Source organism: Nonomuraea sp. NPDC003754 (assembly GCF_053605785.1).
In genome coordinates, this window is the sequence record NZ_JBSGJX010000047.1 from 1 (window position 1) to 55,105 (window position 55,105).

The window sequence follows — 55,105 nt, forward strand, 5'->3', positions numbered from 1 at the left end:
TGGCGAGGGTGTTCAGTTCTGTCGTCACACACGGATCTTGGACACCCTCGCTGCATGTTCGCAGCCAGACTCGGAATCCTCAGCCCTTGGAATCAGTCATCTAGTCGCGGCAGATCACCCGAAGTACTGCACCACTCCCGCAGGTCAAAGAGCACGTTTCCGGCATACAACTTGTCGTCGGGGCCGGCGGCCCGCATCGGTATCCCCGTCACCTCTGGCGAAAGCCGCCAATGATCGCCGCTTACCCGCCACACTGACCGAGCCCGGCCCACCACAGCGTGGGGACCGTACGGTCTCCAGCGCACCGGGCGAATACGATCTCCGTATGCAGGACGCCGAGTTCAACGACCCCCGGCTGGTGGCGGTCTACGACGCCATGTACACCTGGGGGCGCGACGACGACTTCTTCCTCGCCGTGGTCGGCGAGACTCCCGCTGCCCGGGTGCTGGATCTGGGGTGTGGGACCGGGCGGCTGGCGCTGGGCATGGCGGCGGCCGGCCATACGGTCACCGGCGTCGATCCGGCCCGCGCGTCGCTGGAGGCGGCCCGCGCCAAGCCCGGCGCCGAGCGGGTGACCTGGATCGAGGGCACCGCCGACGTGCTTCCCGAGCGCGCGTTCGACGTCGCGGTCATGACCAGCCACGTGGCGCAGGTCTTCGTCGACGACGAGGAGTGGAAGCGCGTCCTCGCCGCGCTCGAACGGTCGCTGGTGCCAGGTGGCCGGCTGGTGTTCGACTCGCGGGATCCCCGCAATCTCGCCTGGGAACGGTGGAACCCGACCGACTCGCGCCAGCTGGTGCGCCTGCCGGACGGTGCCGAGGCCGAGACCTGGGTGGAGGTGACCGACGTCCAGGACGGCAGGGTCAGTTTCACCTACCACTACGCCTTCTCGAACGGGGAGACGCTGCTCAGCACTTCGACGCTGCGCTTCCGTACCGAGGAGGAACTGCGCGCCTCCCTGGCGGAGGCCGGATTCCGGGTGGAGCGGATTCACGGCGGGTGGCACCGGCAGCCGGTCGGGGAAGGGGACGGAGAGTTCCTCATCATCGCGCGGACCTGAGAGCGGACCTCAGAGCGGACCTCAGAGCGGATCTGAGAGCGGATCTGAGAGCGGGCCCGGCGACGGAATAGGGCGAGGGCGGCGCCGTGTTGCCGCGTCCATGGTTACGTCCATGGTTATCGGACTCATCGGCAGCGGATCCATCGGCGGCACGCTGGCCAGGCTGGCCGTCGCGGCAGGCCACGAAGTGGTCCTCAGCAACTCGCGCGGCCCCGAGACCCTCGCCGACCTCGTCGAGGAGCTCGGGCCACGGGCGCGGGCCGGCACGGCGGAGGAGGCGGCGCGTGCGGGTGACGTGGTCGTGGTGACGATCCCGTTCGGCAGCTATCGCGAGGTGCCGCCGATCGACACCATCGTGATCGACACCAACAACTACTATCCGGCCAGGGACGGCCACGTCGCCGAGCTCGACTCCGGCGAGACGACGAGCAGCGAGCTGCTGGCCGCGCACCTGAAGGACGCCAGGGTGGTGAAGGCGTTCAACAGCATCTACTACCGCGACCTGGCCACGCAGGGCCTGCCGGAGGGCACGCCGGGCAGGCGCGCGCTGCCGATCGCGGGTGACGACGAGGCGGCCAAGCGGGTGGTGGCCGAGCTGACGGACGCGTTCGGGTTCGACGTGGTCGACGCCGGGCCGCTGGCGGAGGGCCGCAGGTTCGAGCCGGACACGCCGCCCTACAACCGGCGGCTCACCCGGGACGAGCTGCGGCGGGCCCTGGGCAGGGACCGCTAGCGTTGCGGCCGATCTCTCCCGCGTCGCTGGTCGAGGAACTGGCCGAGCGCGTAGCACGGCACCCGCGCGGCGCGTGGGTACGGGTGCTGGTCGACGGCGCGCCGCCGGCGCGGCCCGATCTGCTGGCCGACGACCTGGTCGAGCCGCTGCGGGTGCGCGGGCGCGCGGTGCGGCGGGTGTCGGCCGGCGACTTCCTGCGGGCGGCCTCCCTGCGCCTGGAGTACGGCAGGACCGACCCCGACGCCTTCTACGACGACTGGCTGGACGAGGGCGGCCTGCGCAGGGAGGTGCTCGACCCGCTCTCCCCCGGCAGCACCGGCCGGATCGTCCCTTCGCTGTGGAACAGCGTGACGGACCGCGCCACCCGCGCGCCGTACGAGACGCTGCCGGAGGGCGGGGTGCTGCTGCTGGACGGCACGCTGCTGCTCGGGCGGGGCCTGCCGGCCGAGCTGACCGTGCACCTGTGGCTGTCGCGGGCGGCCCTGACCCGGCGCACCGAACCCGGAGACGCCTGGCGGCTGCCGGCCTACGAGCGTTACGAGCGCGAGGTGGCCCCCGCGGAGTCGGCCGACGTGGCGGTCAAGACCGACGATCCACGCCATCCCGTGCTGCTCAGGTGAGCCGGCCCCGGCCGCCCGTGCCGCTCAGGCGCGCCGATCACCGCCGTCCCGTGCTGCTGCCCCGGCCGCCCGTCCTGCCCGGGTGAGCCGATCCCCGTCGTCCCCTGGCGCTCAGGTGAGCCGCCACACCCGTAGCGTGTCGTCGCCTCCGGCGCTGACCACGACCGTCCTTCCGCCGACGTCGGCAGTCGCGAGGCCGAAGACGTTGTGGTCGTGGTCCTTGAACGGCCTGCCCGCGTCCTTGCCGGTCGCCAGGTCGTGCACCCTGGCGGAGCCGTCGTTGCCGCCCGAGACGACCAGCGTCCGGCCCGCCACCTCGGCCACGGCGATCGAGTAGACCCATCCCGAGTGCCCCCGGTACGGCAGGCGCCGCTCGCCGCCCGCCGGCTCGTCCACCCATACCTCCTGGTCTCCGCCGCCGGACAGCACGACCGGCCCGCCGTCGAGCGTGGCGGTCGCGATCGCCGAGACGTATCCCGAGTGGGTGGTCACGTTCGCCCCCTCGCCGCCGTCGAGGCTCCAGCGTTTGACCTCGCCGTCCTGTCCCCCGGTGTAGAAGGTGCCGTCGTCGGTCGCGGCGAGGGAGAAGACGGCACCGTCATGGGCGCCGCGTCGCGTCTGGCTGACCTGCTTGCGGGTGGCCAGGTCCCACACGCGTACGTTGCCGTCGCCGCCTCCGGTGATCACCACGGTGCGGTCTCCGTGGCGTGCCACCGCCAGGGAGAACACCGGCTCGTTCTGGTCGATGGGCTTGCCGAGCGGTCCGCGACGGGCCAGGTCCCAGACCCTGACGGTGCCGTCGTCGCCGCCGGAGACGGCGATCGGCGTGCCGTCCAGGTCGGTGACGGCGACCTCGCGCACCCCGTTGGTGTGGCCGGTGAACGTGGCCATGAGTTTGCGCCCGGTCAGGTCCCACAGCCGGACGGTGCGGTCCTGGGAGCCGGAGACCGCGACCGGCCTGCCGTCCACGGTGGTGGTGGCGACGGTCTCCACGTCGTCGGTGTGGCCGCGCAGGGTGCCGAGCGCCGTGCCGACCGCCTTCCCGGACCACGGCGACAGGGCCGGAGCCGGGGTCGGCGGGGTGGGTGACGAGGTCCGGGCGGAGGCCGGCGGGGTGTGGGTGGCCGGCGCGGGGGCGCCGGTGGAGGCCAGAGGGCCGACGGTGGGACGGGGCGTGCCGGTGCCCAGCCATGCGGGCACGACGACCGCCGCTCCAGTGACGAGGGCCGCGCAGCCGGCGGCGACCACGCCGTAGGCGACCTTCCTCCTGGTCCTGCCCGGAACCGTGTCCAGCGCACGTCCCTGGAGAGCGCGGGAACCCGGAGCGGGCCCGGTCACCCCGGGCGCGGGCGTCGCGGGTCCGCCGTCAGCCCCAGCCCAGGCGACCGCGGGCCCGCCGTCAGCCCCGGGCGGGGCGGGCACGGGTCCGAACGGCACAGCTCCGGCGGGCGCGGGACCGACGGGCGCCGGACCGGTCGGCACAGACCCCGCAGGCGCGGGACCGGCAGACACATGGCCGAAAGACGCAGCCCCCGCAGGCACAGGACCGGGCGAGGGTCCGGTGGACATGGGCCCCGCAGGCGGCGGGCCGGCGGAAGTGGGACCGGCGGGTGCGGGCGCGGCTGGTGCGGGGCGGTGGGCGATGAGGGACAGCATCGCCTGGGAGCCGGTGGGGCGCGCAGCGGGGTCCTTGGCCAGGCACTGCGCCAGCAACCGCCGCAGGTCGGCGGGGATGGCCGACAGGTCAGGCTCGGCCGTCAGGATGCGGTGCAGCACGGCGGGGATGCTGTCGTGGCCGAAGGCGGGCCGTCCGGTGGCGGCGAACACCATGGTCGCCGCCCAGCTGAAGACGTCCGAGGCGGCGCCCACCCGCTGCCCGCCGATCTGCTCGGGCGACATGTAGGTGGGCGTGCCGACGACGCCGCTGGTCGTGGTGCCCACGGTGTCGAGCGCCCTGGAGATGCCGAAGTCGATGACTCGCGGGCCGTCCGGTCCGAGCAGCACGTTGGCCGGTTTGAAGTCGCGGTGGACGATGCCCGCCTGGTGGATGGCGGCCAGCGCGGTCGCGGTGCCGACCGCGATCCGGTGCAGCGCCGCGCCGGAGCGGGGGCCTTCCCGTTCGACGCTCTTCTGCAAGGAGACGCCGTCGATGTACTCGCTCACCACGTAGAGGGAGCCGTCGCTCTCGCCCGCGTCGAGGACCCGCGCGGTGCAGAACTCGGCCACCTGCCTGGCCAGCTCGATCTCGCGCAGGAAGCGGGCCCGCACGTCGGGGCGGTCGGCGTGGCGGGCGTGCAGCAGTTTGACCGCGATCCGCGCCCCGTCGGGTCCTTCGGCGAGGTAGACCGCGCCCTGGCCTCCCTCGCCCAGCCGGTCGAGCAGCCTGTACGGCCCGAGCCGTACGGGATCTCCTGGCTTGAGCATCGTGCCCCTGTCCGTCTGTCGTGCGGGCCTTCCGGGCGAACATCATGCCAAGGCGGCGGCGACGGCGCGTGCGACGGCCGGGTCCGACAGGTATTCCTCCACGTCGTGGGCGCGTTGGAGGGGGTTGTCGACCGCGCGTTCGTCGACCTGTCCCTTCCAGTCGTCGTCCAGGGGGCAGCCGATGCACACCGGGTCGGACGGGCACCAGACGTTGAGCCACGCGCCGATCTTCGGCGGGCGCGCTGGCCCGCCCGCCAGGAGGTGGCGGTGCACGGCGTCGAGGCCCAGCGGGCTGCCCGCGGTCACCAGCAGCGGCACTTCCACGCCTGGCGGCAGCGAGGCCATGAGGTCCATCGCCACAACGCTGCCGAGGCCATGCGCCACCATGACGAGGGCGCCGGAGCGCGGCAGGGTTCGCATGACGGCGTCGAGCACGCGGTGCCGTACCGGGGGGTCGTCGAGGTAGGCGGCGACGTCGCGGAAGACGCGCGCGATGAGGAGCCGGTCGAGGTTGGTGGCGGAGGCGAGCCAGGACAGCGCGCCGTCCAGGCCGGTGAGCAGCCCTTCGCGCCGCGAGTCGGACGGCATGCCCGCCATCATGGCCGCCTCGCCGACGAGTTGCTCGTACAGCAGCCGCGCGGTCGGCGAGGTGGGCGCCGCGCACCCGGCGGAGGGCTCGGGGCCGGCCGGGACGAGCCGGTCGGCGTAGGAGGGCAGCCACACGTCGCCAGGGTCGAGGGTGGGCAGGTCGGCGAGGGTGAGTCCCTTGTTCAGCCCGGCCGTCCACTGCCTGCGCAGCGCCACGGGGCCGGCGTGGTCGCGATGCTCACCGGGACCGCCGGGCAGGAACAGAAGGCGCCTGCCGCCGCCGAAGGCGGTGGGGCGGGCGGCGAGAGCGGTGGCGGGCGCCCTGAGGGGTTGGACGGCGGGCGGCCGGGCGACCGGTACGGCAGGCGTCCCGAGCCCCGCGGCGGGCCCCATCTCGGCGAGCAGGGCCCGCACCCCCGCGGTGACCTCGCGCCCCGCCAGGTGGGCGAGGATGACACTCACCCGCACCCCCGAGCCCCGCACCCCCGAGCCCCGCACCCCCGAGCCCCGCACCCCCGAGCCCCGCAGCCCGGAGCCCGGCACCCCCGAGCCCCGCACCTCCGCATCCGTCTCCGCGTCCGGGCTCGGCGGGTCGTCGGCCGGACCGTGGTGCAGCGCGACGACCTCCCACTGGTCGTTGAACACCGGCGAGCCCGAGCCACCGGGCCCGCCGGTGGTGTAGAGCAGCCGTTGCGCGGTCTGCTCCCGCAGCCGGCTGTGCCGGACGGAGATCTCCGTCGCCCGGCCCGGCGGATGGCCGGGCGGATGGCCGGCCATGTTCACCGGCTCCCCTGCGACGATCTTCCCCTGCCGGGCGACGAGCGGGTTCCAGCCGAGGACCGCGCCCGCCTCGCTGCCGTCGGCGGCGGCCTTCACCAGGACGAGCGTGTAGCCGAGCCGCTCGTCGGTGAGGAAGCAGCCGTCCGGGTCGAACCTGAACCTGACGGGTGTCCCTGGCCGGTCGCCGGCGCCTTCCTCGCCGAAGAACTCCGCGACCGCGCCGCCCGCCGCGGCGGGCGAGGGCAGGACATGGCCGGCGGTGAGCAGCAGTCTGGGCGAGACCATGAACCCCGTGCCCAGCGGCGTTTCCCTTCCCGGCGGGCCGGCCGAGATCCGGGCCACGGCGGCGACGGCCCGCGCTCCCCTGGACAGGAAGCCCGCGGGCGGGTGGTCGGCGGCGGCGGCGATGATGCGCTCGTACAGCGGCGCGCCTTTGGCCACGCCTTCGCCGACGAGTCTCTCGATGGTCGCGACGGGCACCTGTCCCGTGGCCACGAGACGTTCCGCCCTGGCCGCGAGCTGGTCGACGTCGTCCCTGATGCGGGCGATGGGGTTCATGCGCCCACGGTGCGCCGGTGCGGTGGCCTCCGCATGAGTAGGTCCATACTCAGCCGGAATCTCCCGGGCCGGCCCGCGGTTTGCGGGGACATGAGCGACTACGGACGACCTCTCCAGTTCGGCTACTTCCTCGTGCCCGACGCCGGCGACCCGGTGATCGAGCACGCCAGGCTCGCCGACCGGCTGGGCCTCGACCTGATCGGCGTCCAGGACCACCCGTACCAGCGCAGGTATCTCGACACCTGGACGCTGCTCAGCGTGATCGCCGCCGTGACCGAACGGGTGACCGTCTTCCCCGACGTGGCGAACCTGCCGCTGCGGCAGCCGGCCGTGCTGGCCAAGTCGGCCGCCAGCCTCGACCTGCTCAGCGGGGGGCGGGTGGAGCTCGGGCTGGGGGCGGGCGGCTTCTGGGACGCCATCGAGGCGTACGGCGGGCCGCGCCGTACCAAGGGGGCGGCGATCGACGCGCTCGGCGAGGCGATCTCGGTGATCAGGCAGATCTGGAGCGGCGAGCGCAACCGGCGCTTCGAGGGCGAGCACTACCGTCTGCGCGGCGCGCAGGCCGGACCCTCGCCTGCGCACGGGATCGGCATCTGGCTGGGCGTGGGCGGCCCGAAGGGGCTCGCGCTGGCGGGCCGGGCGGCCGACGGCTGGCTGCCGTCCTCGCCGTGGGCGCCGCCCGAGCGGCTGCCCGAGCTGCACGCCAGGATCGACGAGGCGGCGGTCGAGGCGGGCAGGAAGCCGTCCGACCTGCGGCGGGTCTACAACATCAACGGCGCCATCGGGCCGGACAGGCCCGCGAGCCAGTGGGTGGCCGAGCTGACCGACCTGTCCGTCGGGTTCGGCATGGACTCGTTCGTGTTCTGGGCGGAGGGCGACCAGGAGCGGCAGCTCCACCTGTTCGCCGAGGAGGTGGTCCCGGAGGTTCGCAGACAGGTAGCACTGGAACGCGAAGCGTGACGGGTCCAGTATGGAGAGATGATCCCCAGTCACTGGTACAACATCGTTCCCGACCTGCCCGCTCCTCCGCCGCCGCCGCTGCATCCCGGCACGATGCGGCCGGTGGGGCCGGAGGATCTGGCGCCGTTGTTCCCGATGGACCTGATCGCCCAGGAAGTGAGCACCGACAGGTTCGTCGAGATCCCGCAGGAGGTGCTCGACGTCTACCGCCTGTGGCGGCCGACACCGCTGATGCGGGCCCACCGCCTGGAGGAGGCGCTCGGCACGCCCGCCCGCATCTACTACAAGTACGAGGGCGTCTCGCCCGCCGGCTCGCACAAGCCCAACACCGCGGTGCCGCAGGCCTACTACAACGCCAAGCAGGGCATCCGCCGCCTCACCACCGAGACCGGCGCCGGCCAGTGGGGATCGTCGCTGGCCTTCGCCTGCGCCCAGTTCGGGCTGGAGTGCGAGGTCTGGATGGTGCGTGCCTCCTACGACCAGAAGCCGTACCGCCGCTCGCTGATGCGCGTGTACGGCGCGACCGTCCACGCCAGCCCCTCGCCGCTGACCGGCGCGGGCAGCAAGGTACTGGCCGACGATCCCGACTCGCCCGGCAGCCTGGGCATCGCGATCAGCGAGGCGGTCGAGGTGGCCGGGGCCGCCGACGACACCCGTTACGCGCTCGGGTCGGTGCTCAACCACGTGCTGCTGCACCAGACCGTGATCGGTGAGGAGGCGCTGAAGCAGCTTCCCGAGATGCCCGACGTCGTCATCGGCTGCACCGGCGGCGGCTCCAACTTCGCGGGGATGATCTTCCCGTTCCTGCGGGAGAAGCTGGCCGGCAACGTCTCGCCGGTGTTGCGGGCGGTCGAGCCCGAGGCGTGCCCGTCCTTCACCCGCGGGGTCTACGCCTACGACTTCGGCGACACGGCGGGGTTCACGCCGCTGCTGAAGATGCACACGCTCGGCCACGACTTCGTGCCCGACCCGATCCACGCCGGCGGGCTGCGCTACCACGGCATGTCGCCGCTGCTGTCGCACATGTACGAGCTGGGGCTCTTCGAGGCGGTCGCCGTCTCGCAGACCGACTGCTTCGCGGCCGGGGTGCGGTTCGCCAGGACCGAGGGCATCGTGCCCGCGCCCGAGCCGACGCACGCGCTGGCCGAGACGATCGCCGAGGCGCTGCGCTGCAAGGAGAGCGGGCAGGAGAAGGTCATCCTGACCGCGCTGTGCGGGCACGGCCACTTCGACCTGGCCGCCTACGACCGCTATCTGGCGGGCGAGATGGAGGACTTCGCGCTGCCCGAGGAGCGGATCGCCCGGTCACTGTCGGGCCTGCCCGTTACGTGACCGGCTTCTCCTTGGCGGAGGGGAAGCGCTGAGCGGTGCGGTGAAGCCGGTCCTGGCCATCGCGTCGTCGCCGGGCGAGCGGCGTAACGTGGGTGGATGGATGTCGATGTGATCGTGCTGGGCCTGGGTCCCGGTGGCGAGGACGCGGCGGAGCGGCTGGCCGACGCCGGCCTGGAGGTCGCCGGTGTCGAGGCGAACCTGGTCGGTGGTGAGTGCCCGTACTGGGGCTGCATCCCCTCCAAGATGATGGTCACCGCGGCCAACGAGGTCGCCCAGGGCGGCCTGGCGCCCGACTGGGCCCCGGTCGCCCGCCGCATCCGCGACGAGGCGACCGACGACTGGAACGACAAGGTCGCCGCCGACCGCTTCACCGGCAAGGGCGGCCTGCTGGTCAGGGGCCACGGCCGCATCACCGGGCCGGACGAGGTCACCGTGGGCGAGCAGGTCATCAGGGCGCGGCGGGGCATCGTGATCGCCACCGGGTCGAGGCCGGCCGTTCCTCCGATCAAGGGTCTGGACGGCACGCCGTACTGGACGAACCACGAGGCGATCGAGACGGAGACGGTGCCGGAGTCGCTCGTCGTGCTGGGCGGCGGCGCCATCGGCGCCGAGCTGGCGCAGGCGTTCTCCAGGTTCGGCGCGGAGGTGACGGTGCTGGAGGGCTTGGACCGGCTGCTGTCCATGGAGGAGCCCGAGGCGAGCGCGCTGGTGGAGAAGGTGTTCACCGACGAGGGCATCGGGGTGCGCACGGGGGTGAAGGTCGACGAGGTCGCCTACGCGGACGGCAGGTTCACGCTGGCGGGGGTGACGGCCGAACGGCTGCTGGTCGCCACGGGCCGCAGGGTCGACCTCGCCGCGCTCGGCGTCGGCGCGATCGGGCTGGACGAGAGCGCGCGGGCGATCCCCGTGGACGAGCGGATGCGCGCCGCCGAGGGGGTGTGGGCGCTGGGCGACGTGGTCGGCAAGGGCGCGTTCACGCACATGTCGATGTACCACGCCGACATCATCGTCAGGCAGATCCTGGGCGAGCCGGTGTACGAGGCGGAGTACCACGCGGTGCCGAGGGTGACGTTCACCGATCCCGAGGTGGGCGCCGTCGGGCTGACCGAGGCCCAGGCCCGGCAGCAGGGGCTGGACGTCAGGGTGTCCCTCACGGACCTGGCGGGCTCGACGCGCGGCTGGATCGCGCGGGCGGAGGGGTTCGTCAAGCTGGTCGCCGCCGACGGGGTCCTGGTCGGCGCGACGAGCGCCGGTCCGTGCGGCGGCGAGATGCTGTCCATGCTGACGCTGGCCGTGCACGCCAGGATCCCGGTCGAACGGCTCAGCCAGATGATCTACGCGTACCCGACCTTCCATCGGGCGGTGTCGGCCGCTCTTCCCGCGCTTCTCCGCTGACCAGCGGGATCGCCCAGCGGGTGCCGGGGTCGGCGTCGATGACGAGGGCCCTGGCCAGCGCGGTGAGGGGCACGGCGAGGATGGCGCCGAGCGGGCCGAGCACGACCGACCACACCAGCAGCGACAGCAGCGTGAGCGTGGTCGACAGACCCGCCGACTCCCCCGCGTACTTGGGCTGGATCACCGACTGGATGACGAAGTTGACCACGGTGTAGACGACGATCACCCAGACCATCGTGACCCAGCCCGAGTCGAGCAGGGCCAGCAGCGCGGGCGGAAGCAGCCCGAGGAAGAACCCGACGTTGGGGATGTAGTTGGTGATGAAGGAGAGCATCCCCCATAGCACGGGCAGCGGTACCCCGAGCAGCCACAGCGCGCCCGCGTCGAGCACCGCCACGATGAAGCCGAAGACGGTGCAGACCACCAGGTAGCGGCAGGTGCTCCTGGCGAAGTCGGTCAGCGCGCGCACGAGGTCGGGTTTGGTGCTCTGCAGCCGGCGGACGGCGGCCTGGATGTGGCCCGCGTCCATGCTCATGCCGTACGCCAGCAGGATGATCACGATGAAGGCGGAGGCGACGTCGAGCAGGCCGCTCAGGAAGCCCTGCACCAGCGGGACGAGCTTGCCGGGATCCAGCGCCTTGACGGCGGCGCTGATCTGCGCGGGGGTTATCCCGAGGCCGGCCAGCCACTGCGTGACGGAGGCGGCCAGCTGGTGGTACTCGTCGGCGTACTGGGGAAGCAGGCCGGCCAGCCGTGCGACCGAGACGACCAGGGCACCCACGAACGCCAGCAGCACCAGCAGCACGACCGTCAGCGGCACGGTCACCAGCACCCACGAGGCCGCGCCGCGCCGCTTCAGCCAGGCGCGCAGCGGGCTGACGGCGATCGTCAGCGTGAGCGCGAGGAAGGCCGGGGCCATGATCGCGCTCGCGCGCCTGAGCCCGGCAAGGATGACCACCGCGGCCGCGAGGCCGATGAGGATCCGCAGTCCACGCGACATCATGGGTCACACTATCGCGACCGTCGGTGACGAAGGCAGGCAACCGCGCCGGTCAGCGCGTTGTACGGGATCGCCGCGGTCGCTGCCCGTGGCGCCAGAGGGGGGACCGGACATCGGGTACGCGGCGTACGCGGCGTACGCGGTGTACCCGATGTCCTGCCTCAGCGAGCGTTGGGACGCTTGCCGTGGTTGGCCGCCTTCTTCTTGCGGGCCTTGGTCTTGCGGGCGCGCTTCGCCATCGCCTACCTCCTCATGTGATGATCCCAACCTCTCGCGAAGGCGGCGGCCCGGACAAGGCCTTCGCCAGATTCCACTCCCCATGTTTCAACATAGATGTGTCATAATTTGGTGGAATCTGTTGGAAGGAGGGCACATGCTCGCACCACAGCGGCAACAGGCGATCCTGGAGCGCGTCCGTCGCAGCGGCGGAGTCCGGGTGGCCGACCTCGTCCGCGAGCTCGGCGTCTCCGACATGACCATTCGCCGGGACCTGGAGGCGCTCGCCGAGCGGGGCCTGCTCGAGAAGGTGCACGGCGGGGCCACGATCAACGGCCCCGGCTCGACGGAAGAGCCGGGCTTCGCCGCCAAGTCGATGCGTCAGCAGCCGGAGAAGGACGCGATCGCCCGCAGGGCGGCCACGCTCGTCCGCCCCGGCACCGCCGTCGCCCTGTCGGCCGGCACCACCACCTGGACGCTGGCCCACCACCTGGTCGACGTGCCGGACCTCACCGTCATCACCAACTCCATCCCCGTCGCCGACGTCTTCCACCGCAGCCCGCGCGCCGACCGCACGGTGGTGCTCACCGGCGGCGTCCGCACGCCGTCCGACGCCCTGGTCGGCCCGGTCGCCGTCGCGGCCATCAGGCGGCTCCACGTCGACACGCTGTTCCTGGGCGTGCACGGCATGAGCACCAAGGCCGGTTTCACCACCCCCAACCTGCTGGAGTCGGAGACCGACAGGGAACTGGTCGCCTCGGCACATCGCCTGGTGGTCCCGGCCGACCACACCAAGTGGGGCACGGTCGGCATCAGCACGATCGCGGAGCTGTCGGAGGCCGACGTCGTCATCAGCGACGCGGCCCTGCCGGACGAGGCGCGCGCGGAGCTGGCCGAGCGGGCGGGAGAACTGATCATCGCGGAGGACATCAAGTGAAGCGCACCATCGCGCACATGGCCGACGGCCGAGAGTTGATCTACTTCGACCGGCGCGACGACGCCGACCGGAGCGCGATCGACGAGCGCGAGCTGCCGCCCAGGCCCGCGGCCTCCGAACTGCGCTACGACCCGCTCACCGAGGAGTGGGTGGCGATGGCGGGTCACCGGCAGACCCGCACCTTCCTGCCGCCGGCCGACGAGTGCCCGCTGTGCCCGACCAGGCCCGGCAAGCCGACCGAGATCCCGGCCGCCGACTACGACGTCGCCGTCTTCGAGAACCGCTTTCCCAGCTTCTCCACCAACCTGGGCACCTACACCGCCCCCGGCGGGCTGAGCGAGGTGCGGCCGGGGGTCGGGCGCTGCGAGGTCGTCTGCTTCACCTCCGACCACGGCTCCTCCTTCTCGGCGCTGTCCGACGAGCAGGTGGAGCTGGTGATGGAGGCCTGGGCCGACCGCACGGCCGAGCTGTCGGCGATCCCGGGCGTGGAGCAGGTGTTCTGCTTCGAGAACAGGGGCGCCGAGATCGGCATCACGCTGGCGCACCCGCACGGCCAGATCTACGCCTACCCCTACGTCACCCCGCGCACCCGCCTGCACCTGGCGGCCGCGGCCAAGCGGCCGAACCTGTTCGCCGACGTGCTGGCCGCCGAGCGGGCGGGCGAGCGTGTGGTGGCCGCCAACGAGCTGTGGACCGCGTTCGTGCCGGCCGCCGCCCGCTACCCGTTCGAGGTGCACCTCTACCCGCACCGCCAGGTTCCGGACCTGGCGGCGCTCACCCAGGAGGAGCGCGCCGCCTTCGGCCCCGTCTACACCCGCGTGCTGAAGGCGCTCGACGGGCTGTTCGGGGTGGTCATGCCGTACGTGGCCGCCTGGCACCAGGCCCCCGTACGGCACGGCCGCGACCTGGCCTACCTGCACATGGAGCTGTTCAGCATCCGCAGGGCGCCGGAGAAGCTGAAGTACCTGGCGGGCTCGGAGTCGGCGATGGGCGCCTTCGTCAACGACGTTCTGCCCGAGGACGCGGCACGGCTGCTTCGATCACAAGTAGATCACTAATTAATGTCCGCTTGAGGTCGCATTACGGGGGATTTACTACTAATATCCCGATTCGTCGGCTTTCACAGCCGTCACATGCCTAATCCTGGGCGCGTTGCCCGGAGCCGGGGACCCATCGAGAACCTGGGGTGAATCCACGCGTGTGGTAGGGCTTCTCCCGCCCGAACCCGTCAGCTAACCCGGCCGGCAGACGGAGAGGATCGTTCGTGGCGTCCCCCACGTCCCGTTTCGCATGCGGTGCTGTCGCCGCGCTGTCCCTCGTGATCGGTTCCGCGACCGCAGTCTCGGCTGCCCCCAAGCCGTCCGAACCGCAGTTGCGGACCGAGCTGAAGAAGCTCAACACCCGGGTCGACAAGCTGATCCGGACCTACAACGCCAAGCGCGTCTCGCTGGCCAAGGCCCAGAAGGACGCGAAAGCGGCCGGGAAACAGCTCGCGGCGGCCGAGCAGACCCTGGTCACGGCCGAGAAGGAGGCCTCGAGGATCACCGAGCTGCGCTACCAGGCCAGCACCCCTGACCTGCCGACGCTGCTGTTCACCCCCGACCTCAACACCGCCGCCCTGCTCGAGCAGATGAGCGCCGAGCAGGACGCGGTCGTCAAGAACGTCGCCGCGGCGCGCGACACCAAGAAGCAGGCCGCCGACGCGGCCACCGCGCTCGCCGACCGGATCAGGACCGAGACCGAGCAGGTCGCCGGCGACCGGAAGGCCGCCGAGGGCATGATCAAGGACATCGAGAAGAAGCTGCAGGCCCTCGTGCCGACCGGTCCTGGCCGCAAGGCCGACGGCAGCTGGGCGCCCGAGCTTCCCGCCGGGTCGGACAACATCACCCCGCGCACCCGGCTCATGCGCGACACCATCAAGAAGACGTTCGCGCTGCCGTTCGAGGTGGGCTGCTACCGGTCGGGCAGCAGCGGGGAACACCCCCTCGGACGGGCCTGCGACTTCATGATGAGCTCGGGCGGCTCCATGCCCGCGGCCGTCAACCGGACGCTGGGCGACCAGATCGCGGCGTGGGCGGTGAAGAACCAGACCCGCCTGGGCGTCAAGTACGTGATCTGGCGGCAGCGGATCAACAGCGGCAGCGGCTGGCGGCCGATGTCCGACCGCGGCAGCATCACCGAGAACCACTACGACCACGTCCACGTCTCGATGAACTGAAAGCAGGCGATGGCGAGCCGCCTGGACCGATACGCCTCCGCCGCCCCCGCGGCCGTCCTCGGCGGCGGGGGCGTTCACGGGTCAGGCGAGGTCGAACCGGTCGAGTTCCATGACCTTGGTCCAGGCCGCGACGAAGTCGGTCACGAACTTGTCGCGGGCGTCCTGGCTGGCGTAGACCTCCGCGAGGGCCCGTAGCTGGGAGTTGGAGCCGAAGATGAGGTCGACCGCGGTGGCGGTCCACTTCACCTCATCGGTGACCACGTCGCGGATCTCGTACAGATGCTCCTCGGAGTCCGATGCCTTCCACCGGGTGCCCGGGGAGAGCAGGTTGGTGAAGAAGTCGGCGGTGAGCACACCGGGCCGGTCGGTGAGGACGCCGTGCCGGGTACCGCCGACGTTGGCTCCGAGGGAACGCAGGCCGCCGATGAGGACGGTCATCTCGGGCGGAGTCAGGTTCAGCATGTAGGCACGATCGACGAGCAGCACCTCCGGTTGCGTCTTCTCGTCGGAACGCAGGTAGTTGCGGAACCCGTCGGCCCGCGGCTCCAGGACCCGGAAGGACTCGACGTCGGTCTGCTCCTGAGTGGCGTCGGTACGGCCCGGGCGGAACGGCACCGTCACCGCCACGCCGGCCTCGCCCGCTGCCCTCTCGACGGCGGCCGAGCCGGCCAGCACGATCAGGTCGGCGAGCGAGATCTTCGCGCCGCCGGCCTCGTTGAACTCGCGCCGGATGCCCTCGAGGGTGTCCAGGACCGTCGTGAGCTGCTCGGGCTGGTTGACCTCCCAGCTGCGCTGCGGCTCGAGACGGAGCCGGGCGCCGTTTGCGCCGCCGCGCTTGTCGGTGGACCGGAAGCTCGCTGCGGCGGCCCAGGCGGTGGAGACCAGTTGAGCGGTCGTGAGGCCGGACTCCAGGATCTTCGCCTTGAGGGAGGCGACGTCGGCGTCGCCCACGAGTTCGTGGTCGACCGCCGGCACCGGATCCTGCCACAGCTGGGGCTCGGCGACCCACGGTCCGAGGAAGCGGCTGACCGGACCCATGTCGCGGTGCAGCAGCTTGTACCAGGCCTTGGCGAAGGCCGACGCGAGCTCGTCGGGGTTCTCCAGGAAGTGGAGGGAGATCTTCTGGTACGTCGGGTCGACGCGCAGCGACAGGTCGGTCGTGAGCATCGTCGGCTTGTGCTTCCTCGACGGGTCGTGAGCGTCCGGGATGAACGCCTCGGCGTCCTTCGCGACCCACTGCTTCGCGCCGCCGGGGCTCGTGGTGAGCTCCCACTCGTGGCCGAAGAGGATCTCGAAGTAACGGTTGCTCCACTGCGTCGGCCGGTCGGACCACGTCACCTCGAGACCGCTGGTGATCGTGTCACCGCCCTTGCCGGTGCCGTAGCTGCTCAGCCAGCCCAGGCCCTGCGCCTCCAGCGGCGCGCCCTCGGGCTCCGGCCCCACATGGTCGTCCGCGACGCCGGCGCCGTGGGTCTTGCCGAACGTGTGGCCGCCGGCGATGAGAGCGACGGTCTCCTCGTCGTTCATCGCCATCCGTGCGAAGGTCTCGCGGATGAAATGCGCCGCCGCGGCCGGGTCCGCGTTGCCGTGGGGACCCTCCGGGTTGACGTAGATGAGACCCATCTCGGTCGCGCCGAAGATCGGCACCATCTCGGTGTCGGTGGCGTAGCGCTCGTCACCGAGCCAGGCGTCCTCCGGACCCCAGAAGATCTCCTCCGGCTCCCAGACGTCCTCGCGGCCGAAGCCGAAGCCGAAGGTCTGGAAACCCATCGACTCCAGGGCGACGTTGCCGGCGAGCACGAGCAGGTCGGCCCACGAGATCTTCTGGCCGTACTTCTGTTTGACCGGCCACAGCAGCCGGCGGGCCTTGTCGAGGTTGGCGTTGTCGGGCCAGCTGTTGAGCGGCGCGAAACGCTGGGCGCCGTCGCCGGCCCCGCCGCGACCGTCGTGGATGCGGTAGGTGCCCGCGGCGTGCCAGCTCATCCGGATCATGAGACCGCCGTAGTGGCCGAAGTCGGCCGGCCACCAGTCCTGCGAGGTGGTGAGCACCTCGATGATGTCCCGCTTGAGGGCCTCGACGTCGAGCTTGCCGAACTCCTTGGCGTAGCTGAAACCCTCTGCCAGTGGGCTGCTCTTGGACGAGTGCGCGCGCAACACCGAGAGGTCGAGCTGGTTGGGCCACCAGTCCCGGTTCGTGCGCGGACGACCGCCGGTCCTCGGGGTCGGCGAGGGGATCGCCGGATTCTCGCTCTCGCTGCCATGCGCGGTCGCGGAGTCTTGGGCGACCGAGTAGCCGGCCGCCGCCTTCTGGTCCACGCCCTGCGCGCTGGAGGGGGCGTTGTCCTGGGTGTCGCTCATCTGCTTCCTCCGAACTGCCGGATCAGTGGGCAATGCGTCTGGTCGCACAGCCGGGACAGGAGCCCCAGGAGACGACCTCCGCATGGCCGGCCACGAAGCCCTGGTCATCCGAGGCGGTGAGGCAGGGGGCGCGGCCGGAGGCGCAGTCGACGTCCGCGATCGCACCGCAGGAGCGGCGCACGACATGGCGATGGTTGTCCCGCACGCGTGACTCGTGGCGGGCGGTCGTACCGGCGGGTTCGATGTGCCGCACCGAACCGGCTGAAACCACTCGCGACTGCGCCTCGAAGTCAGACGCCATATCGTCAACATAGCCGCCCCCTTCGCAGAGCGGACACGCGGCCGTGCCCTGCCGTCCGCCTCGTGGCTTCGGACGCTCCTTGCCCGGGGTCGGCGGCAGGCGTACGTTTGACTCGATGACCAAAATCATCCGTTCGGTCACGAGAGGCGCTCATGAAGACCGTCAACATGATGGATCCCAACCTGCTGGCCGACCCCTTCGGCGGCTTCGCCGAGCTCAGGGAGAAGGCGCCCGTGCTCCGCGCCTCCTTCCCGTGGTTGGATGACGACACCCCCATCTGGCTGGTCACCCGGTACGACGACGTCAGGACCGTGCTGAGCGACCACCGGTTCGTCAACGACCCGCGCAACGTGCCAGGCGGGACGGTCGACAACGCGCGCACGAAGATCGCGCAGGCGAGGGGCGTCCCGCCCGAGTACGCCGACTTCCTGGCCAACGGCATGCTCGACCTCGACGGCGACGACCACCTCAGGCTGCGCAGGCTGGTCTCGCGCGCTTTCACGGCCAGGCGCGTGATGGAGCTGCGGCCCCGCGTGGAGGAGATCAGCGCGCGGCTGCTCGACGCGCTGCCGTCCGACCGGGTCGTCGACCTGGTCGAGGAGTACGCCTACCCGCTGCCGATCACCGTCATCTGCGAGCTGGTCGGCATCCCCGAGGCCGACCGCCCGCAGTGGAGGGCCTGGGGCGCCCGCATGGTCAGCATGGAACCCGGCGCGCTCGCCGAGCCGCTCGTCGGCATCATCGAGTACATCCGCGACCTCATCCCCCGCCGGCGCGCCACACCCGCCGACGACCTGCTCACCGGGCTCATCAGGGCCCACGACGAGGACGGCGACCGCCTGAGCGACGCCGAGCTGGTCACCATGGTGCTCACGCTCGTCCTGGCGGGTCACGAGACCACCGCCCACCTGATCGGCAACGGCACCGCCGCCCTGCTGACCCACCCCGACCAGCTCGCCAGGCTGCGCGCCGAGCCCGAACTGATGCCGCGCGCCGTCCACGAGCTCATGCGCTGGTGCGGGCCCGTCCACGGCACCCGCCTGCGCTACCCCGTCGAGGACGTCGAGCTCGACGGCGCCGTGCTCAGGCGGGGCGAGCCGGTGATGGCGGTGCTCGTGAGCGCGAACTTCGATCCCCGCAGGTTCGACGACGCCGACCGGCTCGACATCGCCCGCGAGTCCGACAGCAGGCGCGAGGTCCACGTGGGCTTCGGCCACGGGCTGCACTACTGCCTGGGGGCGGCGCTGGCCCGACAGGAGGGCGAGGTGGCCTTCGGCGGGCTGCTGTCGCGCTTCCCCGGGCTACGCCTGGCCGTCCCGCCCGAGAAGCTGGAGCGGCAGCTCATGCCCGGCTCCTGGCGCCTGGCGGCCCTTCCCGTGCTCCTGGACGGCTGACCCGGCCGACTCGCCCGGCTCGCCCGCGCGCCCCAGGCCGGTCCCGAGCCCTCCCCGCACCGGCCGCGGGGCCGTCACGCCCCCGGCTCCTCCCGCGCCCCCTGGCGGCGCCGTGGCTCCCCGGCGGGTCCATAATCACACGTTATGACCAACCCCCGGATCGATCCCCCGTTCATCGCCGGCGAGCGCGAGATGCTCGACTCCTGGCTCGACTGGCACCGCGAGACGCTGGCGATCAAGTGCGCCGGCCTGACCGACGACCAACTGCGCGAACGGTCCGCGGCGCCGTCCACGCTGTCACTGCTGGGCCTGGTACGCCACCTGGCCGACGTGGAGCGCGGCTGGTTCCGCCGGCACCTCATGGGCGAGGACGCCCCGCGCCTGCACTCCACCGACGGCCGCCCTGACGACGTCTTCGACGACATCGCCACGATGACCGGCGAGCAGGCGCTGGCCGCCTGGCGCGCCGAGGTCGCCCATGCCCGCGAGGTGTCGGCCGGGCTCCCGCTCGACACGATCGGCAAGGGCCTGCGGCACGGCGAGGAGGTGTCACTCCGGTGGATCATGGTGCACATGATCGAGGAGTACGCCCGCCACAACGGCCACGCCGACCTGCTGCGCGAGCGGATCGACGGGGCGACGGGCGACTGACCTCAGCCGGAGAGCCTGATCGGGTTGACCAGGTCGGCGTAGACGAGCAGCCCCGCCATGACGATCATGACCATGGCGAGCGCGTAGGTCAGCGGCAGCACCTTGGCGATGTCGACGTAGCCGGGCTCCGGCCGCCGCATCACGCGGGCGTAGCCGCGCTTGACGCCCTCCCACAGGCCGCCGGCGATGTGGCCGCCGTCGAGCGGCAGCAGCGGGATCAGGTTGAACATGCCGATCGCCAGGTTGAACCCGGCCAGCAGGTTGACCAGCTGGAAGAGCTTGTCCTTGACCGGCAGCTCCGAGGCGGCGATCTCACCGCCGATGCGCCCGGCGCCGACGACGCCGATGGGCCCGTTGGGGTCGCGCTCCTCGCCAGAGAAGGCCGCCTGCCACACGCCGACCATCCGCTGCGGCAGGTTGACCAGCGACTCGGCCACGTGGCCGGTCAGCGTGGCCATGTAGCCGATCACGGTGCCGACGCTCTGCTGCTCGTAGACCTTGGTGGCCATGACGCCGAGGAAACCCTCGCCCTTGGTCCTGGCCGTGGGGTCGTCGACGGCCGCCCTGGTGATGAGCGTGACGTCGAGGGTCATCGGCTTGCCGTCGCGGACGATGCCGATCGTGACCGGACCGGCGCCGTGCTTCCTGATCTTCTGGGTGGCCTCTTCCCAGGTGCTGACCTTGACGCCGTTGAAGGCGACGATCCTGTCGCCGGCCTTCATGCCCGCCTTGGCGGCGGGCGTCGGCTGGTCGCCCGCCGCGCAGACCGTGCGGGTCTGGCCGTGCGGGATGACACAGGCGTTGGTGTCGGGCGAGACCACGGGCGACAGACCGGGCAGGCCGATGCCGACGAGCAGGATCGTGAACAGCACGAAGGCCAGCACGAAGTTCATCAGCGGGCCGCCGAACATGATGATGACCTTCTGCCACCACTTCTTGCGGTAGAAGACGCGGTCGTCGTCGCCGGGGCCCACCTCCTCCTGCGCCACGTCCCGCGCGGTGTCGATGAGGCCCTGGAACGGCCCGGTCGAGGATCTGCGCAGCTTGGTGGGGTCGTCGCCGGGGCGGGGCGGCAGCATGCCGATCATGCGGATGTAGCCGCCGAACGGGATCCACTTGATCCCGTACTCCGTCTCGCCCTTTCTCTTCGACCACAACGTGCCGCCGAAGCCCACCATGTACTGCGTCACCCTGACGCCGAACAGCTTGGCGGGAACGAGGTGGCCGATCTCGTGCAGGGCGATGGAGGCCATCAGCCCCAGCACGAAGATGACGATCCCCGCGATGTAGAGCCAGATCATCTACGCGCGCTCCGTGGCTGAGAAGAAGGTCCGACAAGCCCAGAGTAGTCGAACAATCCAATGCTGAACGGCTTGCGCGTCCTTTGTGAAAGCGTGGCGCCACGTTGACACTGCGCAGCCGTCCGATCACTCTAGGGGATGTGTCGCTTCGGATCCTGGTCGCCGAGCACCGTCCGCTGGTGCGCAGGGGCCTGGTCGCCTCGCTCGAGGCGGAGCCCGACCTGCAGGTCGTGGCCCAGGTCGGCAGCAGTACGGAGATCGTCCCCGCGGCGCTGCGGCACCAGCCTCAGGCCGCCGTCGTCGACCTCGGCCTGCCCGGCCTCGACGGGCTCGGCGGGCTCGGCGCCACCGCGCTGCTGCGCGAGCACGCGCCCGGCTGCCGGGTGCTGATCCTGTCCGCCCAGCCCAACCCTGGCCAGGTACGGCGGGCCTTCGAGGCGCGCGCGTCCGGCTTCATGGGCCTCGACGTGGCGCCCGAGGTGCTGGCCGCGGGCCTGCGGGCGATGGCCGAGGGGCGCAGGGCCGTCGACACCGAGCTGGCACTGGCGGCGCTGGAGTCGGCCGCCAACCCGCTGACCCCGCGCGAGCGCGAGGTGCTGCGCGTCGCGGCGGGCGGGGCGCGCTCCACGGAGATCGCCGACCAGCTGTTCCTGTCGGTGGGCACGGTCCGCAACCACCTGTCGCGCATCATGTGCAAGACGGGTGCCCGCAACAGGCTCGACGCGGTGCGCATCGCCAGCGACTCCGGCTGGCTGTAACGCGGACCGCCCCCACGCCGTCCCACGCTCCGGCCATGCCGTCGGCGGGCCCGCTTCAGCCGGCCCAGCCCTGTGAACCGCCTACCGCCACCGAACCCTGCGAACCGCGGCCGAGCCCCGGCGGAACCGCGCCGCTCCTGCCGGGGCTCGGGGCTCAGGGGCGCTCGGTGGCGCCCCTGCCGGCCGTGACCGCCCCTTGAGGGTCTCAGGCCCGCTCCCTTGCCAGACAGTGACTCAGCTCACGATCTGACCGTGTCATTCGTCACGGCCGCCAGATGAGCACCAGCGCGCAGTCGTCGTTGTGGCCGGAGGCCATCGAGCTGACCAGCGCCCTGGCGCCGTCACCGAAACCCGAGGGCAGCAGCCGCTCGGCCTCGCCCAGCAGCCTGTCGAGGCCCGCGTCGATGTCGCGGCCCGGCTGCTCGATGAGGCCGTCGGTGTAGAGCATGAGGGCGTCGCCCTTGCGCAGCACCCCGCTGTCGGGCTCGCAGTGCAGGTCGGGCACGACTCCGAGGACCACGCCCTTGGCCGCGGCGATCTCCCAGGTGCCGGTGCCGGAGTCGAGCTTGACCACGGGAGGGTGACCGGCCGAGGTGATCGTGTACTCGCCGGTGGCCAGGTCGAGGCGCAGGTGGACGGCGGTGACGAAGCCCTCGTCGCCGCGCTGGCGGTGGAGGTAGCCGTTGCAGGCGGGCAGGAAGTCGTCGACCGAGCCGAGCAGCCCGCCGAACGTGCCCGACAGCAGCAGCGCTCTGGTGCCGGCGTCGACGCCCTTGCCTGACACGTCGACCAGGGCGATGTCGACCTTGTCGCCGTCGCGCGTGGAGACCAGGAAGTCGCCGCCGAAGGAGGAGCCGCCCGCCTGTTTGAGCACCACCTTGGCGCCCCACTCCTTGGGCAGCGCGGGCAGCTCGCTCTGGCTCTTGAGCCGGTCGCGCAGCTCCAGCAGCATGGCGTCGCCGCGCAGCCCCTGCACGCCCAGTTTGCCCCTGGTGCGCGCCATGAGCACGGCCAGGACCGTGGTGAAGCCGATGGTCACCATGAGCCCGAGCCCGATGCTGTTGACGCCCAGGACCGCTCCAATGTAGGCGAGCGAGGCCAGGACGGAGACCAGCAGGATCGCCAGGCTGCGCAGCCGTAGCTGCAGGCCGCCGATGAGCGTGATGAGGATGAACAGGGACGGCGAGAACCACTCCATCGAGACACGGGCGGCCAGCCCGCCGACGGTCAGGGTCAGCACCGACAGTGTGATGAGCAGGTTGCGGTCGCGGGCCAGCGGCCCTCTCCGGAGGAATCTGACGAGGGGCACCAGACCGGGCACCTTTACCAGCACCGCACGCAGCCGAGGCGGGATCTGCGGCACCGGACGTGAATTCATGATGCGCCTGACTGTAGCGTTCTCTCCCTCATTTGGGCAGCCCACTTGACCAAGACCTTGATCATTTACCATGGATATTGGGTGGCCGTCCGGCTTTGCCCGCTCCTACCGTGGACGGATGACCTATCCGATCCGCCCCATCTCGGAAGACGAGTGGCCCCAGTTCAGCGGCGTGCTCGTCGAGGCCTTCAACTGGACGCCCCCTCCCGCCCAGGCCGAACGCTGGAAGGCCAACACCGAGTTCGACCGGACACTGGCCGCCTTCGACGGCGACCTCATCGCGGGCGTCACCGGCGTCCACAGTCTCTCGATGGCCGTGCCGGGCGGCACGCTGCCGGTGGCGGGGGTGACCGCGGTCAGCGTCCTGCCCTCCCACCGCCGCCGCGGCATCCTCTCGCAGCTCATGCGCCGGCAGCTCGCCGACGTACGTGAGCGGGGCGAGGCCGTGGCCGCGCTCTACGCCTCCGAGGCGGTCATCTACGGCCGGTTCGGCTACGGCAGAGCGTCCGACAACCTGGCGATCGGCATCCCCACGCACCGCTCGGCCTTCGCCGCGTCCGCCCCGTCCGATCCCTCGCTAAGGATCCGCGTCGTCACGCCCGCCGACGTCAGGCCGGTCCTGGAGGAGCTGTTCGCCTCCGTCGTGGCGGAACGGCCCGGCCGCTACGCGCGCAACGAGCACTTCTGGAACCACATGCTGGCCGACGAGGAGTTCGACCAGAACGGCGCCGGCAGGCTGCGCGCGATCCTGGTGGAGGACGCCGACAAGGCACGCGGCTACGCGCTGTTCCGCGTCAAGGGGGGCTGGGCCGACAACGGCGGGCCCGACGGCGAGCTGCAGCTGCGCGAGCTGCACGCCACCGACCCCGCGGCGCACGCGCTGCTGTGGCGCTCGGTGCTCGACCGCGACCTGGTCACCAAGGTCACGGCCGACGTCCCGGTCGACGACCCGATCACCCAGCTGCTGGCCGACGTCCGCCAGCTCAACGCGCGCTGGGGCGACGAGCTCTGGGTCAGGCTGGTCTCGGTGGACGCCGCGCTGGCCGCCCGCGCGTACGCCGCGCCGGTGGACGTGGTGATCGAGGTGGCCGACGACGTCTGCCCGTGGAACGCCGGCCGCTGGCGCCTCACCGCGGACACCGGCTCGGCCTCCTGCAAGCCCACCGACGAGGCGCCCGACCTGTCGCTGCCGGTGGCCGCGCTGGGCGGGGCCTACCTGGGGGCCGGCTCGCTCGCGGCTCAGCACGCGGCGGGCCTGCTGACCGAGCACTCGGCGGGCGCGGTCCGGGCGCTGGCCACCGCGCTGTCGTGGTCGCCCGCCCCGTGGGCGGGCCTGGTGTTCTGACCGGCAGTAAACACCCGGAGAGCGGGCGGGCGGCCGGGGGCAGCTCGGGTCGGTCGGGTCGGCTTGATGGGGTACGGCAGGCACGGCCGGCCGCCACCGCGGGCACGGGGCGGGCCTCCCTCCAGGGGCACGCTCCTCGAGCGCGCGGGGCCGGCCGCCGCCACGGACGGGCCGGGGGCGGGTTACAGTCACAGGTATGGCGCTGCAGAGTTTGCAGATCACGGCGATCACCGCGATGCGGGCCAGGGACGTCTCCAGGCCCTCGCAGGAGCAGCAGGAGGCCGCCGACCGGCGACCCTTGCGCGACGAGACCCCCCGGCGCGAACCGCGCCGCAAGCAGTAACCCCCGGCGCACGGCCGCCCCTTTCGCCCGCAAGCCCTTGCCGGGAACCTCGCGCGCGACCTTCTTCTGGCGGATGCCGCGAGACCGCGCGAGCGGGCGCCCCGGCGTGCCTGCGCTCTTCGGGAGCGAATATGCCTGCGCTCTTCGGGAGCCCACGCGCCTGCGCTCCGGGAGCGAACGTGCCTGCGCATTTCGGTAGAGAACCTATGGCGCGGGATCTGGCGAGCGGATGCCCAACCCGCGCGACGAGGCCACGGCGAGCGGGTGTCCGCTCGCCGTGGAGGCGCGGGCGGTCGGGCCCCGGCGCCTGGCGGGCTGCTACGGCAGCGGCGGCAACTGGCCGATGGTCTCGTAGGAGGCCAGCTGGGCGATGCGGCGGCTGTGGCGCTCGGCGCCGGAGAACGGTGTGTCGAGGAACACCTCGACGAACCCGGTCGCCTCCTCCTCGGAGTGCATGCGGGCGCCGACGCTGATGACGTTGGCGTTGTTGTGCTCGCGGGCGAGCCGCGCCGTCTCCTCGCTCCAGGCCAGCGCGGCACGGATGCCGCGCACCTTGTTGGCCGCGATCTGCTCACCGTTGCCGGAGCCGCCGATCACGATGCCCAGGCTGCCGGGGTCGCCCGCGACCCCCTCGGCGGCGCGCAGCACGAACGCGGGGTAGTCGTCCTCGGCGTCGTAGACGAAAGGACCGCAGTCGGTCACCTCGTGCCCTTGGTCCTTCAACCAGGTCACCAGGTGGTTCTTCAGCTCATAGCCGGCATGGTCGGCACCGATGTAGACACGCACGGGACCAGTCTGGCAGGTTCGCAAGGCGCGCTCCACGCCGGTCCCACGCTAGAGTAAGAGGCTCTTGCCCCACTCAGCCCTTACAGGAGTACAGCGCCCATGCGTGAGATCCGGTACATCGGCGATCCCGTCCTGCGCACCCCGGCCGAACCCGTCGTCGACTTCGACAGGGAGCTGAGGAAGCTGATCGACGAGATGTTCGAGGCGATGTACGCGGCCGAAGGCGTGGGCCTGGCCGGACCCCAGATCGGCGTGTCGCGCCGGCTGTTCGTCTACGACTGCAGCGGGCGCAAGGGGCACCTGATCAACCCCACGCTGACGATCGACGACGCCGAGCCGGTGCTCGACGAGGAGGGCTGCCTGTCGGTTCCCGGGCGCGACACCGGCAGGCCGCTGTACGCGGCCACTCCGCGGGCGGCGGGCGTGAGCATCGAGGGCGTCGACAGGCTCGGCCGCACCGTGCGGCTCAAGGCGCGCGGCTTGCTGGCACGCTGCTTCCAGCACGAGACCGACCACCTGGACGGCACGCTCTACGTCGACCGGCTGCCGAAGAGCGAGGCCCGCAAGATCCTCCAGCGCACACCCTGACGCCGGACCGATCGCCTAGGTTGGCCGCATGGGAGTACTCAGCGGCAAGGGGGCGGTCGTCACCGGAGGGTCCAGGGGCATCGGCAGGGCAATCGTCGAGCGTCTGGCCAGGGACGGCGCTCAGGTGGTCTTCAGCTACCGCAGCCAGGCGGAGGCGGCCGAGCGGGTCGCCGCCGCCACGGGGGCGCATGCCGTACAGGCGGACCTGGCGGGCAAGGAGGATCTGGAGCGGCTGTTCGCCGCGGCCGAGGCGATCCTGCCGGGGCTGGACATCCTGGTCAACAACGCCGCGACCGGCGGTCCCCGGTCCATCGCCGACACCACCGACGACGACTACGAGCACGTCATGGCGGTCAACGCCAGGGCGGTGTTCATCGCGATGCGCTGGGCGGCCAGGACGATGCGCGACGGCGGCAGGATCATCAACATCTCCACCCTCAACACGGCGCTGGCGGTGCCCGGCGTCGCCGTGTACGCCGCGAGCAAAGCGGCGGTCGAGCGGTTCGCCATGGTGGCCGCCCGCGAGCTCGGCGGGCGCGGGATCACCGTCAACAGCGTCTCTCCCGGCGCGGTCGACACCGAGCTGCTGCGTTCCACCAACCCGCCGGAGGCGCTGGAGCGCATGCCCGAGCTCACCGCGCTCGGGCGGATCGGCCGGCCGGCCGACATCGCCGACGTGGTGGCCTTCCTCGCCGGGCCGGACGGCAGGTGGCTGACCGGCCAGAACCTGCGCGCGACGGGCGGCCTGCTGCTGTGACGCGGCTCAGAGCTGGAGCGACTTGATTTCGAAGTACTCCTCGAGCCCGTGCTCGCCCAGCTCCCTGCCGATGCCGGAGTGCTTGTAGCCGCCGAAGGGCGCCTGCGGGTTGAACTGGCCGCCGTTGATCGACACCTGGCCGGTGCGCAGCCGCCTGGCCACCGCGACGGCCCGTTCCTGCGTGCCCGCCCACACGGCGCCGGCCAGGCCGTAGCGGGTGCCGTCGGCGATCTGCACGGCCTGCTCCTCGGTGGTGTAGGGGATGATCGACAGGACCGGACCGAAGATCTCCTCCTGCTCGATCGTCATCCCCGGCTCCACGCCGGCGAAGATGGTCGGCTCGACGTAGTAGCCGCGCTCCAGGGGGCGCTCGGTGCCGCCGATGATGAGGCGGGCGCCCTCCTCCTGCCCCGTGTTGATGTAGCGGACCACGCGGTCGCGCTGGGCGGCCGAGACCAGCGGGCCGATCCTGGTGGCCCCGTCGAAGGGGTCGCCGACGGTGTACTTGCGGGCGGCCTCGACGGCCAGGCCCACCGCCTGGTCGTACTGGTCGCGATGGACGATCATCCGCGACCACGCCGAGCACGTCTGCCCGGCGTTGACGAAGGCGTTGGCGACGCCCGCCTTGACGGCGACGGCCAGGTCGGCGTCGGGCAGGATCAGGTTGGCCGACTTGCCGCCGAGCTCCAGCGCGACCCGCTTGACGCTCTCGGCCGCCAGCGCGGCCACGCGGCGGCCCGCCTTCGTGGACCCGGTGAAGGAGACCATGTCGACCTCGGGGTGGGTGACCAGCGCCTCGCCGACCACCGGGCCCCTGCCGCTGAGCAGGTTGAACACGCCGCGCGGCAGGCCGATCTCGTCGAAGATCTCGGCCAGCGCGTAGGCGGCCAGCGGGGCCACCTCGCTCGGCTTGAGCACGACCGTGCAGCCGGCCGCCAGCGCGGGCGCGACCTTGCAGATGATCTGGTGGAGCGGGTAGTTCCACGGCGTGATCGCGGCCACCACGCCGGCGGGCTCCTTGACCACGAGCGAGTTGCCGATCCTGCTCTCGCGGGGGTGGCTCTCGGCCAGCTGCGCGTAGGAGGCCAGCACGCCCGCGGGCATCAACGTCTGCACCTTCAGCGCGAAGCCGTACGGCGCGCCCATGTCGGTGGCGATCGTCCTGGCGACGCTCTCGGCGCGCTCCTGCAGCAGGCCGGCGGCCGCGGCCAGCAGCTTGCCGCGCTCGGCGGGCGCGGTGGCCGACCAGTCGGGGAAGGCGGCGCGGGCGAACAGGACCGCGGCCTCTGCGTCATCCGGTGCGCCGGCCGGAACGGTATCGATCGTCTCCTCTGTCGCGGGGTTGACGACGTCGATTCCTTCTCCCGAGACCGAGGCCGTCCAGGCCCCGTTGATATAGAGATGACGCATGTCCCCCATCCTTGCGTGCCGAAGGTCACAAAGCGAGAACCTTGACTCCCCTGAGAGTACGGCTTAGCGCGCAGAGTTAGGGGGACATGTCGGAGATCTCGTGACTAGTCGAAGACGGGCCGCTTGGTGCGGGTCCGCTTGAGCTCGAAGAAGTCCTCGAAGCCGGCGACAGCGCGGACGCCGTCCCAGAGCCTGCCCGCGTCCTCGCCCCGCAGGATCTTCGTCAGGACGGGCCCGAAGAAGGCCACGCCCTCGACCTGGATGACGGGGGTGCCGACCTCCTGGCCCACCAGGTCCATGCCGCGGAAGTGCGACTCCCTGATGGCCTCGTCGTAGTCACCGGAGTCCATCGCGTCGGCCACCTCCCTGTCGAGGCCCGCGGCCTCCAGGGCGTCGACGAGCGTGTCCCTGATGGTGGGGCCCTCCTTGGGCCGGCCCTCGTTGTGGAAGCGGGTGCCGAGCTCGGTGTACAGCGGACCCACCACGTGCTGGCCGTACTTCTCCGCGGCGGCCGCCACGACCCGGACGGGGCCGATCGCCGCGGCGATCATCTGGCGGTACTCGTCGGGGATGTCCTTGTCCTCGTTGAGGACGTTCAGGCTCATGATGTGCCAGCGGGGTTCGATCGGCCGGACCTTCTCGACTTCCAGCAACCAGCGGGAAGTGATCCAAGCGAAGGGACAGAACGGGTCGAACCAGAGGTCTACAGGGGTTCGTTCAGCCATGGTGGGGGTTCCCTCAGTCGTGATGACCTTGCCGTCGGCCATAACCTGAGTGAGAGTCAGGACTATTCCTGACGTGACAGGATTCAGACATAACCCCAAAGATGTGGTGAAGAGGAGCGGATCTTGGCAGGCAACCTGACCCGTGACGAAGCTCGCGAGCGGGCCCGGCTGTTGAAGGTCGAGTCGTACGACGTCAAACTCGACCTGACGGAGGGTGAGGAGCGGTTCGAGAGCGTCACGACCGTTCGCTTCTCCGCCGCGGAACCAGGCGCGACGACGTTCATCGACCTGCACGGCGCCCACCTGCGCTCGGTCGAACTCAACGGCGTGGCGCTCGACGTGTCCGCCTACGACGCCGACAAGGGACGCTTCCCGCTGTCCGGCTTGGCCGCCGACAACGAGCTGACGATCGACGCCGACTGCGCCTACATGCGTACGGGCGAGGGTCTGCACCGGTTCGTCGACCCCGTGGACCAGAAGGTCTACCTGCACACGCAGTTCGAGACGGCCGACGCGCACCGCATGTACGCCTGCTTCGACCAGCCCGACCTGAAGGCGGCCTTCGAGCTGACCGTGCTGGCCCCGGCCGACTGGGAGGTCGTCTCCAACAGCGCCGCCGACTCCGTCGAGGAGCTGGAGGAGCACAAGGGCCGCCACGGCACGATGCGGGCGGCCAGGCGCCATCACTTCGCGCCCACCGCGCGCATCTCCACCTACATCACCGCGCTGGTGGCCGGCGGCTACCACAAGGTGACCTCCGAGCACGACGGCATCCCGCTGGGCATCTACTGCCGCGCCTCGCTGGCCGAGCACCTCGACCCGGACAACATCTTCGAGGTCACCCGTCAGGGCTTCGACTTCTTCCACAAGGTCTTCGGCGTCCGCTACCCGTTCGGCAAGTACGACCAGCTGTTCGTCCCGGAGTTCAACGCGGGCGCGATGGAGAACGCCGGCTGCGTGACCTTCCTGGAGGACTACGTCTTCCGCTCCCGCGTCACCGACGCCATCATCGAGCGCCGCGCGGAGACGATCCTGCACGAGATGGCGCACATGTGGTTCGGCGACCTGGTCACCATGCGCTGGTGGGACGACCTGTGGCTGAACGAGTCGTTCGCCACCTACGCCTCCGTGCTGTGCCAGTCGGAGGCCACCCGCTGGGGCAACGGCGCGTGGACCACGTTCGCGAACGTGGAGAAGGCCTGGGCCTACCGCCAGGACCAGCTGCCCTCCACCCACCCGATCGCCGCCGACATCCCCGACATGCAGGCGGTCGAGGTCAACTTCGACGGCATCACCTACGCCAAGGGCGCCTCGGTGCTCAAGCAGCTGGTGGCCTACGTCGGCCTCGACAACTTCCTGGCCGGCGTCCGCGACTACTTCTCCGAGCACGCCTGGGGCAACACCGAGCTCAAGGACCTGCTCACCGCGCTGGAGCGGACCAGCGGCCGCGACCTGTCGTCGTGGTCGAAGGAGTGGCTGGAGACCTCCTGGGTCAACACGCTGCGCCCCTCGTTCGAGGTGGACGCCGAGGGCCGCTTCACCCGCTTCGAGGTGCTGCAGGAGGCGCCGGCCGAGTACCCGACGCTGCGGTCGCACCGCGTCGCGATCGGCCTGTACTCCCTGGTCGACGGCGAGCTGACCAGGACCAGGCGGGTCGAGCTCGACGTGGTCGGCGCGCGCACGGCCGTCGCCGAGCTGGTCGGCGAGGTCCAGCCCGACCTGGTGCTCGTCAACGACGACGACCTCACCTACGCCAAGGTGCGGCTCGACGAGCGCTCCCTGGCCACGCTGGTCGACGGTGGCATCACGCGCTTCACCGAGTCGCTGCCGCGCGCGCTGTGCTGGTCGGCGGCCTGGGACATGACGCGTGACGCCGAGATGGCCACCCGCGACTACGTCAAGCTGGTCATCTCCGGCATCTCGACCGTCAAGGACATCACGGTCGTGCAGACCGTGCTGCGCCAGGCCCGCCAGGCCGTGCAGCAGTACGCCGACCCGGCCTGGCAGGCCGAGGGCCTGGCCCAGCTCGCCGCGGCGCTGAAGTCGTGGATCGCCTCGGCCGAGGCCGGTTCCGACCACCAGCTCGCCTACGTCAACGCCTTCTGCGCGGTGGCCACCTCGAGCGAGGACCTGGTCTTCGTCAAGGGCATCCTGGACGGCACGTCGGTGCCCGAGGGCCTGGCCGTCGACGCCGACCTGCGCTGGACGCTGACGCACGCGCTGGTCAGCGGCGGCGTGCTCGGCGCGGCCGACATCGAGGCGGAGCTGCAGCGCGACGCCACCGCCTCGGGCGAGCGCTCGGCCGCCCTGTGCAAGGCGGCCATCCCGACCGCCGAGGCCAAGGCGGAGGCGTGGGCGGCGATCACCGGCGGCAAGCTGGCCAACGCGATCTTCAGGACGACGATCGCCGGGTTCCAGGACCCGCACCATGTGGAGCTGCTCGCGCCGTACAAGGAGAAGTACTTCGCCGAGGTCGGGCGGATCTACGACGAGTGGACGTTCGACATGGCGCAGAGCTTCTCCGTGGGGTGCTTCCCCTCGCTGCTGATCGAGCAGGGGACGGTCCAGGCGGCCGACGACTACCTCGCCTCGTCCGGCGCTCCCCAGGCGCTGCGCAGGATGGTCATGGAGGGTGCCGACGGCGTGAGCCGCGCCCTGCGGGCCCGCGCCAAGGACGCCTCCGCGCGCGGCTGACCGGCCGCGCGGCCGCCCCTGCGGGGCGGCTGACATGAGGCACCCGCCGATGTGACGGGCGCCCCTCGGCTCTCGAGGGGCGCCCGGTCGCGTTTCACGGGCGGGGTCAGCGGTAGGAGCCGTCCTGGATGTCGGCGACCGCGCCGGGGCGCTCGGGCGTCCAGCCGAGCGTGTCGCGCGCGGCCTGACCGGCGACGGACTGGTCGAGCGCCAGGGCGTCGGCGAACAGCCGGCCGAGCTCCGCACCGGCCTGCTCCAGCGGCCAGCTCTCGGGCGCGGCGGTGAGCCCGGCCGCGCGTCCCGCGGCGGCGGCCAGATCCGTGACGGGCACCGCGTTCTCGGTCACGCCGTGCCAGAGCGTCCCGGGGTCCGCCTTCTCGACCACCAGCGCGAACAGGTCGGCGAGGTCGTCGACGTGCACCATCGGCCAGCGCACCGACTCGTCGCCGACGAACCTGGGCGCGCCGTGCTTGGCGGCGAGGCTCACCAGCAGGGCGGGGATGCCGCCGCCGCGGCCGTGCACGATGCCGGGACGGATCACGGTGGCGCGTACGCCGTCGGCCGCGGCCGCGAGCACCTGGCGCTCGATGTCCGGGCGGTAGCCCACGATCGGCAGCGGGTTGACCGGCGTCCGCTCGTCGGCGGTCCCGGCCCCGGTCGCGCCGAGCACCCACACGCCGCTGGTGTAGACGAAGGCCCGCCCGGTACCGCGCAGCGGCTCGGTCAGGGCGGTGATCGCGGCGGCGTCGACGGCGGCGTCACCGGTGGGTCCGGCCAGGTTGATCACGGCGTCGATGTCGGGCGTCACGGCCGCGGTGAGCGAGGCGGGATCCGTCATGTCGCCGACGCGGCGCTCGTTCCCCCGCCCGGACCCCACGGAAGTGGGGCGGGTGAGCTCGACGATCTCGTGGCCCCGCTCCGCCAGCCGCTCGGAGACGGCCGTGCCCAGGTAGCCGCTCGCACCGATGATCAGAACACGCATGTCGACCTCCATCAAAAATTTCGATGTCGAAAACTTAAGGCTCGACCCTCGCCACTGTCAAACGCTTCGATGTGGAAATGTTAGGCTGCGGAAACCCCGACAAGGATGTGAGCCATGAGCGAGAGCGCCCCAGAGGACGAGGTGGACGTGATCATCCAGGAGTGGCGGCAGGCCAGGCCCGACCTCGACGCCTCCCCCATAGGCGTCGTGGGGCGGCTGTCACGAGCCTCGCGGCTGCTCGAACGCGGCGTCAAGGACCTCTTCGAGGAGCACGGCCTGCAGCCCTGGGAGTTCGACGTGCTGGCCACGCTGCTGCGCTCCGGCCCGCCGTACCTGCTCTGCGCGGGCGACCTGAGCGCGGCGGCGATGGTGAGCTCCGCGGCCCTCACCAACCGGGTCGACCACCTCGTGGCCAAGGGCCTGGTCCACCGCGAGGTCGACCCCGCGCACCGGCGCCGCGTGCTGATCTCGCTGACCGATCAGGGTTTCGCCGTGGTCAACGAGGTCGTCGAGCACCACATCGCCAACGAGAACCGCCTGCTGTCCGGCCTGACCGCGGCCGACCGCGACCACCTGACCGTGCTGCTGCGCCGCCTGCTCGTCTCCCTCGGCGACACGGGCCGCGCCACCGGCTGACCACTCACGTCGCCCCCACCGGCGGCTCCTTCTGACCACCGCCTCTCCGCAGCGGCGCCCTTCCCCTTGGAGGGCGCCGCTCTGGTTCGACGGCATCTGGTGGGGTATGCGGCGTCCGTTCCCGGTGCGACGTCCCACCCCCTCGCTCGTTTCCCGGATGCCGCGGGACCTGCGGTGTTAGCCTCGACTGGTGCTCGAACCCGGGACCAGACTCAGCGGCCGCTACCGTCTGCTGTCCAGGCTGGGTGGTGGCGGCATGGGCGAGGTCTGGCGTGCCGACGACGACGTGCTCGGCCGTACCGTCGCGGTGAAGGTCCTCCTGCCGGCGCTCATGGAGGACCCGCGCTTCGCCCAGCGCTTCCAGAACGAGGCCAGGGCGATGGCCACGCTCACCCACCCCGGCGTGGTCGACGTCTACGACTACGGCACCTGCGAGCTCGGCGACGGGCGCCGGGTGAGCTTCCTGGTGATGGAGTACGTCGACGGCGAGTCGCTCGACCGGCTGCTGCGCCGCTCGGCGCTCACGGCCGACGAGACCATGCGGCTGGTCGCCGAGGTGGCCGACGCCCTGGCCGCGGCCCACGAGCGCGGCATCGTGCACCGCGACGTCAAGCCCGCCAACCTGATGATCAAGGCGGACGGCAGCGTCACCCTCACCGACTTCGGCATCGCCCACTCCGCCTCAGGCGGCCAGCTGACCGCGACCGGCACCGTGATGTGCTCTGCCGGCTACTGCGCTCCCGAGCAGGCCTCGGCGGGCGACATCACCCCCGCCGTCGACGTCTACGCCCTCGGCGTGGTGGCCTACCAGTGCCTGACCGGCAGGCTGCCCTTCGACGGCGAGACCCCCGTCCAGATCATCTTCAAGCACCTCAGGGCCGCCGTGCCGCCGCTGCCCGACGACGTGCCTCCCGCGTCGCGCGCGCTGGTCATGTGGGCGCTGGAGAAGGACCCGGCCATGCGCTGGGCCTGCGCCACCGACATGGCCGCCGCCGCCAGGCACGCCGCCGCCCACCCGATGGATGACCTCAGCCCGGTCAGCGGCCGGGGCCAGGACGCCGAGCCCGCGGCGCCACCCGCGGACGCGGCGGCGCCGGGAGCCGTCGGCCCCGGTGCCGAGCCCGGTGCCGAGCCCGGCGCCGACCTCCGCACGCTCCCCGCCAGCCGGCCGCGCCGCGGTCGCCGGCGGGCGCTGGTGATAACGGGCGCCACCCTGGCCGCCCTCGCCGCGGCGGTGGCGGCCGTCGGGTGGACATGGTTCCGGCAGCCGGTCCCCGCGGGCGGGGTGCGGCAGGAGCTGCCCGTGGCCGAGCCGGTCGGGGGACGCACGATCCAGGCCCGGGTGCCGAGCAAGCAGGAGCCCGGCCGGGTGCCCCCGGTCGGCGGCAAGGTCAGGCCCACGCCCAGCCCCGACCAGGCGGCCACCGCGCCACCGCCCTCGTCCGTGCCGAGCGTCCCCGTCACACCGCCGGTCACGCCGCCCGCCGAGCCGACCCGCGAGCCGACCGCCGCGCCGACGCAGGAGCCGACGAAGCCCGCCGAGCCGCAGGAGCCCACCACCGAGCCGACCGTCGACCCGCCCACACCGGACCCGCAGACCGGGCCGGGCGGCGACATCCAGTGCATCAAGGCGCCCTGTCCCTGACGGCGTCGCCGCACACCGGCGGCCGGGCCCGGTTTGATGACGGCCACGGCGGTGGTGTTGGGTGGATGGCGTGGGTCCCCGACCCTCCGGATCCTGTCATCCGCCGACCCCATGAGAGAGTGATCACGTGGAAACGACTCGTGATCTGCTCGTCGCGCTGGCCAATCGTTACGCGTTCGCCGACCTCGGCGCGCTGGCCCCGACCGAGGAGATCGCCGAGGTCTGCGAGTTCGGCCAGCGCCTGCTCTCGCTGGACGCCGAGGACTTCGCGGTGGGCGCGCCCGCCGTACCGAGCGATCTGCGCCGCAGGGCGCGCGACTGCCACATGCCGCAGACCCCGCGCGAGCAGCCGAGGGGCGCGCTCGACTCGCTGCGCCCCGCGTACGGCCTGCTGCTGGAGGTCGTCGCCATCAGGTGGTTCCGCCGCGAGCTGAGCCCGATGATCGCCGCCGTGCACATCACCAGCGAGTACCTGCCGCTGCTGGCCTTCGAATCGCAGCTGGGTCACGCGGGCGACCCCGCGCGCTGGCCGGAGGGGCTGACCGTGCCCGGCAGCAGGTTCGGGGTGATCGGCGACAGGGAGTGCGACCACACCAAGTCGGAGCAGTCGGCCACCAACCGCACGCTGCGGGTGGCGGGCGAACCGCCGGAGGGCTGGCGCGCCTACTTCGACCGGCAGCACAGCCAGGTGGCCGGCGCGCTGGCCGTGTGCGTGGCCACCTGCCGCAACCCGTGCTCGGCGATGGACTGGATCGATCCGAAGGCGAAGGAGGACCTGCACGTGCGGGCCCGCACCGCGCTGGCGTTCGCCGAGACCCCGCTGGTACGGCTGCGCCACGCCGCTCCCGTCGGTCACGGCTTCGGCGTCCCCTCCCCGGAGGAGGTGCTCGACGCGTGGGAGCGCAGCCGCCTGGCCCTGGACAAGAACGAGGTGGGCGCCCGCGCGCTGGTCGACGACGGCTTCCCGATCCCCGGGCTGCCGTCGCTCGTCTCCGCCATCGCGGGAACACCGCTGGAGCCGTCCACGCTCCTGCGCGACGTGAGCGCGCACGTGGCCGGCCTGCTCAGGGCCTGCGACGATCTGGCATGATCCACGATCATGTGGAACTTCTCGTCTGACGCCGCCGAGTACGCCGCGCACGCCGAGACCTTCCTGAAGGCGGACCCGGCGGCCAACACCGTTCCGCTCACCGTCCTGGCGGGGACGCGCATGGGCATGTGGGGCGATCGGCACCTGTTCGGGTGGTGGAGCGAGGACGGCGAGGTCAGCGGGGCGATGTTCCGTACCGCTCCGCACCCCCTCTACCTGGCGCGCATGCCGCTGGCCGCGGTGCCGCCGCTGGCCCGGGAGCTGCGCGCACGCGGCGTCGAGACGCCGGAGGTGTCCGGGCCCGCCGACCTGGTCGACGCCTTCCTCGACGCCTCCGGAGCCACCGAGCGCGCCCCCCGCCGCAACGAGCGGCTCTACCGGCTCGGCACGCTGGCCGTCCCGGAGGTGACCGGTCACGGGCGCCGCGCCACCCTGGGCGACTTCCCCCTGGTGGTGAACTGGTACGAGGCCTTCGCCGTCGAGGCGGGCCTGCGCGTCGGCGACGACCTGGCCGAGCGCACCCACCGTCGCATCGAGCAGGGCGACATGCTGCTCTGGATCGACGGCGACGTGCCCGTCTCGTTCGCGGGCATCTCGCCGGAGGCGGCGGGAATGTGCAGGATCGGGCCCGTCTACACGCCACCGTCGAGCCGCCGCCGCGGGTACGGCTCCGCCGTCACCGCCTACGCCAGCCAGGTGGCGCTCGCCGAGCGGTGCACGATGACCGTGCTGTTCACCGACCTGAGCAACCCCACCAGCAACGCCATCTACCAGAGCATCGGCTACGAGCCGGTGTCCGACTACGCCTTCGTCGTGCTCGACCCCGTACGCTAGAGCCATGCCGCGTTACGACTTCCGCTGCCGCGCCTGCGGTTCCACGTTCGAGCTCACCCGCCCGATGTCGGCCTCCGGCGACCCCGCGGCCTGCCCCGAGGGCCACACCGACACGGTCAAGCTGCTGTCCACGGTCGCCGTGACCGGCGGCGCCACCGCACCCTCGGGTGGCGGCGGCGGGTGCTGCGGCGGCGGCTGCTGCTCCTGACCGCTCTCGGCCGCCCGCCGGGGCGTGCTATGCGGGCGACTCGACACCCGTGAACGCGCGGACGGCCAGCGTGGCCACCCGCTCGACGGTCTCGACCCCCGTGTCCATGGCGGGGCTGCGCTCCGACAGCACCGCGACGAGCAGGTCGTGGCCGGGCAGCGCGAGCCGGCCGACGCTGTTGACGGTCCACCCGCCGTCGTGCAGGCCGACGGGCAGCCAGCCGTTCTTCAGCGCCACCCGGCCCCGCCCCGCCGCCGCGCCGACACCCCACGCCTGCGCGGGAACGACCGACGACATCAGCTCGAGGGCGTAGCGGCGGTGGCCGGTCGCCAGCGGTCCTGCCGGGCCGGTCAGCCGGTCGAGCACCTTCACCTGGTCGGACGGCCTGCTCAGGGTCATGCCCCAGCTGTAGCCGGGCATCGTGTGGGAGATGCCGAGCCCGTACAGGACTCTGGCCAGGCCGCGCGGCCCGCCGATGGCGGTGTACAGGCGTTCGGCGCTGGCGTTGTCGCTCTGCCTGATCATCCGGTCGGCGTGCCGCCGTTCCCGGGCCGTCAGCTCGCGCGCCTGGCTCTGGGCGCGCAGCAGGAGAGCGAGCAGGATGTCCACCTTCACGACGCTGGCCAGCGGGAACGGCTCGTCCTCGTGCAAGGCGTACCGGATGCCGGTGGTCCGGTCATGGACGGCCACCGCGCACCGGCCGGGGCGGCCGGCGAGGTAGGCGGTGAGCGAGCGGTCCAGCCTGCGCCGCACCTGCTCGGGCAGCGCCGACCCGGCGGCATCGCGCTCGGCGGCGGAGGGCGCGGTCTCCGCCGCCCGATGCGCAGGAGCCGACGGCGCGGCGTCGGCGTGCGCGCACCCGCCGGCGAGGATCGCCGGCACGGCGACGAGCACGATGCCCCGTAAACGCATGCAGGGAGCCTGCCAGCCGTCCGGCAAGGCCAGTGGCTGCCGAAGGTCAAGGGCCGCCCAAGGTCCCGGACGGCGACGGCGTGGGACCGGAGCGGGTCCCGCCCTCAGGTCGGAGGGTGGTCAGCGGAGGGGCAGGGTCGGGTGCGGGCCGGTGGGGGCATGGCCCGTCATGGTGCTGGTGATGGCCCACCGCTCGTGGTCGCGCCAGGCTCCGTCGATGAACAGCAGGTCGGGTGAGTAGCCCTCCATGCGGAAGCCGAGCCGCCGGACGAGCTTCAGGGAAGCCTGGTTGTCCGGCTGGATGTTGGCCTCCAGCCGGTGGAGTCGCAGGTGCTCGAACGCGTACCGCAGCACCAGGCCGAGCCCGTCGGACATGTATCCCTGGCCGGCGGAGGGAGCGAAGGCCGCGTAGCCGAGGGAGCCGCACTGGAAGCGTCCGCGGATGATGCTGTTGATGTTGACGGTTCCCGCGACGGCGCCGGTGTCCCGCACGCGGACCAGCAGTCCCTCGGCGGCCGACGGGTCGTCGAACCGCCGCAGATAGGTCTGGAACTCCTGCGGCGTGGTGGGCAGTGCCATCCACGGCCGGTGCAGGTCGGCGCTGGCGTGGACCAGGTCGAGGAACTCGCGTTGGTCGTCGCCGGTGATCGGACACAAGGTCACGCGGCAGGAACCCAGCCGCTCATCGGTCAGGAACGTCTCGGCCCCGTCGCTCCGCATCACACGGGGAACGGTATCGCGGTTCGCGGCGAGGACACGAAGCGCGCGGCGGCCCCCGCCCCCCTTCGACACGGGGAAACCGGGCGCCGCGGCCTCCCGCCCCGGGAGGGGCCGGGAGACCGCGGCGGGATGGCGTCCCCCGCCGCCGTGGGACGGGAGACCGCGGCGGGACGGCGTCCCCCGCCGCCGTGGGGCGGGGGACAGGGTCAGGCGGCTTTGCGCCGCTGGAACGGCAGGAATCGTTCGGCCAGGTGCGGCCGGGCGGGGGTCAGCGTCGGCTCCACCGCGATGATGCGGTCGAACCGGAACGCCCTGATCCCGCGACGCAGCCGGCACACGCCGACCAGGTACCAGTATTCGCGGTGGACCAGGCAGGTCACCGGGTCGACGTCACGGATCGTGACGTGGCCCCCGGCGTCGCGGTAGTGGATGCGGATGACGAGCCTGCTGGTGATCGCCTCGGCGATCACCCTGGCTCGGGAGGCCACCTCCACGGGCAGCGGATCGGTGAGCGTCGCGAGGGTGGTGGCGATGACGTCGTCGTCGAGCTCCAGGTGCTCGAACGCGTGACGCAGGCCGCGGCGCGCGGTGACGGCCTGCGGGCCCGATCCCAGGTGCGCCAGGGAGAGGGCGAGGGCGGCGATCTCGGCGGTCGTCAGGGGTCGCGTGGAGGACTTCACGACTGTCGTCATACCCCGAGAGTACGGGACGGCACCGACAATTTTCGAAAGAGTGTACGGCTATCGGCATCCGGATGAAGCGTGCACATCGTCGACCTGCCGGATGCCGCCGGGCGCGCGTTCGTCTTCGACGAGCCCGACTACCAGGCCGGTGTGTACCGGGACGTGGTGTTGCGTCGCTGGCGCAACGTGCTGGGGCGCACCAGGTGGGACTTCCCCTGCGGCCGGGACGGCGGCAACCGGTATCTGGCGCTGGGCCTCGGCTGCGGGCAGACCGCCGACCTCGTCCCGCCGCCCGACCGGGACGAGCTGATCGCGTACGGGCCGCCGCTGTCCGACGACGGCACCACCTGGCTGGGTACGGCGCGTGCCGCATCCGGGCGCCTGACCCGGATGCGGCACACGCCCTCCTGACCGTGGACCGCTACGCCGACATCGCGGTCCACGACTGGGAGTTCGGCGGGCGGCGGTGGCCCACCGCGTTCCCCTCATCCGGAGGTGTCACGACGACCACGAGAAGGCGCGGGCCGTTCGGGAGGCGTGTCAGCGCGACAGCTGGGACAGGTCCCGGGAGGCGCCCGTCGAGGCGGATGTCGTCATCGCGGCGTAGGCCTGCAGCGCCACGCTCACCGGCCGCTGACGCTCGCGCGGACGGTAGCCGCCCAGGTCGGCCAGCAGCCGCTCGCGCCGCTGGGCCAGCTCGGCCTCCGGCACCCGCAGCTCCAGGAGCCGGTTGGGGATGTCGATCTCGATGAGGTCGCCGTCTTCCACCAGCGCGATCGCGCCGCCCTCCGCCGCCTCCGGGGAGGCGTGGCCGATGGACAGGCCCGAGGTGCCGCCGGAGAAACGCCCGTCGGTGACCAGCGCGCACGCCTTGCCGAGCCCCTTGCCCTTGAGGAAGGAGGTCGGGTACAGCATCTCCTGCATGCCGGGGCCGCCCTTCGGGCCCTCGTAGCGGATGACGACCACGTCGCCCTCCTTGACCCTGCCGCCGAGGATGCCTTCGACGGCATCCTCCTGCGACTCGAACACCACGGCCGGTCCGGTGAACCTCCAGATCGACTCGTCGACACCCGCGGTCTTCACCACGGCGCCGTCGCGGGAGATGTTGCCGTAGAGGACGGCCAGGCCGCCGTCCTTGCTGTAGGCGTGCTCCCGGTCGCGGATGCAGCCCTCGGCCCGGTCGAGGTCGAGGGAGTCCCAGCGGTTGTCCTGGGAGTAGGGCTTGACGGTGCGGACGTTGCCCGGCGCGGCGTGCCACAGCTCGACGGCCTCGGGCAGCACGGTCTCCGAGACGGGGTCCCAGGCGGCGATGACCTCGCCGAGAGTGCCGCCGTTGACCGTGTGCACGTCGCGGTGGAGCAGGCCCGCCCGGTCGAGCTGCCCCAGGATGCCGGGGATGCCGCCGGCCCGGTGGACGTCCTCGATGTGGTACTTGTTCGTGGCCGGGGCGACCTTGCACAGGCACGGCACCCGCAGGGAGATCTCGTTGATCTCCTTGAGCCCGAAGTCGACCTGGGCCTCGCGGGCGGCCGCCAGGATGTGCAGGATCGTGTTGGTGGAGCCGCCCATGGCCACGTCGAGCGCCATGGCGTTCTCGAAGGAGTCCTTGGTGGCGATCGCGCGCGGCAGCACCGTCTCGTCGTCGCCGTCGTAGTAGCGCTTGGCGAGTTCGACCACGCGGCGACCGGCGTCCTCGAAGAGCCTCTTGCGCGCCTTGTGCGTGGCCAGGATGGTGCCGTTGCCGGGGAGCGCCAGGCCCATCGCCTCGGCCAGGCAGTTCATGGAGTTGGCGGTGAACATGCCCGAGCAGGAGCCGCAGGTCGGGCAGGCGTTCTCCTCCATCTCCAGGAGCTCCTCGTCGGAGACGGACGCGTCGGCCGCGGCGATCATCGGGTCGACCAGGTCGAGCTTGCGGCCGGGCGTCTTGCCCGCCTCCATCGGCCCGCCGGAGACGAAGATCGTCGGAATGTTCAGCCTGAAGGCGGCCAGCAGCATGCCGGGCGTGATCTTGTCGCAGTTGGAGACGCAGATCAGGGCGTCGGCGCAGTGCGCGTTCACCATGTACTCCACGGCGTCGGCGATCAGCTCCCGGCTGGGCAGGGAGTAGAGCATGCCGCCGTGGCCCATGGCGATGCCGTCGTCGACGGCGATCGTGTTGAACTCGCGCGGGATCGCCCCCGCCTCCCTGATCGCGCCGGCGACGACCTCGCCGACCTCGCGCAGGTGCACGTGACCCGGCACGAACTGGGTGAAGCTGTTGGCCACCGCGATGATGGGCTTGCCGAAGTCGCTGCCGGCTACACCGGTCGCCCGGAGCAGGGCCCGGGCGCCGACCATGTTCCTGCCGTGCGTGACCGTACGAGACCTGAGGGCGGGCATGTGCGCTTCTCCCATCGACTAGCGAGTCTTCACATGGTACGACCCTCGCTCGGTGACTGAGACGCGCGTCCACGGGCCGGACAGCCACCCGCCCATGCGAAAGCCGCCGCACGGCGTGCGGCGGCTTTGCTCCGGCCGGCCCCGCTAGCCCTCGCCGTAGCGGGGCGGCAGCACCTGGGCGGCGATCTGGTACAGCCGCTCGATCTCCTCGTCGGTGAGGGCGCGCTCCCGCTTGGTGATCCACTTGCGCGCCCGGCCGCCCTCGTAGACGTCCACGTCGCGGATCGTCATGATCTTCCAGGGGACGGGCGGGCCGTAGATCGCCAGCGACGCCACGACCGTGACCTCACGGCCGTAGGACTTGCTGATCAGCTCGCTGGCCTGCGTCGCCTCCCACTTGGCCTCGGTGAGGCGCGGCTTCATGTCGAAGGGCCCGTGGAAGAGCTTCTTGCCCATCTGCACGCGCACCGGCAGGCGCTTGTCCCACTTCTCCGAGTCGACCGCGTAGACGCCCGTCGGGCCGATGACCAGATGGTCGATCTGCGCCTCGCTGCCGGGGATCGCCCTGGCGTGGAGGGTGCGGTAGCCGCTGCGCTCCAGCCGCTTCAGCTGCGCCTCGGTCCTGCGCTCGGCGACCGAGGAGCGCCGCCACGCGGGCACCGTGGAGTGCGACCTGGCGCGGTAGACCGTGTCGGCGATCGCGGCGAGGACGGCCGCGGTGATGCCCACGCGCACGTCGGCGGCGAGGAAGCCCACCACCACGCCGGCGGCCACGGCGATCAGGACGCGGACGCCCAGATGCCGGAATCGGGGCTGCTGGAGCAGGCTGAGCAGGGAAGCGCGCTCGACCGGCGCGTACGTTGAGGTGGGTGTGGAGTGGTCGGCGGCGGTGCCCTCGTCGTCGGCAGGCCTGTCACTCACCCAGATCGGTGACGTAGTGTTACCGTCTTCGCGCTGCTTAGCGGAGTCCACGCTACAAACGGTAGCCGAGGGCCCGGCCGGTGCCTACTGCTGGCGCGTCCATAGTTTTATGGCCCACGTCACCGCGTTTACCACCGGAATTCGGGGTATCTACCTCTTTTCTTCTCTAGACAACTCAGCCTACTCTGCGGTTCGTGGCGCACATACATGATCTCACCGCTCGTGAGCAGGCGGAAGCCGTCAGGCGCCGGGAAATCTCACCAGTTGAGATCGTTGAACACTACCTCGAGCGCATCGAGCGGATCGACCCGCAGGTCGGCGCCTATGTCACGGTGACGGCCGAGCGCGCGCTCGCCCAGGCGCGCGCGCTCACCGAGCCGCACGGCCCCCTGTACGGCGTGCCGATCCCGATCAAGGATCTCAACCTGGTCAAGGACGTGCCGATCAGGTTCGGCTCGGCGACCTACGAGGACTTCGTCGCGCCCGTCGACGACACGGTCGTGGAGCGGCTGCGCGACGCCGGCACCGTCATGCTGGGCAAGACCGCGACGCCCGAGTTCGGCCTGCCGTGCTACACCGAGACCGCCGTGTCGCCGCCCAGCCGTACCCCGTGGGACCTGTCACGCTCGGCGGGCGGGTCGAGCGGCGGCGCGGCGGCCGCGGTGGCGGCGGGGCTGGCGCCCGCCGCGCACGGCAGCGACGGCGCGGGGTCGATCAGGATCCCCTCGTCGGTCTGCGGCCTGTTCGGCATCAAGCCGACGCGGGGCCGCATCAGCTTCGCCCCGATCATCCCGGACCTGGCGGGGCTGTCGACCAACGGGCCGATCGCCAGGACCGTGGCCGACGCCGCGGCGCTGCTGGACGTGATGGCGCACAACAACCCAGGTGACCTCTACCTCGCCCCGCCGCACGAGGGCACCTTCCTCGAGTGCGCGGCCATGGAGCCCGGCCGCCTGCGGATCGCGCGCTACGCGACTCCCGTCGTGGAGGGGGCCGAGGTGCACCCCGACGTGCTGGCCGCCTATGAGGCGGCGAGCAAGACCCTGGAGGGTCTCGGGCACGAGATCGTCGACATCGCCTCGCCGTTCGGGCCCGACCTGGTGCCGCAGTTCGTCACGATGTGGTTCACCTTCGCCTGCATGCACCCGGTCGCGCTCGACCGGCAGGACCTGCTGCGCCCGCTGACGGCGTGGCTGCGCGAGCGCGGCTTCGCCGTACCGGCGCCCGCGTTCCTGCAGGCGCAGTCGTCGCTGCAGCTGGCCACGCGCATCGCGCTGATGGCGACCGACCCCTACGACGCGGTGCTCACGCCCACGGTCACGCAACCGCCCGTCCCCGTCGGCTGGTTCGAGGACGGCGGCGACCCGGAGGAGACCTTCGAGCGGATGAAGCGCTTCGCCCCCTTCCCGCCGGTCTACAACGTGAGCGGGCAGCCCGCCGTCAACCTCCCGCTGCACTGGAACGCCGACGGCCTGCCGATCGGCGTCATGCTGGCGGGACGGGTGGGCGGCGAGGGCACGCTGATCTCGCTGTCGGCGCAGGTCGAGGCGGCCCGGGGCGGCTTCTGGGGCAGGCGGAGACCGCCCGTCTGGTGACGGGGCTGGTCCGCGCGTCGCGGCGGGTTTACCGTCGAGGTGTGGACAGCGCGCTGGAGATCTTCGGTTTCCTCGTCGGAACCTCGCTCGGGCTGTTTCTGCTGATCAGCCTGGTGGTCATGCTGCCGTCCAGGACGGCCAAGGAGGAGTCCCCCGGCGTCGTGTGGCTGGGCGGCCCCGGGCACAGCGAGCACGGTGTCAGCACCTCGGGGCTGGTGCTCGCCGACCGCAGGGCCCACTGGGCGCCCGCGCCCGAGGTCGACTGGGTGGGCGAGGCCGAGACCGCCGAGCCGGCCAGAGGCGTCGGCGGCGCCTCGGCGGGGTGGTGACGGCGATGCGCACGCTCACCCCCGCCCAGGCCGACGACGTCCGCACGGCGCTGCAGCACGCCGAACGGCGCAGCGGGCTGCGCTTCAGCGCCTTCCTCGGCGCCTCCGCGGACGGCAGGCGCCACTTCGCCGAGCGCCTGCACGCCGCGATGGGAGAGGAGTCGCCTGACGCGGTGCTCATCCTCGTCGACCCCGAGGGCCGCGGCCTGGAGATCGTCACGGGCGAGAACGCCAGGCGGCGGCTGTCCGACGGGGCGTGCAGGCTGGCCGCCATGTCGATGGCCACCGCCTTCAGCGCCGGCGACCTCGCCGGTGGCCTGCTCTACGGGATCCACACTCTGGCCGAGCAGGCCACGCGACGCTGAGCCTGCGGCGCGCCGCCGCTAGGCCGCCGTCTCGGACAGGTAGGGCGCCCACTGGGGATCGCCGACGAGCTGGGCGCCGATGAGCCGCCAGTGGGCGCCCCTTGGCACCGCGGGGGCGACGCGCAGCGTCCACCCCAGCTCCTCCAGGAACTTGTCGGCCTTCCTGTGATTGCACGGCATGCACGAGGCGACGCAGTTCTCCCACGTGTGGGTGCCGCCCCGCGAACGGGGGATGACGTGGTCGATGGTCTCGGCCCGCTGCCCGCAGTAGGCACAGCGGAAGTCGTCACGACGCATGAGCGCCGCCCGTGTCAGGGGGATGCGAGACCGGTAGGGAATACGGACATATCTTCTGAGCCTGATCACCGACGGGACGTCCACCGTACAGGTGGCGGAGCGCAGCACCGCTCCCCTGCCGTCACGATGGACGACGTCGGCCTTCTCCCTCAGCACCAGCACGACTGCTCGGTGCAGCGACAGCGTGGTCAGTGGCTCGTAGGTGGCGTTGAGCAGGAGTACTTGGCGCATCAGGGGGCCACCCCCCGACGCAGGGGTATCAGAGGGGCCATGACCCCTGTTGGCGGTCCCTCCTGGGACCCGGTCGCTTCCGTCACGTGGACCTCCGCCGGACGGTCCAACGGATGGTCACCACGGCACCGTCCTTCACCAAGTCTGGCGTTTACGGCATGCCCCCGCCACCCATTACTGATGACCAAAGGGACGCGCGATGTCATATATGCCCGGTCTACTCGGGCTTTACGCGTCACAGGTAGGGTTCAGACATGTACCCAGCAGCTCGCCGAGACGACGTCGTCGAGAACCTGCACGGCACGCCCGTGCCCGACCCCTACCGATGGCTCGAGGACTCCGACGATCCGGAGGTGAAGGGCTGGCTGCTGGCGCAGGAGGAACTGTTCCGGTCGCAGGTCCAGCCGCAGCGGTTCAAGGAGCGCATCGCCGAGCTGCTCCGGTCCGGCTCGGTGGGCGTGCCCGTGTGGCGGGGCGAGCGCCACTTCTTCTCCCGGCGCACACCTGACCAGGAGCACGCCGTCTACTACGCCGTCGACGCCGACGGCACCGAGCGCGCGCTCATCGACCCGATGGCCATCGACTCCTCGGGGCTGACCACGCTCGACGCGGTGCAGCCCGACAAGGAGGGGCGCCTGCTGGCGTACCAGATCTCGGTCGGCGGCGACGAGGAGTCCTCGCTCTACATCGTCGACGTGGCGACGGGCCGGCGGGTCGAGGGCCCGATCGACCGGTGCCGCTACTCCCCCGTCGCCTGGCTGCCCGGCGGCGAGGCGTTCTACTACGTGCGCCGCCTGCCGAGCACCGAGGTGCCCGAGGGCGAGTCGCAGTTCCACCGCCGCGTCTACCTGCACCGCGTCGGCACCTCCACGGAGGACGACGTGATGATCTTCGGCGACGGCATGAAGATGACCAACTACTACGGCGTGTCGGTCTCCCGCGACGGCCGCTGGCTGCAGATCTCCGCCGCCGAGGGCACGGCGCCGCGCAACGACCTGTGGGTGGCCGACCTGACCGCCTCCCCCGCCGAGCGGCCCGAGCTGACCGTGGTCCAGGAGGGCGTCGACGCCCAGACCGGGCTGGTCTTCGGCCGCGACGGGCGCCTGTACGTCCACACCGACCGCGACGCGCCGCGCGCGCGGGTCTGCGTCGCCGACCCGGCCGCCCCGTCGGTCTGGACCGACCTCATCCCCGAGGACCCCGAGGCGGTGCTGACCGACTTCGCCATCCTCGACGACCTCGAGCGGCCGGTCATGCTGGTCGGCTGGACCCGTCACGCGATCAGCGAGATCACCGTGCACGACCTGGCGAGCGGCGAGCGGATCGGCGAGGTGCCCACCCCCGGCCTCGGCACGATCGGCGGGATCTCCGAGCGGCCCGAGGGCGGCCACGAGGCGTGGTTCGGCTACACCGACAACACCACGCCGCCGACCATCCAGCGCTACGACGCCCGCACCGGCGAGACCACGTTGTGGGCCGCCTCCCCCGGCGCGGTCGAGGTGCCGCCGGTCAAGACCTCGCAGGTGGTCTACCGGTCCAAGGACGGCACCGAGGTCCACATGCTGGTGATCGAGCCGGTCGACCGCGAGGGGCCGCGCCCGACGATCCTGAACGGCTACGGCGGCTTCGGCATCTCGATGACGCCCGGCTACTCCGCCTCCATCCTGACCTGGGTCGAGGCGGGCGGCGTCTACGCGATCGCGGGCCTGCGCGGCGGCGGTGAGGAGGGCGAGGACTGGCACCGCGCCGGCATGCTCGCCAACAAGCAGAACGTCTTCGACGACTTCCACGCCGCCGCCGAGCACCTGATCGCCACCGGCGTCACCACCTCCGCGCAGCTGGCCATCTCGGGCGGGTCCAACGGCGGCCTGCTGGTCGGCGCCGCCCTCACCCAGCGGCCCGACCTCTACGCGGCCGTGGCGTGCTCGGCGCCGCTGCTCGACATGATCCGCTACGAGCTGTTCGGGCTCGGCGCGACGTGGAACGTCGAGTACGGCTCGGCCGAGGATCCGGCGGAGTTCCCCTGGCTGTGGGCCTACTCGCCCTACCACCACGTGCGCGAGGGCGTCACCTACCCGGCGACGCTGTTCACCGTCTTCCAGTCCGACACCAGGGTGCACCCGCTGCACGCGTGGAAGATGTGCGCGGCGCTGCAGCAGGCCCAGGCGGGTGACGCGCCGATCCTGCTGCGCAACGAGACCGAGGTGGGGCACGGCGCCCGGTCGGTGAGCAGGACCGTCGACCTGGCCGCCGACCAGCTGACCTTCCTGGCCCGCCACACCGGTCTCTGACGGTCTCTTCCCCCGGGGGCCCCGCGCCTCCGGGGGAAGGGCGAACGCCGGGACGGCCGGGTATGGTCGGGGCATGGACGGGACGGCGGCCGGCCGCGCCCCGGCGGTGCCGGGTCTCACCGCGATCGAGCGCACACCCGGCCCGGCCCTGCGCCCCTACGTCACGCGGATGTGGGCCTACAGCGAACGCTACGACCATCCGGTGACCCGCACCGAGGTGGCGACGCCCGGCGTGGTGCTGATCCTCGCCTTCGGCGCCCCCATGGAGGTCGACGGCGCGCGCCTCACCTCGTTCGTGGGCGGCCTCGGCGACCGCTACACCGTGACCAGGATGACCGCGCCGACGGAGGGCGTGGAGGTCCTGCTCACCCCGTTCGGGGCGCGCCGCCTGTTCGGCGTGCCGATGAGCGGGCTGGCGAACCTCGTGGTGCCGATCGACGACCTGCTGCCCGCGTGGGGTCCCGCGGCGGTCGAAAGGCTCGGCGAGCTCGCCTCGTGGCCCGGCCGCCTCGCGGCCGCCGAGGCGCTGCTGCGGGCCCGCATCCTGGCCGCCCCGCCGCCCGACCCCCGCGTGGTGTGGGCGTGGGATCGCCTGGTCGAGTCGTCCGGGACGGCCGGCGTCGCAGGGCTGGCGGGATCGCTCGGCTGGAGCCACCGCCACCTCGTGGCCCGCTTCCGCGACCACGTGGGCCTGACCCCGAAGGCGGCGGCCAGGGTGATCCGCTTCGAGCGGGCGATGAGCCTGCTCCGCTCGGGGGCCGACCTCGCCCGCGTGGCGGCGGCGTGCGGCTTCTACGACCAGCCCCACATGAACCGGGAGTTCCGCGCGATGGCCGGCGCCACGCCCGGTCAGATTCGTCCAAGACACCCGGCGGGCGCGGGCACAGACTCGTTCTCATGACGAGAACCGTTTTCGCGCTCGCCCGCTACCAGGACGTCCAGGGCGCCGTCGACTTCCTGGCCGCGGCCTTCGGGTTCGAGCCGCACGAGGTGATGAAGGACCACGCCGAGATCCTGGTCGGCGACGACATCATCATGCTCGGGCGGGGCACGCCCGGCGGTCCGGGCGTCTACGTCGCCGTCGACGACCCCGACGCGCACCACGACAAGGCGGTGGCCGCGGGCGCCGTCGTCACCATGGAGCTGACGGACCAGCCCTACGGGTCCAGGGAGTACGCGTGCAAGGACCCCGAGGGCAACCTCTGGTTCTTCGGCACCTATCGGCCCTGACCTCGCCTCGTCCGCACGGCCCGCCGGAGTCCCGCTGGAGCACGCGTGACGGACGGGCGGCCACCGGTGAGGGACGGTGGCCGTGGCCCGGCCTGCCGTACGGGAGGGATCAGCGGGGGAAGACGATGGTCTTGTGGCCGTCGAGCAGCACCCGCTGCTCGGCGTGCCACCGGACGGCGCGCGCCAGCGCGACGCACTCGACGTCCCGGCCCATGGCGACCAGGTCGTCCGGCGTGTGGCTGTGGTTGACGCGCGCCACCTCCTGCTCGATGATCGGCCCCTCGTCCAGGTCGGACGTGACGTAGTGGGCGGTCGCGCCGATCAGCTTCACCCCGCGGTCGTGCGCCTGGTGGTACGGCTTGGCGCCCTTGAACGACGGCAGGAACGAGTGGTGGATGTTGATCGCCCGGCCGGCCAGCTTCTCGCACAGGTCGGCCGACAGCACCTGCATGTAGCGGGCGAGCACCACCAGCTCCACCTGGTAGTGCTCGACCAGCGCGAGGATCTCCGCCTCCTGCTTCGGCTTGGTCTCCGGGGTGACCGGCAGGTGGTGGTAGTCGATCCCGTACGACTGGGTGAGCGGCCGCAGGTCGGGATGGTTGGAGGCGACGGCGACGATCTCGATGTCGAGCAGCCCCGAGCGGACCCGGTAGAGCAGGTCGTTCAGGCAGTGGCCGAACCTGCTGACCAGGATGAGCACCCTCGGCTTCACCGCGAGGTCGCGCAGCTTGAACTCCATGCCCCACTCGGGCGCCAGCGTGGCGAAGGCGGCGCTCAGCTCGTCGTGCGGCAGGCCCGCCCTGAACTGCACCCGCATGAAGAACCGCGCGGCGGCCTGGTCGCCGAACTGCTGGCTCTCGGTGATGTTGCAGCCGCTTCTGGCCAGCAGACCAGACACGGCGGCGACCACCCCGGGGCGGTCGGGGCAGGACAACGTCAGGACGTACTCGGCGTTCATACCTTGACTCTCGCGGAGGTGGGATCGTAGGGCGCCTTGCGGCTGATCTGGGCAGGGTACCTCTCTCCCGCGCAGTCCACCTCGGCCATGGCCGGTGTGCCGGTCACGAAGCCGAGCGCCACGGTCCTGCCGATGGTGGGACCGTGGGCGGCGGAGGTGACGTAGCCGACCGGCTCGCCGTCCACGAGCAGGGATTCACCTCCCCACAGGTGCGCCTCCGTGGTGATCGACACGATCGTCCCGCGCGCGTCGTGGATCCGGTCCATGCCCCGGAAGGGGGCGCTCTTCTTGCAGGTGAACAGCAGGCCCGCCGCGGCCGGGGTGACGTCGGGGCGAGCTCGCGGCCCCACGCCCGGTAGCCCTTCTCCAGGCGCATGGCCTCGATCGCGTAGTGGCCTGCCTGCCTGACGCCCGTCGCGAGCAGCCTCTCGTAGACGGTGACCGCGAACTCGGCCGGCACGTAGAGCTCCCAGCCCAGCTCGCCGACGTAGGTGACGCGGCTGGCCCGGACGGTGGCGTGGCCGAGGTCGATCAGCCGCGAGGTGCCGAACTCCCCCAGCTCCGCCTTCGACACCGTGCGCAGGATGTTCCTGGACTCGGGCCCCATGAGGCCGAAGACGGCGTAGGCGCTGGTGACGTCCACCAGGACCGCCCGCCGCTCGCCGATGCCCCTGGAGATGTGGTCGAAGTCGCGCGTGGCCTGCGCCGACCCCGTGACGATGAGGTACTCGTCGGCCGACACCCTGGTCACCGTCAGGTCGCTCTCGTAGCCGCCCCTGTCGTTGAGCATGCCCGTGTAGACGACCCGGCCGACCTCCACGTCGACGTCCGCCGTGCACAGCCACTGCAGCGCCGCGGTGGCCTCCGGACCTTTCAGCGTGAACTTGGCGAACGACGTCTGGTCGAACAGCGCCGCCTCGCTCCTGCAGGCGCCGACCTCCGCGTCGACCGTCTCCTGCCATCCCGGCCTGCCGAAGGTGTACGGCGCGGCCGGCCCGAAGTAGTTGACCCGCTCCCAGCCCATCTTGGCGCCGAAGCAGGCGCCCGACGCGGCCAGCAGGTGGTGTGGCGGTCTCCACGCCGCGCACCCGCCCGTCCCTGACGGCGGTGCCGGTGACCCTGGCGCGTTCGACGACCTCCACGCCGCGCCGCTGGGCTCCGCGGGCCAGGGCCTGGGTGAGGTCGGAGGGGTTCGCCTTGCCGTCGCCCGGCAGCCACACGCCGCCGACCAGGTCGTCGGTACGCATGACCGGCCACAGCTCGCCCGCCTCCCTGGCGGTGACGACCTCGGCGGCGATGCCGTAGGCGCGGGCCTGCGCCGCCGTCCTTCTGAGCTGGGTCATCCGCTCGGGGGTGCGGGCGACGCTGACGCTGCCGCAGCGCTTCCAGCCGGTGCCGAACCCCGTCTCCCTCTCCAGGCGGGCGTACAGGTCGGTGCTGTACCTGATCAGCCTGGTCATGCTCTCGGTACTGCGCAGCTGCCCGACCAGTCCTGCCGCGTGCCAGGTGGTGCCGCACGACAGCCGACCCTGCTCCAGCACGACGACGTCGCTCCAGCCGAGCTCGGCCAGATGGTAGGCCACGCTGCAGCCGACGATGCCACCGCCGACGATGACGACCTGCGCCCGGCTCCTCAAGAAACGCTCCTCAACCTGGGCCATGTGCGTACCGAGCGCAGCATGGCGATGAAAGCCTGTTCGGCGGGGCCCAGCAGCCGGTCGCGGCGGTGGGCCAGCACGATCGGGCGGGGCCTGGGCGCGGGAGTGACCTCCACCGCGGCCAGCCGCCCGTCGGCGAGCTCCTGCTCCACGCAGTGCTCCGACACCAGCGAGACGCCGAGCCCCGCGGCGACCGCCTGCTTGATCGTCTCGGGGCCCCAGATCTCTGTCCGCTTGTCGAGGCCCCACGTTTCCATCGCCTGTTCCTGCAGCTCACGCGTGGACGAGCCGGGCTCGCGGATGAGGAAGAGCTCCTCGGCCAGCGCGGCCGGCTCCGCCGTACCGCTCCTGGACAGGTGGTGGCCCGGCTCGGTGATCACGACGAGCCTGTCCTCCAGGATCGGCTCGCTGACCAGCTGCGGCGCCGAAGGCTGGCCGGCCAGGACGGCGACGCCGATCTCGCCGTCCACCAGCCCGCGCTCGACCTGCTGGCCGTTGCCGACCCGGATGCCGATCTCGATGCCCGGATGGCGGTCGCGGAAGGCGGCCAGCAGCGGCGGCAGCAGGTAGGTGCCGACCGTGGTGGTGCCGCCGGCGACCAGCTTGCCGGCCTGCAGCCCCGAAACCTGCCGGATGGCGGCCACCGCCTCGTCGGCGAGCAGGAAGACGCGCCTGGCGTACTCCAGCATGACCTCGCCCTCGGGCGTGAGCCTGATCCGCGCGCCGCTGCGGTCGATCAGCGTGACGCGCAACGCCTGCTCAAGCTGCCTGACCTGGTGCGACACCGACGGCTGGCTCAGGTAGAGCTTCTGCGCCGCGGCCGAGAAACCACCGCACTCCACCACCGTCATGAAGATCCACAGCCGGTGCAGGTTGAGCTGCATGCCTTGTTAACCCCTTGCTGCCTCGATCGACTCGCCGAGCGCCGTTTCGAGCTGCTCGAGCCGGTGCCAGGGGATCTCCCCCATCGTGCAGATGCGGAAGAAATCGTCCGACAGTCGCCCCTGACCTGCGTAGACAACGTAGCCGCGCTTCTTGAGCTCGTCGTGAAGCGCCTGGTACGTCACACCGTCCGGCAGGTGAAGCATCGTCACGGTGTTGGACCTGAAACGTTCATCGACGAGGATCTTCAGGCCCAGCCGTTCGAACTGCCCGCGCACCAGCGCCGCCCGCTCGCGGTACAGCTTGGTCCGCGCCGCGAACCCGCCCTGCGCCTCGTACTCCTCGATCGCCTCGTCCAGGGCGTAGCAGACCTGGACGGCAGGCGTGAACGGCACGTCGTTCTTCAGATAGCCTGCCGCGTCGAGGTAGAGGCTGCGCTCGGGAACCTCGTGGATCCTGGCGACCGAGGCCGGGCTGCACAGGATGAACGCCATGCCCGGCAGGCCGTGCAGACCCTTGTTGGCGGTGCCGCAGACCACGTCGACGCGCACGTCCGCCAGGTCCTGGTCCTCGATCGCGGTGCCGGAGATCGCGTCGATCACGAACAGCGCTCCCGAACCCGCGACGACCTCGCCGATCTCCCTGATCGGGTTGATGAGGCCGGTCGTGGTCTCGTGGTGGACGCAGACCACCGCGTCGATGTCGTCGTGCGCGGCGAGCGCGCGCCGCACCGCCTCCGGGTCGGCCGGGACCGTCCAGTCGCTCCTGACCTCGTGGACGGCGATGCCGTGCGCGCGGGCGATCTTGATCATGCGGTCGCCGTACACGCCGTTGTTGACGACGAGCACCGCGCGGTCCTCCCGCACGGAGCTGATCACCGCCATCTCCATGGCGGCCGTCCCCGAACCGGTGACCAGGACGGCCTCGTGGGTGCCGCCGAGGTTCAGGCAGCGGGGCAGCGCCTCGCGGATCCTGAACAGCAACTCGGTGAACTCCGGCTCGCGGTGGCACAGGTCTCCGCGCAGCAGGGCGTCCTTGACCCGCTGGGACGTACAGGCTGGTCCGGGATTCAGCAGAATGAGCTCTTCGTCCATCATCCACTCGATCTTCTGGAGATATCGGGCGTAATGGACGCTAGCCGGGTGCCCAGCCTGCGACCAGGCAGGATTTCGCTATGACCCTCATAGGCGGACGACGCCGGGCGGCCCCCTCGCCACCCCGCGCCCAGGTGTTCCGCGCGTCGGTGATCTGGGGAGCCTTCGACTCGCCGGCGACACGACCATGACCCGTGACAGCGTCTATATCGGACATCATGAATGACGGGCTTGTGATCCCTTCGCCCGTCGGATTGGGTGAAGCGCATGCCCCTGGAGGTCGTGGTCGCCGGCCTGTTCGCCGTCGTGTCGGGGATGAACGACGGCGGCGCGCTGCTGGCCACCGGGCTCAAGCTCCCCGCCGTCCGGCCCGTCGTCGGCGTCCTCACCCTGGTCCTGCTGACCGGCGCGGTGCCGCTGGTGTCCCAGCACGTGGCGCAGACCTTCGCCACCCGGCTCGCCTCCTTCGAAGGCCCGGACGCCTCCCGCGCCATGATCGTCGCCGTGCTGTCGGCCATCGCGGTCGTCCTGGCGCTCAGCCACTACGGGCAGCCCACCAGCCTGACCCTCGCCATCGTCGGCGGCCTCACCGGCGCCGGCCTCGGTGCCGGACTCCAGGTGTCGGCGGCTTCCGTGGCGCTCGTGCTCGCCGTCGGGATGCTGGCGCCCTTCGCCGGAGCGCTGGCCGGCTGGGTCGTGATCCGGCTGCTCGTCCTCCTGACCGACGCCCGGGGCCTGCGCCGGTGGCACTGGGCGGGCTTCCTCCTGCAGTGCGTCGCCTACGCGGCCAACGACGGGCAGAAGATGCTGGCCGTCTTCCTGATCGCCCTGGGCACCTCGGGGCCGCCCGTCTCGTTCACCGCCGCGCTGCTGTTCGGCCTCGGGACCGTGTACGGCATGCCCAAGGCGGGCCGTACGCTCAGCCGGGAGATCATCGTGTCCCGGCCGTTGCACGGGGTGACGGCCGAACTGGCGTCCGGCGCGACGGTGATCGGGTGCGCGGCGGCCGGGATGCCGGTGAGCATGACCCAGGCCATCGCGGGCGGACTCATCGGCGCGGGCGTCGCCCAGGGCAGCGGCAGGGTGCGGTGGTACGCGGCCGTCAAGATCGTGCTCGCCTGGATCCTCACCTTGCCGGCGGCTGGACTGCTGGCGGCTCTGACGGCCCTCGCCCTGCGGGAGCTCGGATGAGGCGCGAAGAGGGAGTCGGCCAGGAACGGGCCCGCGCAACCGCACCGGAGGCACGAAGCCGAAGGCACGAAGCCGAAGGATGGGCGGCTGTGTCGTGGAACCGGGGCCGGAGCGCGCCCTGGGCATGCCGTCAAGAAGTGGGCAGCCGGCGATCCCCCGAAGAGAACGTGCCGCCCCGCCCACCGGCAGGTCCGAGGCCGTGCCGTGAGCGAGCAACGGGCCCGGCGGTACCGGAAACCCGGCGGACTCCCGAGAACGACGCCCCGGACCGGGAAGACCGAGTATGGGAGTTCGTTCCGAAACGGAGCCGGTGGCGGGACGGAAGCCGGAGTCCCGGGACAGGGAGGCGGAGTCTGGAAGGGTG

The 55,105-nt window shown here is 71.7% G+C and carries 53 protein-coding genes, 1 pseudogene and 1 riboswitch; of the genes and pseudogenes, 30 read left to right on the forward strand and 24 right to left on the reverse strand.

The genetic code is table 11. The features are described from left to right. Positions 1–325 precede the first annotated feature (325 nt). The 3 genes from ACWEVS_RS38420 to ACWEVS_RS38430 all read left to right on the forward strand — a co-directional run bounded on the left by ACWEVS_RS38420 (position 326) and on the right by ACWEVS_RS38430 (position 2,413). Entirely contained in the window at positions 326–1,060 is a 735-nt protein-coding gene (locus ACWEVS_RS38420) for a class I SAM-dependent methyltransferase (RefSeq protein WP_452555658.1), read from the forward strand. A gap of 112 nt (positions 1,061–1,172) precedes the next feature. Continuing rightward, positions 1,173–1,793 carry an NADPH-dependent F420 reductase gene (locus tag ACWEVS_RS38425; RefSeq protein WP_452555660.1) on the forward strand — a complete coding sequence of 207 codons (621 nt, stop codon included), beginning with the start codon at positions 1,173–1,175 and terminating at the stop codon, positions 1,791–1,793. A 2-nt stretch (positions 1,794–1,795) separates the two neighbouring features. After that, positions 1,796–2,413, forward strand: coding sequence for a uridine kinase (locus ACWEVS_RS38430; RefSeq protein ID WP_452555662.1), 618 nt, complete (start codon positions 1,796–1,798; stop codon positions 2,411–2,413). 111 nt (positions 2,414–2,524) lie between these two features. Here the strand turns inward: ACWEVS_RS38430 and ACWEVS_RS38435 are convergent, their stop codons facing one another. Together ACWEVS_RS38435 and ACWEVS_RS38440 are read right to left on the reverse strand one after the other, a co-directional pair. Then, positions 2,525–4,837, reverse strand: coding sequence for a protein kinase domain-containing protein (locus ACWEVS_RS38435; RefSeq protein WP_452555664.1), 2,313 nt, complete (start codon positions 4,835–4,837; stop codon positions 2,525–2,527). 42 nt (positions 4,838–4,879) lie between these two features. After that, the gene (locus tag ACWEVS_RS38440; protein WP_452555666.1) at positions 4,880–6,763 is read right to left on the reverse strand and encodes a trypsin-like serine peptidase; all 1,884 of its coding nucleotides are present in this window, start codon (positions 6,761–6,763) and stop codon (positions 4,880–4,882) included. 90 nt (positions 6,764–6,853) lie between these two features. On the opposite strand from ACWEVS_RS38440, the gene ACWEVS_RS38445 reads away from it, so the two are divergent. The 3 genes from ACWEVS_RS38445 to ACWEVS_RS38455 all read left to right on the forward strand — a co-directional run bounded on the left by ACWEVS_RS38445 (position 6,854) and on the right by ACWEVS_RS38455 (position 10,450). Beyond that, on the forward strand, positions 6,854–7,723 hold the full coding sequence (locus tag ACWEVS_RS38445; protein WP_449919668.1) for an LLM class flavin-dependent oxidoreductase: 870 nt from the start codon (positions 6,854–6,856) through the stop codon (positions 7,721–7,723). Positions 7,724–7,741: 18 nt separating this feature from the next. Next, positions 7,742–9,055: a TrpB-like pyridoxal phosphate-dependent enzyme gene (locus ACWEVS_RS38450; protein ID WP_452555668.1), complete on the forward strand. Its 1,314-nt coding sequence runs from the start codon at positions 7,742–7,744 to the stop codon at positions 9,053–9,055. Positions 9,056–9,151: 96 nt separating this feature from the next. Further along, complete coding sequence (locus ACWEVS_RS38455) at positions 9,152–10,450, forward strand: dihydrolipoyl dehydrogenase family protein (protein ID WP_452555670.1); 1,299 nt, start codon at positions 9,152–9,154, stop codon at positions 10,448–10,450. Here the strand turns inward: ACWEVS_RS38455 and ACWEVS_RS38460 are convergent. After that, complete coding sequence (locus tag ACWEVS_RS38460; RefSeq protein WP_452555672.1) at positions 10,377–11,453, reverse strand: AI-2E family transporter; 1,077 nt, start codon at positions 11,451–11,453, stop codon at positions 10,377–10,379. The genes ACWEVS_RS38455 and ACWEVS_RS38460 overlap by 74 nt on opposite strands. Before the next feature lie 158 nt (positions 11,454–11,611). Next, a complete protein-coding gene (locus ACWEVS_RS38465; protein ID WP_376773285.1) occupies positions 11,612–11,689 on the reverse strand; it encodes a 50S ribosomal protein bL37 in 78 nt (25 codons plus the stop codon). A 134-nt stretch (positions 11,690–11,823) separates the two neighbouring features. Between ACWEVS_RS38465 and ACWEVS_RS38470 the strand changes: the two genes are divergently transcribed. The 3 genes from ACWEVS_RS38470 (at position 11,824) to ACWEVS_RS38480 (ending at position 14,821) form a co-directional block, all read left to right on the forward strand. Continuing rightward, positions 11,824–12,603, forward strand: coding sequence for a DeoR/GlpR family DNA-binding transcription regulator (locus tag ACWEVS_RS38470; RefSeq protein WP_354914866.1), 780 nt, complete (start codon positions 11,824–11,826; stop codon positions 12,601–12,603). After that, entirely contained in the window at positions 12,600–13,661 is a 1,062-nt protein-coding gene (gene galT, locus ACWEVS_RS38475; protein WP_452555674.1) for a galactose-1-phosphate uridylyltransferase, read from the forward strand. Before ACWEVS_RS38470 ends, galT begins: the two co-directional genes overlap by 4 nt. Positions 13,662–13,727: 66 nt before the next feature. Then, positions 13,728–13,864: riboswitch (cyclic di-AMP (ydaO/yuaA leader) on the forward strand. A gap of 3 nt (positions 13,865–13,867) precedes the next feature. Then, entirely contained in the window at positions 13,868–14,821 is a 954-nt protein-coding gene (locus tag ACWEVS_RS38480) for a coiled-coil domain-containing protein (protein WP_354914868.1), read from the forward strand. Between the two features lie 81 nt (positions 14,822–14,902). Here the strand turns inward: ACWEVS_RS38480 and katG are convergent, their stop codons facing one another. Together katG and ACWEVS_RS38490 are read right to left on the reverse strand one after the other, a co-directional pair. Further along, positions 14,903–17,179 (reverse strand): catalase/peroxidase HPI, encoded by a 2,277-nt coding sequence (gene katG / locus ACWEVS_RS38485; RefSeq protein WP_452555676.1) that lies wholly within the window; start codon positions 17,177–17,179, stop codon positions 14,903–14,905. A gap of 22 nt (positions 17,180–17,201) precedes the next feature. Next, positions 17,202–17,480: a hypothetical protein gene (locus ACWEVS_RS38490; RefSeq protein WP_452555678.1), complete on the reverse strand. Its 279-nt coding sequence runs from the start codon at positions 17,478–17,480 to the stop codon at positions 17,202–17,204. A gap of 152 nt (positions 17,481–17,632) precedes the next feature. Here ACWEVS_RS38490 and ACWEVS_RS38495 point away from each other — a divergent pair, with 152 nt between their 5' ends. Both ACWEVS_RS38495 and ACWEVS_RS38500 read left to right on the forward strand, forming a co-directional pair. Next, a complete protein-coding gene (locus tag ACWEVS_RS38495; RefSeq protein ID WP_452555680.1) occupies positions 17,633–18,874 on the forward strand; it encodes a cytochrome P450 family protein in 1,242 nt (413 codons plus the stop codon). Positions 18,875–19,018: 144 nt separating this feature from the next. Next, positions 19,019–19,525 carry a DinB family protein gene (locus tag ACWEVS_RS38500; RefSeq protein WP_354914874.1) on the forward strand — a complete coding sequence of 169 codons (507 nt, stop codon included), beginning with the start codon at positions 19,019–19,021 and terminating at the stop codon, positions 19,523–19,525. 2 nt (positions 19,526–19,527) lie between these two features. On the opposite strand, the gene ACWEVS_RS38505 is transcribed toward ACWEVS_RS38500, so the two are convergent. Further along, positions 19,528–20,826: a M50 family metallopeptidase gene (locus ACWEVS_RS38505; protein ID WP_449919649.1), complete on the reverse strand. Its 1,299-nt coding sequence runs from the start codon at positions 20,824–20,826 to the stop codon at positions 19,528–19,530. A gap of 140 nt (positions 20,827–20,966) precedes the next feature. Between ACWEVS_RS38505 and ACWEVS_RS38510 the strand changes: the two genes are divergently transcribed. Then, positions 20,967–21,584 carry a response regulator transcription factor gene (locus ACWEVS_RS38510; protein WP_452555682.1) on the forward strand — a complete coding sequence of 206 codons (618 nt, stop codon included), beginning with the start codon at positions 20,967–20,969 and terminating at the stop codon, positions 21,582–21,584. 262 nt (positions 21,585–21,846) lie between these two features. Here the strand turns inward: ACWEVS_RS38510 and ACWEVS_RS38515 are convergent, their stop codons facing one another. After that, entirely contained in the window at positions 21,847–22,962 is a 1,116-nt protein-coding gene (locus ACWEVS_RS38515) for a PP2C family protein-serine/threonine phosphatase (RefSeq protein ID WP_354914878.1), read from the reverse strand. A 118-nt stretch (positions 22,963–23,080) separates the two neighbouring features. On the opposite strand from ACWEVS_RS38515, the gene ACWEVS_RS38520 reads away from it, so the two are divergent. Together ACWEVS_RS38520 and ACWEVS_RS38525 are read left to right on the forward strand one after the other, a co-directional pair. After that, the gene (locus ACWEVS_RS38520; RefSeq protein ID WP_452555684.1) at positions 23,081–24,307 is read left to right on the forward strand and encodes a GNAT family N-acetyltransferase; all 1,227 of its coding nucleotides are present in this window, start codon (positions 23,081–23,083) and stop codon (positions 24,305–24,307) included. A gap of 196 nt (positions 24,308–24,503) precedes the next feature. Next, positions 24,504–24,650 (forward strand): hypothetical protein, encoded by a 147-nt coding sequence (locus ACWEVS_RS38525; protein ID WP_354914882.1) that lies wholly within the window; start codon positions 24,504–24,506, stop codon positions 24,648–24,650. Positions 24,651–24,968: 318 nt separating this feature from the next. On the opposite strand, the gene ACWEVS_RS38530 is transcribed toward ACWEVS_RS38525, so the two are convergent. Continuing rightward, a complete protein-coding gene (locus ACWEVS_RS38530; protein WP_354914884.1) occupies positions 24,969–25,436 on the reverse strand; it encodes a ribose-5-phosphate isomerase in 468 nt (155 codons plus the stop codon). Positions 25,437–25,535: 99 nt separating this feature from the next. On the opposite strand from ACWEVS_RS38530, the gene def reads away from it, so the two are divergent. Together def and ACWEVS_RS38540 are read left to right on the forward strand one after the other, a co-directional pair. Next, positions 25,536–26,024 (forward strand): peptide deformylase, encoded by a 489-nt coding sequence (gene def / locus ACWEVS_RS38535; protein ID WP_449919639.1) that lies wholly within the window; start codon positions 25,536–25,538, stop codon positions 26,022–26,024. A gap of 28 nt (positions 26,025–26,052) precedes the next feature. Next, positions 26,053–26,781, forward strand: coding sequence for an SDR family oxidoreductase (locus tag ACWEVS_RS38540; RefSeq protein WP_452555687.1), 729 nt, complete (start codon positions 26,053–26,055; stop codon positions 26,779–26,781). 6 nt (positions 26,782–26,787) lie between these two features. On the opposite strand, the gene ACWEVS_RS38545 is transcribed toward ACWEVS_RS38540, so the two are convergent. Continuing rightward, positions 26,788–28,191, reverse strand: coding sequence for an aldehyde dehydrogenase family protein (locus tag ACWEVS_RS38545; protein ID WP_452414569.1), 1,404 nt, complete (start codon positions 28,189–28,191; stop codon positions 26,788–26,790). A 104-nt stretch (positions 28,192–28,295) separates the two neighbouring features. After that, a complete protein-coding gene (locus ACWEVS_RS38550) occupies positions 28,296–28,916 on the reverse strand; it encodes a mycothiol-dependent nitroreductase Rv2466c family protein (protein WP_449919631.1) in 621 nt (206 codons plus the stop codon). 123 nt (positions 28,917–29,039) lie between these two features. Here ACWEVS_RS38550 and pepN point away from each other — a divergent pair, with 123 nt between their 5' ends. Continuing rightward, entirely contained in the window at positions 29,040–31,610 is a 2,571-nt protein-coding gene (gene pepN, locus ACWEVS_RS38555; RefSeq protein ID WP_449919628.1) for an aminopeptidase N, read from the forward strand. A gap of 106 nt (positions 31,611–31,716) precedes the next feature. On the opposite strand, the gene ACWEVS_RS38560 is transcribed toward pepN, so the two are convergent. Further along, positions 31,717–32,592 carry an NAD-dependent epimerase/dehydratase family protein gene (locus ACWEVS_RS38560; RefSeq protein ID WP_452555690.1) on the reverse strand — a complete coding sequence of 292 codons (876 nt, stop codon included), beginning with the start codon at positions 32,590–32,592 and terminating at the stop codon, positions 31,717–31,719. A gap of 114 nt (positions 32,593–32,706) precedes the next feature. On the opposite strand from ACWEVS_RS38560, the gene ACWEVS_RS38565 reads away from it, so the two are divergent. The 5 genes from ACWEVS_RS38565 to ACWEVS_RS38585 all read left to right on the forward strand — a co-directional run bounded on the left by ACWEVS_RS38565 (position 32,707) and on the right by ACWEVS_RS38585 (position 37,005). Next, on the forward strand, positions 32,707–33,228 hold the full coding sequence (locus ACWEVS_RS38565; protein WP_449919622.1) for a MarR family winged helix-turn-helix transcriptional regulator: 522 nt from the start codon (positions 32,707–32,709) through the stop codon (positions 33,226–33,228). A 190-nt stretch (positions 33,229–33,418) separates the two neighbouring features. Then, entirely contained in the window at positions 33,419–34,873 is a 1,455-nt protein-coding gene (locus ACWEVS_RS38570) for a serine/threonine-protein kinase (protein WP_452555692.1), read from the forward strand. 127 nt (positions 34,874–35,000) lie between these two features. Further along, positions 35,001–35,963: a hypothetical protein gene (locus ACWEVS_RS38575; protein ID WP_452555694.1), complete on the forward strand. Its 963-nt coding sequence runs from the start codon at positions 35,001–35,003 to the stop codon at positions 35,961–35,963. Positions 35,964–35,972: 9 nt separating this feature from the next. Then, the gene (locus ACWEVS_RS38580) at positions 35,973–36,797 is read left to right on the forward strand and encodes a GNAT family N-acetyltransferase (protein ID WP_452555696.1); all 825 of its coding nucleotides are present in this window, start codon (positions 35,973–35,975) and stop codon (positions 36,795–36,797) included. A 4-nt stretch (positions 36,798–36,801) separates the two neighbouring features. Next, positions 36,802–37,005: an FmdB family zinc ribbon protein gene (locus ACWEVS_RS38585; protein WP_354914905.1), complete on the forward strand. Its 204-nt coding sequence runs from the start codon at positions 36,802–36,804 to the stop codon at positions 37,003–37,005. Between the two features lie 27 nt (positions 37,006–37,032). On the opposite strand, the gene ACWEVS_RS38590 is transcribed toward ACWEVS_RS38585, so the two are convergent. The 3 genes from ACWEVS_RS38590 to ACWEVS_RS38600 form a co-directional block, all read right to left on the reverse strand. Then, positions 37,033–37,917, reverse strand: a complete 885-nt coding sequence (locus ACWEVS_RS38590) for a serine hydrolase (RefSeq protein WP_452555698.1) — start codon at positions 37,915–37,917, stop codon at positions 37,033–37,035. 120 nt (positions 37,918–38,037) lie between these two features. Beyond that, positions 38,038–38,637, reverse strand: a complete 600-nt coding sequence (locus tag ACWEVS_RS38595; RefSeq protein WP_449919736.1) for a GNAT family N-acetyltransferase — start codon at positions 38,635–38,637, stop codon at positions 38,038–38,040. Positions 38,638–38,843: 206 nt separating this feature from the next. After that, a complete protein-coding gene (locus ACWEVS_RS38600) occupies positions 38,844–39,329 on the reverse strand; it encodes a helix-turn-helix transcriptional regulator (RefSeq protein WP_354914909.1) in 486 nt (161 codons plus the stop codon). Positions 39,330–39,398: 69 nt separating this feature from the next. Here ACWEVS_RS38600 and ACWEVS_RS38605 point away from each other — a divergent pair, with 69 nt between their 5' ends. After that, entirely contained in the window at positions 39,399–39,731 is a 333-nt protein-coding gene (locus ACWEVS_RS38605; RefSeq protein ID WP_452555700.1) for a hypothetical protein, read from the forward strand. A gap of 129 nt (positions 39,732–39,860) precedes the next feature. Here the strand turns inward: ACWEVS_RS38605 and ilvD are convergent, their stop codons facing one another. Beyond that, positions 39,861–41,699 (reverse strand): dihydroxy-acid dehydratase, encoded by a 1,839-nt coding sequence (gene ilvD / locus ACWEVS_RS38610; protein ID WP_452555702.1) that lies wholly within the window; start codon positions 41,697–41,699, stop codon positions 39,861–39,863. A gap of 144 nt (positions 41,700–41,843) precedes the next feature. Beyond that, positions 41,844–42,620: a nuclease-related domain-containing protein gene (locus ACWEVS_RS38615; protein WP_449919602.1), complete on the reverse strand. Its 777-nt coding sequence runs from the start codon at positions 42,618–42,620 to the stop codon at positions 41,844–41,846. Positions 42,621–42,814: 194 nt separating this feature from the next. On the opposite strand from ACWEVS_RS38615, the gene ACWEVS_RS38620 reads away from it, so the two are divergent. From ACWEVS_RS38620 to ACWEVS_RS38630, 3 genes are read left to right on the forward strand one after another with little or no spacing between them, the layout of a single operon-like run. Continuing rightward, a complete protein-coding gene (locus ACWEVS_RS38620) occupies positions 42,815–44,215 on the forward strand; it encodes an amidase (RefSeq protein WP_452555704.1) in 1,401 nt (466 codons plus the stop codon). A gap of 41 nt (positions 44,216–44,256) precedes the next feature. Continuing rightward, complete coding sequence (locus ACWEVS_RS38625) at positions 44,257–44,544, forward strand: hypothetical protein (protein ID WP_449919596.1); 288 nt, start codon at positions 44,257–44,259, stop codon at positions 44,542–44,544. A gap of 5 nt (positions 44,545–44,549) precedes the next feature. Then, positions 44,550–44,909, forward strand: a complete 360-nt coding sequence (locus tag ACWEVS_RS38630; protein WP_452414585.1) for a DUF5130 family protein — start codon at positions 44,550–44,552, stop codon at positions 44,907–44,909. A gap of 18 nt (positions 44,910–44,927) precedes the next feature. Here the strand turns inward: ACWEVS_RS38630 and ACWEVS_RS38635 are convergent, their stop codons facing one another. Further along, positions 44,928–45,437: an HNH endonuclease gene (locus ACWEVS_RS38635; RefSeq protein ID WP_354914927.1), complete on the reverse strand. Its 510-nt coding sequence runs from the start codon at positions 45,435–45,437 to the stop codon at positions 44,928–44,930. Between the two features lie 254 nt (positions 45,438–45,691). Between ACWEVS_RS38635 and ACWEVS_RS38640 the strand changes: the two genes are divergently transcribed. The 3 genes from ACWEVS_RS38640 (at position 45,692) to ACWEVS_RS38650 (ending at position 48,958) form a co-directional block, all read left to right on the forward strand. Next, on the forward strand, positions 45,692–47,728 hold the full coding sequence (locus ACWEVS_RS38640) for a prolyl oligopeptidase family serine peptidase (RefSeq protein ID WP_452414587.1): 2,037 nt from the start codon (positions 45,692–45,694) through the stop codon (positions 47,726–47,728). 73 nt (positions 47,729–47,801) lie between these two features. Continuing rightward, positions 47,802–48,629, forward strand: a complete 828-nt coding sequence (locus ACWEVS_RS38645; protein WP_452555707.1) for a helix-turn-helix domain-containing protein — start codon at positions 47,802–47,804, stop codon at positions 48,627–48,629. Beyond that, a complete protein-coding gene (locus tag ACWEVS_RS38650) occupies positions 48,626–48,958 on the forward strand; it encodes a VOC family protein (protein WP_452555709.1) in 333 nt (110 codons plus the stop codon). The genes ACWEVS_RS38645 and ACWEVS_RS38650 overlap by 4 nt, the downstream gene beginning before the upstream one ends. Before the next feature lie 109 nt (positions 48,959–49,067). On the opposite strand, the gene purU is transcribed toward ACWEVS_RS38650, so the two are convergent. From purU to ACWEVS_RS38680, 6 genes and pseudogenes are all read right to left on the reverse strand, one after another. After that, the gene (gene purU, locus ACWEVS_RS38655) at positions 49,068–49,916 is read right to left on the reverse strand and encodes a formyltetrahydrofolate deformylase (RefSeq protein WP_354914938.1); all 849 of its coding nucleotides are present in this window, start codon (positions 49,914–49,916) and stop codon (positions 49,068–49,070) included. Next, positions 49,913–50,101: a glycine cleavage T C-terminal barrel domain-containing protein gene (locus ACWEVS_RS38660; protein WP_449919735.1), complete on the reverse strand. Its 189-nt coding sequence runs from the start codon at positions 50,099–50,101 to the stop codon at positions 49,913–49,915. Before ACWEVS_RS38660 ends, purU begins: the two co-directional genes overlap by 4 nt. Then, the gene (locus tag ACWEVS_RS38665) at positions 50,020–50,940 is read right to left on the reverse strand and encodes a hypothetical protein (protein WP_452555711.1); all 921 of its coding nucleotides are present in this window, start codon (positions 50,938–50,940) and stop codon (positions 50,020–50,022) included. Before ACWEVS_RS38665 ends, ACWEVS_RS38660 begins: the two co-directional genes overlap by 82 nt. A 103-nt stretch (positions 50,941–51,043) precedes the next feature. Beyond that, a pseudogene (locus ACWEVS_RS38670) lies at positions 51,044–51,577 on the reverse strand (NAD(P)/FAD-dependent oxidoreductase); the annotation flags it as partial. Continuing rightward, a complete protein-coding gene (locus tag ACWEVS_RS38675; RefSeq protein ID WP_449919580.1) occupies positions 51,550–52,458 on the reverse strand; it encodes a LysR family transcriptional regulator in 909 nt (302 codons plus the stop codon). The gene ACWEVS_RS38675 and the pseudogene ACWEVS_RS38670, both read right to left, overlap by 28 nt. A gap of 6 nt (positions 52,459–52,464) precedes the next feature. After that, a complete protein-coding gene (locus ACWEVS_RS38680; RefSeq protein WP_449919577.1) occupies positions 52,465–53,553 on the reverse strand; it encodes a pyridoxal-phosphate-dependent aminotransferase family protein in 1,089 nt (362 codons plus the stop codon). 264 nt (positions 53,554–53,817) lie between these two features. Between ACWEVS_RS38680 and ACWEVS_RS38685 the strand changes: the two genes are divergently transcribed. Next, positions 53,818–54,741: an anion permease gene (locus ACWEVS_RS38685; protein ID WP_452555714.1), complete on the forward strand. Its 924-nt coding sequence runs from the start codon at positions 53,818–53,820 to the stop codon at positions 54,739–54,741. Positions 54,742–55,105: the final 364 nt, after the last annotated feature.

Excerpts from the sequence above, each read along its gene's own strand:
- ACWEVS_RS38420 (WP_452555658.1), top strand. The coding sequence starts at position 326 with ATGCAGGACGCCGAGTTCAACGACCCCCGGCTGGTGGCGGTCTACGAC.
- ACWEVS_RS38425 (WP_452555660.1), top strand. The coding sequence starts at position 1,173 with ATGGTTATCGGACTCATCGGCAGCGGATCCATCGGCGGCACGCTGGCC.
- ACWEVS_RS38435 (WP_452555664.1), bottom strand. The coding sequence starts at position 4,837 with ATGCTCAAGCCAGGAGATCCCGTACGGCTCGGGCCGTACAGGCTGCTC.
- ACWEVS_RS38440 (WP_452555666.1), bottom strand. The coding sequence starts at position 6,763 with ATGAACCCCATCGCCCGCATCAGGGACGACGTCGACCAGCTCGCGGCC.
- ACWEVS_RS38445 (WP_449919668.1), top strand. The coding sequence starts at position 6,854 with ATGAGCGACTACGGACGACCTCTCCAGTTCGGCTACTTCCTCGTGCCC.
- ACWEVS_RS38450 (WP_452555668.1), top strand. The coding sequence starts at position 7,742 with ATGATCCCCAGTCACTGGTACAACATCGTTCCCGACCTGCCCGCTCCT.
- ACWEVS_RS38455 (WP_452555670.1), top strand. The coding sequence starts at position 9,152 with ATGGATGTCGATGTGATCGTGCTGGGCCTGGGTCCCGGTGGCGAGGAC.
- ACWEVS_RS38460 (WP_452555672.1), bottom strand. The coding sequence starts at position 11,453 with ATGATGTCGCGTGGACTGCGGATCCTCATCGGCCTCGCGGCCGCGGTG.
- ACWEVS_RS38465 (WP_376773285.1), bottom strand. The coding sequence starts at position 11,689 with ATGGCGAAGCGCGCCCGCAAGACCAAGGCCCGCAAGAAGAAGGCGGCC.
- ACWEVS_RS38470 (WP_354914866.1), top strand. The coding sequence starts at position 11,824 with ATGCTCGCACCACAGCGGCAACAGGCGATCCTGGAGCGCGTCCGTCGC.
- katG (WP_452555676.1), bottom strand. The coding sequence starts at position 17,179 with ATGAGCGACACCCAGGACAACGCCCCCTCCAGCGCGCAGGGCGTGGAC.
- ACWEVS_RS38490 (WP_452555678.1), bottom strand. The coding sequence starts at position 17,480 with ATGGCGTCTGACTTCGAGGCGCAGTCGCGAGTGGTTTCAGCCGGTTCG.
- ACWEVS_RS38495 (WP_452555680.1), top strand. The coding sequence starts at position 17,633 with ATGAAGACCGTCAACATGATGGATCCCAACCTGCTGGCCGACCCCTTC.
- ACWEVS_RS38500 (WP_354914874.1), top strand. The coding sequence starts at position 19,019 with ATGACCAACCCCCGGATCGATCCCCCGTTCATCGCCGGCGAGCGCGAG.
- ACWEVS_RS38505 (WP_449919649.1), bottom strand. The coding sequence starts at position 20,826 with ATGATCTGGCTCTACATCGCGGGGATCGTCATCTTCGTGCTGGGGCTG.
- ACWEVS_RS38515 (WP_354914878.1), bottom strand. The coding sequence starts at position 22,962 with ATGAATTCACGTCCGGTGCCGCAGATCCCGCCTCGGCTGCGTGCGGTG.
- ACWEVS_RS38520 (WP_452555684.1), top strand. The coding sequence starts at position 23,081 with ATGACCTATCCGATCCGCCCCATCTCGGAAGACGAGTGGCCCCAGTTC.
- ACWEVS_RS38525 (WP_354914882.1), top strand. The coding sequence starts at position 24,504 with ATGGCGCTGCAGAGTTTGCAGATCACGGCGATCACCGCGATGCGGGCC.
- def (WP_449919639.1), top strand. The coding sequence starts at position 25,536 with ATGCGTGAGATCCGGTACATCGGCGATCCCGTCCTGCGCACCCCGGCC.
- ACWEVS_RS38540 (WP_452555687.1), top strand. The coding sequence starts at position 26,053 with ATGGGAGTACTCAGCGGCAAGGGGGCGGTCGTCACCGGAGGGTCCAGG.
- ACWEVS_RS38545 (WP_452414569.1), bottom strand. The coding sequence starts at position 28,191 with ATGCGTCATCTCTATATCAACGGGGCCTGGACGGCCTCGGTCTCGGGA.
- ACWEVS_RS38550 (WP_449919631.1), bottom strand. The coding sequence starts at position 28,916 with ATGGCTGAACGAACCCCTGTAGACCTCTGGTTCGACCCGTTCTGTCCC.
- ACWEVS_RS38560 (WP_452555690.1), bottom strand. The coding sequence starts at position 32,592 with ATGCGTGTTCTGATCATCGGTGCGAGCGGCTACCTGGGCACGGCCGTC.
- ACWEVS_RS38565 (WP_449919622.1), top strand. The coding sequence starts at position 32,707 with ATGAGCGAGAGCGCCCCAGAGGACGAGGTGGACGTGATCATCCAGGAG.
- ACWEVS_RS38580 (WP_452555696.1), top strand. The coding sequence starts at position 35,973 with ATGTGGAACTTCTCGTCTGACGCCGCCGAGTACGCCGCGCACGCCGAG.
- ACWEVS_RS38585 (WP_354914905.1), top strand. The coding sequence starts at position 36,802 with ATGCCGCGTTACGACTTCCGCTGCCGCGCCTGCGGTTCCACGTTCGAG.
- ACWEVS_RS38590 (WP_452555698.1), bottom strand. The coding sequence starts at position 37,917 with ATGCGTTTACGGGGCATCGTGCTCGTCGCCGTGCCGGCGATCCTCGCC.
- ACWEVS_RS38595 (WP_449919736.1), bottom strand. The coding sequence starts at position 38,637 with ATGCGGAGCGACGGGGCCGAGACGTTCCTGACCGATGAGCGGCTGGGT.
- ACWEVS_RS38600 (WP_354914909.1), bottom strand. The coding sequence starts at position 39,329 with ATGACGACAGTCGTGAAGTCCTCCACGCGACCCCTGACGACCGCCGAG.
- ilvD (WP_452555702.1), bottom strand. The coding sequence starts at position 41,699 with ATGCCCGCCCTCAGGTCTCGTACGGTCACGCACGGCAGGAACATGGTC.
- ACWEVS_RS38630 (WP_452414585.1), top strand. The coding sequence starts at position 44,550 with ATGCGCACGCTCACCCCCGCCCAGGCCGACGACGTCCGCACGGCGCTG.
- ACWEVS_RS38635 (WP_354914927.1), bottom strand. The coding sequence starts at position 45,437 with ATGCGCCAAGTACTCCTGCTCAACGCCACCTACGAGCCACTGACCACG.
- ACWEVS_RS38640 (WP_452414587.1), top strand. The coding sequence starts at position 45,692 with ATGTACCCAGCAGCTCGCCGAGACGACGTCGTCGAGAACCTGCACGGC.
- ACWEVS_RS38645 (WP_452555707.1), top strand. The coding sequence starts at position 47,802 with ATGGACGGGACGGCGGCCGGCCGCGCCCCGGCGGTGCCGGGTCTCACC.
- ACWEVS_RS38650 (WP_452555709.1), top strand. The coding sequence starts at position 48,626 with ATGACGAGAACCGTTTTCGCGCTCGCCCGCTACCAGGACGTCCAGGGC.
- purU (WP_354914938.1), bottom strand. The coding sequence starts at position 49,916 with ATGAACGCCGAGTACGTCCTGACGTTGTCCTGCCCCGACCGCCCCGGG.
- ACWEVS_RS38665 (WP_452555711.1), bottom strand. The coding sequence starts at position 50,940 with ATGGGCTGGGAGCGGGTCAACTACTTCGGGCCGGCCGCGCCGTACACC.
- ACWEVS_RS38675 (WP_449919580.1), bottom strand. The coding sequence starts at position 52,458 with ATGCAGCTCAACCTGCACCGGCTGTGGATCTTCATGACGGTGGTGGAG.
- ACWEVS_RS38680 (WP_449919577.1), bottom strand. The coding sequence starts at position 53,553 with ATGATGGACGAAGAGCTCATTCTGCTGAATCCCGGACCAGCCTGTACG.
- ACWEVS_RS38685 (WP_452555714.1), top strand. The coding sequence starts at position 53,818 with ATGCCCCTGGAGGTCGTGGTCGCCGGCCTGTTCGCCGTCGTGTCGGGG.